Annotated in this window: 51 protein-coding genes and 1 other RNA gene (2 of these 52 only partly in view); 19 read left to right on the plus strand and 33 right to left on the minus strand. The window is 67.5% G+C overall.

The window, feature by feature from the left end; genetic code table 11:
* A protein-coding gene (locus AC1AYX_RS01920) for a tyrosine recombinase XerC (RefSeq protein ID WP_476501906.1) crosses the window boundary here: on the minus strand, positions 1–973 show its 5' portion. 143 nt of this gene lie to the left of the window's left edge; only the first 973 of its 1116 coding nucleotides appear in the window; its start codon is at positions 971–973; its stop codon lies off the left edge, out of view.
* Positions 974–1025: 52 nt separating this feature from the next.
* On the opposite strand from AC1AYX_RS01920, the gene AC1AYX_RS01925 reads away from it, so the two are divergent.
* The 3 genes from AC1AYX_RS01925 to AC1AYX_RS01935 all read left to right on the plus strand — a co-directional run bounded on the left by AC1AYX_RS01925 (position 1026) and on the right by AC1AYX_RS01935 (position 4975).
* Positions 1026–1847: an ABC transporter ATP-binding protein gene (locus AC1AYX_RS01925; RefSeq protein ID WP_476501907.1), complete on the plus strand. Its 822-nt coding sequence runs from the start codon at positions 1026–1028 to the stop codon at positions 1845–1847.
* On the plus strand, positions 1844–4633 hold the full coding sequence (locus tag AC1AYX_RS01930) for an ABC transporter permease (protein ID WP_476501908.1): 2790 nt from the start codon (positions 1844–1846) through the stop codon (positions 4631–4633). Before AC1AYX_RS01925 ends, AC1AYX_RS01930 begins: the two co-directional genes overlap by 4 nt.
* Before the next feature lie 90 nt (positions 4634–4723).
* The gene (locus AC1AYX_RS01935; protein ID WP_476501909.1) at positions 4724–4975 is read left to right on the plus strand and encodes a DUF6725 family protein; all 252 of its coding nucleotides are present in this window, start codon (positions 4724–4726) and stop codon (positions 4973–4975) included.
* Between the two features lie 11 nt (positions 4976–4986).
* On the opposite strand, the gene AC1AYX_RS01940 is transcribed toward AC1AYX_RS01935, so the two are convergent.
* The 6 genes from AC1AYX_RS01940 to AC1AYX_RS01965 all read right to left on the minus strand — a co-directional run bounded on the left by AC1AYX_RS01940 (position 4987) and on the right by AC1AYX_RS01965 (position 12791).
* Entirely contained in the window at positions 4987–6090 is a 1104-nt protein-coding gene (locus AC1AYX_RS01940) for a prephenate dehydrogenase (protein WP_476502031.1), read from the minus strand.
* A gap of 20 nt (positions 6091–6110) precedes the next feature.
* A complete protein-coding gene (locus AC1AYX_RS01945; protein ID WP_476501910.1) occupies positions 6111–7136 on the minus strand; it encodes a prephenate dehydratase in 1026 nt (341 codons plus the stop codon).
* Positions 7137–7153: 17 nt separating this feature from the next.
* Entirely contained in the window at positions 7154–7609 is a 456-nt protein-coding gene (locus AC1AYX_RS01950) for an alcohol dehydrogenase (protein ID WP_476501911.1), read from the minus strand.
* A gap of 4 nt (positions 7610–7613) precedes the next feature.
* Complete coding sequence (gene typA / locus AC1AYX_RS01955) at positions 7614–9545, minus strand: translational GTPase TypA (RefSeq protein WP_476501912.1); 1932 nt, start codon at positions 9543–9545, stop codon at positions 7614–7616.
* Between the two features lie 190 nt (positions 9546–9735).
* A complete protein-coding gene (gene asnB / locus AC1AYX_RS01960) occupies positions 9736–11625 on the minus strand; it encodes an asparagine synthase (glutamine-hydrolyzing) (RefSeq protein WP_476501913.1) in 1890 nt (629 codons plus the stop codon).
* A gap of 179 nt (positions 11626–11804) precedes the next feature.
* Positions 11805–12791, minus strand: a complete 987-nt coding sequence (locus AC1AYX_RS01965) for a 4-hydroxy-3-methylbut-2-enyl diphosphate reductase (protein ID WP_476501914.1) — start codon at positions 12789–12791, stop codon at positions 11805–11807.
* Between the two features lie 233 nt (positions 12792–13024).
* Between AC1AYX_RS01965 and AC1AYX_RS01970 the strand changes: the two genes are divergently transcribed.
* The gene (locus AC1AYX_RS01970) at positions 13025–13975 is read left to right on the plus strand and encodes an aldose 1-epimerase family protein (protein WP_476501915.1); all 951 of its coding nucleotides are present in this window, start codon (positions 13025–13027) and stop codon (positions 13973–13975) included.
* A 127-nt stretch (positions 13976–14102) separates the two neighbouring features.
* Positions 14103–14177, plus strand: coding sequence for a 50S ribosomal protein bL37 (locus AC1AYX_RS01975; RefSeq protein ID WP_003817083.1), 75 nt, complete (start codon positions 14103–14105; stop codon positions 14175–14177).
* Between the two features lie 183 nt (positions 14178–14360).
* Here the strand turns inward: AC1AYX_RS01975 and AC1AYX_RS01980 are convergent, their stop codons facing one another.
* Together AC1AYX_RS01980 and AC1AYX_RS01985 are read right to left on the minus strand one after the other, a co-directional pair.
* Positions 14361–14654 carry a hypothetical protein gene (locus tag AC1AYX_RS01980; RefSeq protein ID WP_476501916.1) on the minus strand — a complete coding sequence of 98 codons (294 nt, stop codon included), beginning with the start codon at positions 14652–14654 and terminating at the stop codon, positions 14361–14363.
* Entirely contained in the window at positions 14651–15334 is a 684-nt protein-coding gene (locus AC1AYX_RS01985; protein ID WP_476502032.1) for a sigma-70 family RNA polymerase sigma factor, read from the minus strand. Before AC1AYX_RS01985 ends, AC1AYX_RS01980 begins: the two co-directional genes overlap by 4 nt.
* Positions 15335–15585: 251 nt before the next feature.
* Between AC1AYX_RS01985 and AC1AYX_RS01990 the strand changes: the two genes are divergently transcribed.
* The 4 genes from AC1AYX_RS01990 (at position 15586) to AC1AYX_RS02005 (ending at position 20870) form a co-directional block, all read left to right on the plus strand.
* Entirely contained in the window at positions 15586–17148 is a 1563-nt protein-coding gene (locus AC1AYX_RS01990) for a UDP-N-acetylmuramoyl-L-alanyl-D-glutamate--2,6-diaminopimelate ligase (protein WP_476501917.1), read from the plus strand.
* Positions 17149–17286: 138 nt separating this feature from the next.
* Complete coding sequence (locus tag AC1AYX_RS01995) at positions 17287–18876, plus strand: UDP-N-acetylmuramoyl-L-alanyl-D-glutamate--2,6-diaminopimelate ligase (protein WP_476501918.1); 1590 nt, start codon at positions 17287–17289, stop codon at positions 18874–18876.
* Positions 18877–18882: 6 nt separating this feature from the next.
* Entirely contained in the window at positions 18883–20127 is a 1245-nt protein-coding gene (locus AC1AYX_RS02000) for a carboxylate--amine ligase (protein WP_476501919.1), read from the plus strand.
* On the plus strand, positions 20124–20870 hold the full coding sequence (locus AC1AYX_RS02005) for an aspartate/glutamate racemase family protein (RefSeq protein ID WP_476501920.1): 747 nt from the start codon (positions 20124–20126) through the stop codon (positions 20868–20870). Before AC1AYX_RS02000 ends, AC1AYX_RS02005 begins: the two co-directional genes overlap by 4 nt.
* Positions 20871–20964: 94 nt before the next feature.
* Here AC1AYX_RS02005 and smc read toward each other — a convergent pair whose 3' ends face one another.
* Positions 20965–24672 (minus strand): chromosome segregation protein SMC, encoded by a 3708-nt coding sequence (gene smc, locus AC1AYX_RS02010; protein WP_476501921.1) that lies wholly within the window; start codon positions 24670–24672, stop codon positions 20965–20967.
* A 14-nt stretch (positions 24673–24686) separates the two neighbouring features.
* Positions 24687–26270: a bifunctional folylpolyglutamate synthase/dihydrofolate synthase gene (locus AC1AYX_RS02015; protein ID WP_476501922.1), complete on the minus strand. Its 1584-nt coding sequence runs from the start codon at positions 26268–26270 to the stop codon at positions 24687–24689.
* 371 nt (positions 26271–26641) lie between these two features.
* Here AC1AYX_RS02015 and AC1AYX_RS02020 point away from each other — a divergent pair, with 371 nt between their 5' ends.
* Positions 26642–27790: a hypothetical protein gene (locus tag AC1AYX_RS02020; protein ID WP_476501923.1), complete on the plus strand. Its 1149-nt coding sequence runs from the start codon at positions 26642–26644 to the stop codon at positions 27788–27790.
* A 43-nt stretch (positions 27791–27833) separates the two neighbouring features.
* On the plus strand, positions 27834–28595 hold the full coding sequence (locus tag AC1AYX_RS02025) for a metallophosphoesterase family protein (protein WP_476501924.1): 762 nt from the start codon (positions 27834–27836) through the stop codon (positions 28593–28595).
* Positions 28596–28626: 31 nt separating this feature from the next.
* Here AC1AYX_RS02025 and AC1AYX_RS02030 read toward each other — a convergent pair whose 3' ends face one another.
* Positions 28627–29457, minus strand: coding sequence for a nitrilase-related carbon-nitrogen hydrolase (locus tag AC1AYX_RS02030; RefSeq protein ID WP_476501925.1), 831 nt, complete (start codon positions 29455–29457; stop codon positions 28627–28629).
* A gap of 198 nt (positions 29458–29655) precedes the next feature.
* On the opposite strand from AC1AYX_RS02030, the gene AC1AYX_RS02035 reads away from it, so the two are divergent.
* A complete protein-coding gene (locus AC1AYX_RS02035) occupies positions 29656–30504 on the plus strand; it encodes an aldo/keto reductase (RefSeq protein WP_476502033.1) in 849 nt (282 codons plus the stop codon).
* A 52-nt stretch (positions 30505–30556) separates the two neighbouring features.
* The gene (locus AC1AYX_RS02040) at positions 30557–32707 is read left to right on the plus strand and encodes an SWIM zinc finger family protein (protein WP_476501926.1); all 2151 of its coding nucleotides are present in this window, start codon (positions 30557–30559) and stop codon (positions 32705–32707) included.
* Positions 32708–32734: 27 nt separating this feature from the next.
* Here AC1AYX_RS02040 and AC1AYX_RS02045 read toward each other — a convergent pair whose 3' ends face one another.
* From AC1AYX_RS02045 to AC1AYX_RS02055, 3 genes are all read right to left on the minus strand, one after another.
* Positions 32735–33001, minus strand: a complete 267-nt coding sequence (locus AC1AYX_RS02045) for a hypothetical protein (protein ID WP_476501927.1) — start codon at positions 32999–33001, stop codon at positions 32735–32737.
* 180 nt (positions 33002–33181) lie between these two features.
* Complete coding sequence (locus AC1AYX_RS02050; protein WP_476501928.1) at positions 33182–33448, minus strand: hypothetical protein; 267 nt, start codon at positions 33446–33448, stop codon at positions 33182–33184.
* Entirely contained in the window at positions 33445–34047 is a 603-nt protein-coding gene (locus AC1AYX_RS02055) for a hypothetical protein (protein WP_476501929.1), read from the minus strand. Before AC1AYX_RS02055 ends, AC1AYX_RS02050 begins: the two co-directional genes overlap by 4 nt.
* 306 nt (positions 34048–34353) lie before the next feature.
* On the opposite strand from AC1AYX_RS02055, the gene AC1AYX_RS02060 reads away from it, so the two are divergent.
* The gene (locus AC1AYX_RS02060; RefSeq protein WP_476501930.1) at positions 34354–34731 is read left to right on the plus strand and encodes a type II toxin-antitoxin system HicB family antitoxin; all 378 of its coding nucleotides are present in this window, start codon (positions 34354–34356) and stop codon (positions 34729–34731) included.
* A gap of 57 nt (positions 34732–34788) precedes the next feature.
* Here AC1AYX_RS02060 and AC1AYX_RS02065 read toward each other — a convergent pair whose 3' ends face one another.
* Together AC1AYX_RS02065 and AC1AYX_RS02070 are read right to left on the minus strand one after the other, a co-directional pair.
* Positions 34789–35112 (minus strand): hypothetical protein, encoded by a 324-nt coding sequence (locus tag AC1AYX_RS02065; RefSeq protein WP_476501931.1) that lies wholly within the window; start codon positions 35110–35112, stop codon positions 34789–34791.
* A gap of 3 nt (positions 35113–35115) precedes the next feature.
* On the minus strand, positions 35116–35607 hold the full coding sequence (locus AC1AYX_RS02070) for a Panacea domain-containing protein (RefSeq protein ID WP_034527677.1): 492 nt from the start codon (positions 35605–35607) through the stop codon (positions 35116–35118).
* A gap of 336 nt (positions 35608–35943) precedes the next feature.
* Between AC1AYX_RS02070 and AC1AYX_RS02075 the strand changes: the two genes are divergently transcribed.
* Complete coding sequence (locus AC1AYX_RS02075) at positions 35944–36108, plus strand: hypothetical protein (RefSeq protein WP_156963160.1); 165 nt, start codon at positions 35944–35946, stop codon at positions 36106–36108.
* Complete coding sequence (locus AC1AYX_RS02080; protein ID WP_476501932.1) at positions 36098–36304, plus strand: hypothetical protein; 207 nt, start codon at positions 36098–36100, stop codon at positions 36302–36304. Before AC1AYX_RS02075 ends, AC1AYX_RS02080 begins: the two co-directional genes overlap by 11 nt.
* A 54-nt stretch (positions 36305–36358) precedes the next feature.
* Here AC1AYX_RS02080 and AC1AYX_RS02085 read toward each other — a convergent pair whose 3' ends face one another.
* Both AC1AYX_RS02085 and AC1AYX_RS02090 read right to left on the minus strand, forming a co-directional pair.
* Entirely contained in the window at positions 36359–36922 is a 564-nt protein-coding gene (locus tag AC1AYX_RS02085) for an N-acetyltransferase family protein (protein ID WP_476501933.1), read from the minus strand.
* Positions 36900–37073: a hypothetical protein gene (locus AC1AYX_RS02090; RefSeq protein ID WP_476501934.1), complete on the minus strand. Its 174-nt coding sequence runs from the start codon at positions 37071–37073 to the stop codon at positions 36900–36902. The genes AC1AYX_RS02085 and AC1AYX_RS02090 overlap by 23 nt, the downstream gene beginning before the upstream one ends.
* A gap of 535 nt (positions 37074–37608) precedes the next feature.
* Here AC1AYX_RS02090 and AC1AYX_RS02095 point away from each other — a divergent pair.
* Positions 37609–37818, plus strand: a complete 210-nt coding sequence (locus tag AC1AYX_RS02095) for a helix-turn-helix transcriptional regulator (protein ID WP_476501935.1) — start codon at positions 37609–37611, stop codon at positions 37816–37818.
* Positions 37819–37865: 47 nt separating this feature from the next.
* Here the strand turns inward: AC1AYX_RS02095 and AC1AYX_RS02100 are convergent, their stop codons facing one another.
* The 14 genes from AC1AYX_RS02100 to mraZ form a co-directional block, all read right to left on the minus strand.
* Positions 37866–39170 (minus strand): tyrosine-type recombinase/integrase, encoded by a 1305-nt coding sequence (locus tag AC1AYX_RS02100; RefSeq protein WP_476501936.1) that lies wholly within the window; start codon positions 39168–39170, stop codon positions 37866–37868.
* Positions 39171–39360: 190 nt separating this feature from the next.
* Positions 39361–39757, minus strand: a transfer-messenger RNA (tmRNA) gene (gene ssrA / locus AC1AYX_RS02105).
* Between the two features lie 92 nt (positions 39758–39849).
* Positions 39850–40995, minus strand: a complete 1146-nt coding sequence (locus AC1AYX_RS02110) for a cell division protein FtsQ/DivIB (protein ID WP_476501937.1) — start codon at positions 40993–40995, stop codon at positions 39850–39852.
* Entirely contained in the window at positions 40995–42500 is a 1506-nt protein-coding gene (gene murC / locus AC1AYX_RS02115) for a UDP-N-acetylmuramate--L-alanine ligase (RefSeq protein ID WP_476502034.1), read from the minus strand. The genes AC1AYX_RS02110 and murC overlap by 1 nt, the downstream gene beginning before the upstream one ends.
* Before the next feature lie 135 nt (positions 42501–42635).
* Positions 42636–43817, minus strand: a complete 1182-nt coding sequence (locus AC1AYX_RS02120; RefSeq protein WP_476501938.1) for a UDP-N-acetylglucosamine--N-acetylmuramyl-(pentapeptide) pyrophosphoryl-undecaprenol N-acetylglucosamine transferase — start codon at positions 43815–43817, stop codon at positions 42636–42638.
* 31 nt (positions 43818–43848) lie between these two features.
* The gene (locus AC1AYX_RS02125; RefSeq protein WP_476501939.1) at positions 43849–45036 is read right to left on the minus strand and encodes a peptidoglycan glycosyltransferase FtsW; all 1188 of its coding nucleotides are present in this window, start codon (positions 45034–45036) and stop codon (positions 43849–43851) included.
* Positions 45023–46474 carry a UDP-N-acetylmuramoyl-L-alanine--D-glutamate ligase gene (gene murD, locus AC1AYX_RS02130; RefSeq protein WP_476501940.1) on the minus strand — a complete coding sequence of 484 codons (1452 nt, stop codon included), beginning with the start codon at positions 46472–46474 and terminating at the stop codon, positions 45023–45025. Before murD ends, AC1AYX_RS02125 begins: the two co-directional genes overlap by 14 nt.
* Before the next feature lie 128 nt (positions 46475–46602).
* The gene (mraY, locus tag AC1AYX_RS02135) at positions 46603–47709 is read right to left on the minus strand and encodes a phospho-N-acetylmuramoyl-pentapeptide-transferase (protein ID WP_476501941.1); all 1107 of its coding nucleotides are present in this window, start codon (positions 47707–47709) and stop codon (positions 46603–46605) included.
* A gap of 82 nt (positions 47710–47791) precedes the next feature.
* Positions 47792–49270 (minus strand): UDP-N-acetylmuramoyl-tripeptide--D-alanyl-D-alanine ligase, encoded by a 1479-nt coding sequence (locus AC1AYX_RS02140; RefSeq protein WP_476502035.1) that lies wholly within the window; start codon positions 49268–49270, stop codon positions 47792–47794.
* Between the two features lie 115 nt (positions 49271–49385).
* Positions 49386–50276, minus strand: a complete 891-nt coding sequence (locus tag AC1AYX_RS02145) for a UDP-N-acetylmuramyl peptide synthase (RefSeq protein WP_476501942.1) — start codon at positions 50274–50276, stop codon at positions 49386–49388.
* Positions 50277–50295: 19 nt separating this feature from the next.
* On the minus strand, positions 50296–52113 hold the full coding sequence (locus AC1AYX_RS02150) for a peptidoglycan D,D-transpeptidase FtsI family protein (RefSeq protein WP_476501943.1): 1818 nt from the start codon (positions 52111–52113) through the stop codon (positions 50296–50298).
* Positions 52113–52562: a cell division protein FtsL gene (gene ftsL, locus AC1AYX_RS02155; protein ID WP_476501944.1), complete on the minus strand. Its 450-nt coding sequence runs from the start codon at positions 52560–52562 to the stop codon at positions 52113–52115. The genes AC1AYX_RS02150 and ftsL overlap by 1 nt, the downstream gene beginning before the upstream one ends.
* Before the next feature lies 1 nt (position 52563).
* Positions 52564–53649: a 16S rRNA (cytosine(1402)-N(4))-methyltransferase RsmH gene (rsmH, locus tag AC1AYX_RS02160; RefSeq protein WP_476501945.1), complete on the minus strand. Its 1086-nt coding sequence runs from the start codon at positions 53647–53649 to the stop codon at positions 52564–52566.
* A 119-nt stretch (positions 53650–53768) separates the two neighbouring features.
* Positions 53769–54263 carry a division/cell wall cluster transcriptional repressor MraZ gene (mraZ, locus tag AC1AYX_RS02165; RefSeq protein ID WP_476502036.1) on the minus strand — a complete coding sequence of 165 codons (495 nt, stop codon included), beginning with the start codon at positions 54261–54263 and terminating at the stop codon, positions 53769–53771.
* A 422-nt stretch (positions 54264–54685) separates the two neighbouring features.
* Here mraZ and AC1AYX_RS02170 point away from each other — a divergent pair, with 422 nt between their 5' ends.
* Both AC1AYX_RS02170 and serA read left to right on the plus strand, forming a co-directional pair.
* A complete protein-coding gene (locus tag AC1AYX_RS02170; protein ID WP_476501946.1) occupies positions 54686–56965 on the plus strand; it encodes a HelD family protein in 2280 nt (759 codons plus the stop codon).
* Positions 56966–56975: 10 nt separating this feature from the next.
* Positions 56976–57002: the 5' end (the start) of a phosphoglycerate dehydrogenase gene (gene serA / locus AC1AYX_RS02175; protein ID WP_476501947.1), read on the plus strand. 1173 nt of this gene lie beyond the right edge of the window; only the first 27 of its 1200 coding nucleotides appear in the window; the start codon lies at positions 56976–56978; its stop codon lies beyond the right edge, outside the window.

Raw genomic sequence — 57002 nt, forward strand, 5'->3', positions numbered from 1 at the left:
TGGCGGCCGAGTGGCGCAGCGCGTGCGGCGAGACGTCGGGCACGCCGGCGCGCCGCGACGCCTCGTGCACGACGCGGCGGACGATGCGCTGGTCGAGCCGCCCGCCGCGCGCGCCGAGGAACAGCGCGGCCGCGGCGTCCGCACGCGCGTCCCGCCCGGTGTCGCGACGTGCCGTTTCCGTTCGCCCGTCGCGAACGGAACGCCGTCCGTCGCCGCGCGCGCCATGCGCGTCGCGCGACGCGGCCGCCGCAAGGACGGGCGGCCGGCCGCGTCCGATCCACCATTCCAGCGCGCGCGACGCGGGCAGTCCGAACGGCACGACCCGCTGCTTGTTTCCCTTGCCGGTGACTCTGACGGTGCGGTTCGCGAAATCCACGTCCGTCAGGTCGAGTCCGACGAGTTCGGCCACGCGGATGCCGGTCGCGTACAGCAGTTCGAGAATCGCCGCGTCGCGCAGACGCATTGCCTCGCCAAGGACTCCGTCATCGGCGGCGCCGCCGTCCCGCGTCACGCCGCCGGCCGCCGCACGCCCGTCGCCGCCGTCGTCTCCTGCGCCGCGGGGCACGCCGTGCGCCCGCTCCTCGACCTCGCCCATGAGCCGGGACGCCTGCGCTTCGGTGAGCACGGCGGGCAGGGTGCCGGGGATCTTCGGCGTCATCAGCATGGCGGCCGGATCGGTCGCGGTCACGTCATGCCCGTGCGCCCACGCGAAGAACCGGCGTACGGCGACGGTCTTGCGCGCCATGCTGGAGCGCGCGTGCGAGCGCGACTCGTGCGCCATCCACGCGCGCAGGTCGTCGAGCGTCACCTCGTTCAGATCCTCGACGCCGCGCAGTTCCAGAAGATGCAGGCACTCCCCCACGTCCGTCCCGTACGCCTTGAGCGTGTTCGCGCTCAGCCCGCGGTTCGCCCCGAGATACGCGAGGAACTCCCGCAACCGGTCGTCGAAGCGCATGCCGATCCTTTCCTCCATGCCGTTCTCCGATAGACTATAACCGTTCGCGATAGTGGGAAATGGGGCGGCGATGGCACGACATGCGGCACGACGGAACGGGAATCGGAACGACGTCGGACGACGCGACGACGGGGAGGTCGTGGCGCGGGCCATCGACCTGACGAAGACATACGGCGACGCGGACGCGCGCGTCACCGCCCTCGACCATGTGGACGTCGCGTTCACGCGCGGCGAGATGACCGCGATCATGGGGCCGTCCGGCTCAGGCAAGTCCACGCTCATGCACATGATGGCCGGGCTCGACACGCCCACCTCGGGCCGTGTGCTGGTCGAAGGCCTCGAGGTCTCGTCGATGAGCCAGCGCCAATTGACGAAGCTGCGCCGCGACCAGATCGGCTTCATCTTCCAATCGTTCAACCTGGTGCCCACGCTCACCGCGGAGGAGAACATCCTCCTGCCGCTGCAGATCGCGAAACGGCCCATCGACCGTGCATGGTTCGACAAGGTCGTCGACGTGGTGGGCCTGCGCCCGCGCCTGAAGCACCGGCCGAGCCAGCTGTCCGGCGGCCAGCAGCAGCGCGTCGCCTGCGCGCGTGCGATCATGGCGCGCCCCTCCGTGATCTTCGCGGACGAGCCGACCGGCAACCTCGACTCGCGGTCCAGCCGCGAGGTGCTCGGATTCCTCAAGGATTCGGTGCGCGAGTACGGGCAGACGATCGTCATGGTGACGCACGATCCGCGCGCCGCCTCCTACGCGGACCGCGTGCTCGTGCTCGCCGACGGGCGCATCACCCGCGACCTCAGGCACCCGACGTACGAGGAGATCCTCGCGCAGTTCGCCACCGAAGGCGACGAGGCGCGGGGACCGGAGGGGGACGAGGAGGCCGCATGATCCGTATCGGGCTGCGTGACGCGCGGGCGCATCTGTCGCGGTTCGTCATGTCGATCATCGCGATCGCGTTGGGCGTCTCGTTCGTGGTCGGTTCGTTCGCGTTCCGCGCGATGATGAACGACCAGGTCGACCAGATGCTCGGCTCGAACACCGACGCCGACGTGTACGTGCGCGGCGTCAAGGAGAAGAAGGACGACGCCGCGACGACGGGGACAGGCTCGGACTCGTCCTCGTCGTTGAAGACGTACAACGACATCGACGTGTCGCTCGCCGACGACATCGCCAAGGTGAAAGGCGTCGAGTCAGCGGGCGTCACGTATTCCGTGTCCGGTTCGCTCGTGCTCGTCGCCAAGGACGGCAACGCGGTCTCCACGATGGGTTCGCCGACGATGGGCATCGGCCTGGAACAGGGTACATGGCGGTCCACGCATCTGACCAAGGGGCGCTGGGCGAAGGACCGTCACGAGATCGCCCTGCACGCGTTCGCCGCCGAGACCGCGGGGCTCGCGGTGGGCGACACGACGAAGCTCGTCTACCCGTCCGGCCCGGAGGACGTGAAGGTGGTCGGCGTCTTCGATACCGACGTCTCGCAGGCGGGCGCGATCATCATCGGCCTCGCCCCGTCGGTCGCACGCGACCTTCAGCAGGAGCAGACCGGCGAAATCGGCGTCACCCAGGTCATCGGCGTGTATGGTTCCGCCGACGGCGGCGCTCCCCTCGACGACGCGCAGCAGCGGGAGCTCGCCGAACGCATCGACGACGCGCTGCCGAAGGACGCGAAGGCCACGGCGATCACCGGCGACCAGCTGCGCGACGAATACTCGCGGTCCATCAAGGACCAGTTGGGCTTCATCCAGCCGCTGATCCTCATCTTCGGCATCATCGCCCTGTTCGTCGGCTCGTTCATCATCGCGAACACGTTCTCGATGATCGTGCGCGAATCGATGCGCGGCTACGCGCTGCTGCGTTCGGTGGGCGCCTCCCCCGCGCAGGTGTTCTCCACGGTGATCGTGCAGGCGCTGCTGCTCGGCCTGATCGGTTCGGGCGCGGGCATCGCGCTCGGCTGGGGCATGGTGCGCCTCATCGTGTTCGGACTCGCGCAGGCGGGCACGCCGATGACCGGCGCCGCCGATCCGGGCCCGACGGACATGCTCGTTGGCCTCGTCGTCGGCCTCGCGGTCACGCTGGTCGGCGCGGCGCTGCCGGCGCGCAGGGCGGCGACCGCGCCGCCCATCCAGGCGATGAACGAGACCGTGAACCCGGAGAAGCCGGTGCTGCCGCGCGGCGTCGCCGGAGCCGCGATGATCGCGTTCGGCTCCCTGTGCTGGGTCTTCTGCCACCGCATCGCAGCGGCGGGCGACGGAGGAGAGCCGACGCCGATCGCGTTCCTCAACGATCTGGCGTCGCGGTTGGGCGTCGGATGGCCGCTCGGCGCGGGCGCGGCGCTCATCGTCGTCGGCGTGATCGTGCTCGCGCCGGCGCTGGTCGGCCCGGCCGGCGTCGTGCTCGGATGGGTCCCCGCGCACGTGTTCCCGGTGACGGGACGTCTCGCCGCGCGCAATCTGACGCGGCAGAAACGGCGCACGGCGAACACGGCGGCCGCCCTGTTCGTCGGCGTCGCGATCGTCAGCTGCCTCGGCGTGGTCGCCTCGTCGGCGAAGGCATCGGTCGCCGGCATCGTCGACACGGGGCTCAAATCCGATTTCACCGCGATGAGCGCGTCCTCCGGTCGCATCCCCGACGAGGCGGTCACGGCGATCAGGAAGACCAAGGGCGTCGCCTCCGTGTCGCAGAGCCGCATGCTCATGGGCGTCACCTACGGTTCCGGCGACGACGCGGCGCAGGCGATGACGTTCGCCGAACAGCCGTCCCTGTTCTCGAAGGTGTTCGCGCCCGTCGCGAACTCCGGCGACGCAGACAGGGCGCTCAGGTCCGGCGAACTCGTCGTGGGGCTGTCCGTCGCGCAGGACAACGGCTGGAAGGTCGGCGACACGGTGCAGGTCAACGGCCGGCGCGTCGTCGTCGACGAGGAGGCGACCGCGAAGGCGCAGGCCGACTATCAGGCGAAGCTCATGGCCGGGCAGGCGCAGCCGGTCGACCCGTCGACGCTGGTGCGCACGACCACCGAGACCACGCATGTGAAGATGAAGGTCGGCGCGGTCATCGAGAACTCCGTCTACCGGTCGATGGTGCTGATGAATGACGAGCGCGCGGAGCAGATCAACAACGAGAACACGATGTTCACGATCATGCTGTTCATCAACGCGGCTCCGCACGCGGACACGGCCGCGGTGAAGAAACGTCTCGTCAAGGCGGTCAAACCGTTCTACGTCATCACCGTGCAGGACCGCGACGAGTTCAAGTCGACGATGTCGACGATGGTCGACCAGATCCTCATCATCCTGTACGCGCTGCTCGCCCTGTCGATCGTCATCGCCGTGTTCGGCATCGTGAACACGCTCGCCCTGAGCGTGTCGGAACGCACGCGCGAGATCGGCCTGCTGCGCGCGATCGGCACGTCGCGCGGGCAGGTGCGCGGCATGCTCGCGATCGAGGCGTCGCTGATCGCCGTGCTCGGCACGCTGCTCGGCGTCGTGACGGGCGTCGCGGCGGGCGCGGTGATCCGCGAGGTGTACGCGTCGAACGGATTGGAACGGTTGTCGGTCCCATGGGGCCAATTGGGCGTGTTCCTCGCCGCGTCGATCCTCGTGGGCGTCGTGGCCGCATTGCCGCCGGCGCGACGCGCGCTGAAGGTGCCGGTGCTCGACGCCGTGGCGACGGACTGAACGGAGGAATCGGGGAGTACAGTGGCAGATACCGGACATCGACGTCCGGAACGGACCATGCAACGGATCATTTCGGGGAAAGGACGAATCATGGCATTGCCGAGGCAGATACCGTCGGGCGCACGCGTCGTCGTGCGCGTCATCGAGGGCGTGGACCCGGCCGACGGACGCACCAAGTTCCGCGACTACGTGGGCCACGTGCTCGGCTGGGACGGGCGCACGCTCGAACTGTCGCGCGACGCGGCCGCGAACGGCTCGCGCCCGCAGCAGCACGTGACGATCGACGCGGACACGATCGCCACGCTGAAACCGGTGCCGGAGCGGCCGCGGACGAGGCCATAGGGAAACTCCGGTCAGACGGCGGAGCGGATTTCGGCGCGAGCGGCGTCGGGGCCGTCGAAGGCGATGATGTGCTCGCCGCGACGGGCGGAGGCGAGCAGTTCGCCGCGCCAGTCGCCGGCCGGGTCGATATGCAGCTCGACCGTCTCATATGGCTCCCGCTCCCCCGCCTGCCGCGCGGCAATGGCGCGTTGGGCGGCCTTGTAGTCGCGGAACGGCTGGCCTTCGGCGAAGAAGCCGAGCATGTCGGTCTGGGCCTGCGCGCCGACGGCGATGTCGCGGGCGTCCTGTTCGCCGTGCAGCAGGTTCGCGACCTTGAGCAGCCGGGAGGCCACGTCGCGCAGCAGCCGTTCGACGTTCTCGGCGTCCTCCTCGACCATGGCGCGCGTGCGGTCCGGGTCGGTCAGGGCGACGCGCGTCATGTCGCGCCAGCTGCCCGCGGCGAGCGCGGCCGCGATGTTGCGGTCGGGGCTGGCGACGAGCGTGTTGATCATCGCGGTGGCGACGACGTGCGGCATGTGGCTGATAAGCGCGGCCGCCTTGTCGTGCGTGTCGTCGTCGAGGACGATCACGCGGTCGCCGACGCCGGCGGTGATGAGCCGGGCGACATCGAGGAACCGCCGGTAGTCGGTCGTCTCGTCGACGGTGATGGCCCACAGGGCGTCGTCGTAGAGGTGCGGGTCGGCGGCCGCCCAGCCGGACAGCTCGTTGCCGGCCATCGGATGCGCGCCCACGTAGCGGTCGCCGAGCCTGGCGGCCTTCACCTGGTCGCGCACCATGCCTTTGACGCTGCCCACGTCGGTGAGCGTCACATCGAGGCCGGGGGTGCCGTCGATCAGGGGTTTGAGCACGGCGAGGATGGCGGGCATCGCCTTCAACGGGTTGCACAGGATGATCGTCGAGGGTCGCGCGGCGACGAGCGCGTCGAGCGTCGGCGCGCAGCGGATGCCGGCCTTCTCGGCCTCGGCGTACGGGTGGGGGCGGTGGTTCCATGCGACGACGTCGATGCCGCGGGAGACGAGCCTGCGGGCGAGCGAGCCGCCGATCAGTCCGAGCCCGATGATGCCGATCGGCCCGGCGGATGCGGGCGTGCGATGTCCGGCGGTCGTGGCGGCCATGTCGATCGTGGCGGTCGTGTCTACCACAGCAGTTCCCTCCTCGTGGTCTCGTCCTGTTCCCAGTCGTCGCTGATGCGCGTCGCGTCGAGATGCACGCCGCCCTGCGGCAGCCTCCACGCCTCGACGGGCGGGTTGGAGCGTTCGCGCCGCGGGTAGACGGCGAGCGTCTTCAGCCAGATGCCGTGCGCGGCGAGCGTCGCGAGCACGTCGCGGAAGCGCGGCTCCCACGGCGCGGCGTCGAGCGTGTCGATGAAGCTGTACGTGCCGTCGTCGCCTTTGATGGGGCGGGACATGAAGCTGGTCATGTTGAGTCCCGCGTCGCGCAGGATGTCGAGCACGTTGGCGACGACGCCGGGGCCGGTGACGAGCGGGATGAACGTGATGATCGTCTCGAAGTCGGTTTCGCGCGCGCGTGCGCGGTCGTTCGACGCGCGCACGTCGTCGCGCCTGCCGAGGACGAGGAAGTCGGTGTGCGCGCCTGCGAAGTCCTGCACGCGCGCGGCGAGCGTGTCGAGTCCGTAGAGTTCGCCGCAGATGCGCGGCCCGAGCGCGACGCCGCCCGGCTGAAGGTCGCGGCAGGCGGCCGCGTTCGACGACGCGGGTGTGGGCGTGAGATGGTGGTCGGCGATGAACCGCTTGCACTGGGCGAGGCCGTGCGGGTGCGCGGAGACGGGAATCGCGGCGGAACCAGCACCGTCGGCGGTTTCCCCGGCGTCGCGCGCGGCGAGAGGATCGTCGCCGCGTCGCGTGAACGCGTCGAACGCGACGTCGACGCGCACGCGCGCGAGGCCGGCGACGTCGGTCGCGTCGATGAGCGCGTCGAGGTTCGGCACGACGTAGCCTTCGACGTTGTTCTCCCAGGCGATGACGCCCAGGCCGCGGCCCGAGCGGACGGCCTCCATGATGGCGGGGACATCGGGCAGGGGGACGAGGTCGAAGCCCGTCTCCCCCGTCGTCTCATCCGCGAGCTGCACGGCGGCCTCCATGGCCGCCTGATGCGTGAACGTGCCTTCCGGCCCGAGATAGAACAGGGTTTCGCGTGTCATAGGACACCACTGTACCGTCACTCGCCCTTCGGGGCGGGGATGCGGAACCATGATGCGGGCGGGACCAGCATGGCGACCTGCACGAGAATCACGCCGTACAGCCAGATGTAGCCGGCGTGCTGGCTGAAGAACGTGGTCGGCGTGCTGAATCCGGCGACGACGAGCGCGTCGCTTCCCGGGCCGGGGACGAGGGCGAGGCCCCAAGCGACGGCCGAGGAGACGATGAGATGCAGGGCGAGGCCGGTCACGCCCTGGCGCGCGCGGGCGCAGTATGTCGACAGGGCGATGATGAGGAACGCGAGCAGAAGCCCGTAGGGGACGTTCGAGGCCGCGCCCATGCGGTGCGCGAGCGTGCCGACGAACGCGGCGCCCGCGCCCGCGAGCAACGTGACGACGGTCCGGCCCAGAGGACCGAACCGGTGCGACCACGGCCGCCCGTCGGAGCCGGCCGTGGTCTTCGCGCGCTCCGTCACTTCGTCACTTGCCCTGCTGGGCGGCGTTCTGGCGACGCTGCTTGGCGCGCCACTTGTACCAGTCCTCGCGGCCGAGGATGATCTTGCGCACGCGGATGGACTCCGGGGTGACCTCGACGCACTCGTCCTCGTTCGCGAAGTCGAGGGACTCCTCGAGGCTCATCTTGATCGGCGGGGTGAGGGTCTCGAGCACGTCGGCGGTGGAGGAGCGCATGTTGGTCATGTGCTTGGCGAGCGTGATGTTCACGTCCAGCTCGTCGGGCTTGTTGTTGACGCCCACGACCTGGCCCTCGTACACCGGGGACTGCGGCTCGACGAAGAAGTTGCCGCGCGCCTGGAGACGCTGCATGGCGTACGGGGTGGCGACGCCCTTGCGGTCGGAGACCATCGAGCCGTTCTGGCGGATGGTGATCTGGCCAGCCCACGGCGCGTAGCCGGCGGAGATGGAGGAGGAGATGCCGGTGCCGCGGGTGGCGGAGAGCAGCGCGGTGCGGAAGCCGATGAGGCCGCGGGACGGCACGGTGAACTGCAGACGCACCCAGCCGGAGCCGTGGTTGGTCATGCCGTCCATGCGGCCCTTGCGGTCGGCCATGAGCTGGGTGACGGTGCCCATGTACTCCTCGGGCACGTCGATGGTGGTGTTCTCCATCGGCTCGTTGATCACGCCGTCGATCTTCTTGGTGACGACCTGCGGGCGGCCGACGGTCAGCTCGTAGCCTTCGCGGCGCATCTGCTCGGCGAGCACGGCCAGCGCAAGTTCGCCGCGGCCCTGCACCTCCCAGGCGTCCGGACGGTCGGTGGGCAGCACCTTGATGGACACGTTGCCGATGAGCTCGCGGTCGAGGCGGTCCTTGATCATGCGGGCGGTGAGCTTGTGGTCCTTGCCCTCGGTGCCGGCCAGCGGGGAGTCGTTGACGCCGAAGGTCATGGAGATGGCCGGGTCGTCGACGTGGATGAGCGGCAGCGGCTTCGGGTCGTTCGGGTCGACGATGGTCTCGCCGATCATGATGTCGTTGACGCCGGCGACGGCGACGATGTCGCCGGGGCCCGCGGACTCGACGGGCTGGCGCTCGAGGCCCTGCGTGCGCAGCAGCTCGGCGACGCGGAAGTTCTCGATGGAGCCGTCGACGCGGCTCAGACCGTAGGTCTTGCCCTTCTCCAGAGTGCCGTTGTAGATGCGCACGAGGCCGAGACGGCCGAGGAAGTCGGAGGAGTCGATGTTGGCGACGTGGGCCTGCAGCGGCGCGCCCTCCTCGTACTCCGGGGCGGGGATGTTGGAGATGATGGCCTCGAACAGCGGCTCGAGGTTGTCGTTGTCCGGCAGCCCGCCGTTCTCCGGCTGGTTGGCGGAGGCGTAGCCGGCCTTGGCGGCGCAGTAGATGACCGGCATCTCGAGCAGCTGGTCGAGATCGAGATCGATGCCCTCGTGCTGCACGTCGTCGGCTAGGCCGAGCAGCAGGTCGGAGGTCTCGCCGACGACCTCCTCGATGCGGGCGTCCGGACGGTCGACCTTGTTTACGCACAGGATGACCGGCAGCTTCGCCTCGAGCGCCTTGCGCAGCACGAAGCGGGTCTGCGGCAGCGGGCCCTCGGAGGCGTCGACGAGCAGGACGACGCCGTCGACCATGGAGATGCCGCGCTCGACCTCGCCGCCGAAATCGGCGTGGCCGGGGGTGTCGATGATGTTGAGGGTGATGCCCTCCGGGTGGCCGTACTTGGCAGCCAGCGGGCCGGTGTACTCGACGGCCGTGTTCTTCGCGAGGATGGTGATACCCTTCTCGCGTTCCAGATCGTTGGAGTCCATCACGCGATCCGGCACTTCCTCGCGCTCGTTGAACACGTGGGACTGCTGGAGCATCGCGTTCACCAGCGTGGTCTTGCCGTGGTCGACGTGAGCCACAATCGCCACATTACGGATATCACCGCGAACCGCCATCGAAACCTCTCTTGATTGATTCTGTTTGTTCTTGTCGCGTAACCGCGCGGCGCGGGGCCTGTCCCGCGCGCCGCCCTCCCGACAGTATGGACAGCATGGATTGGTCCAACCTGTGTGTGCACACAAACCGCACTGATGATAGCCGGAAGGCTTGACCGCGGTCGCGGTCAAGCCTTCCGATGAACGGCGCTCAGTCGCCCAGGTCGAGCACGGCCGGCTTGGAGCCGTCGTGCACGAAGTACACGTCGTACCAGGTGAGGAACGTGTAGATGGTCCAGATGCGGCGGCGGTCGTCGGTCTTGCCGGCGTAGTTGTCGTCGAGCATCTTGAGGATCGCGTCCTGGTCGAAGAACTCGTTCACGTAGTCGCGCTCGAACACGGAGCGCACCAGCTTGTAGTACTTCTCCTCGCGCAGCCACTTCTTGATCGGCACGGGGAAGCCGAGCTTCTCGCGGCTCTTCCACTCCTCGGGCAGGTGGCGGCCGGCGGCCTGGCGGAACGCGTACTTGGTGTTCTCGTCGTTGATGAGCCACTTGGTGGGCACCTGCTCGGCGACGCCCATGAGCACCTTGTCGAGCAGCGGCACGCGCAGCTCGAGCGAATGGGCCATGGTGAGCTTGTCCGCCTTGAGGAGGATGTCGCCGGGCATCCACTGGTGCATGTCGAGGTACTGCTTCTTCTTGAGCTCGCTCAGCCCCTTGCCCTCGATGCGGGCGTAGGTCTTGTCGACGATGCTCTGCACGCTGGGCGCCTTGCGGTACGCGGGCTTCAGGATGCGGTCGGACTCCGATTCCTCGAACACGCGGGCCTGGCCGATGAAGCTCTCCTCGGCGGGCGCGAGGTTCGCGTACAGGTGCCATGCGCCGTGGAAGGTCTTGCCCTTGCACCAGCGGGCGATGGCGTGGCGGGCTCCGGCGGGCAGGTGGGTGAGCCAGCGGGTGACGACCTTGATGACCTTCGACTTCGTGTGCACGCCGTAGTCGATGTAGCCGCCGAACAGCTCGTCGGCGCCCTCGCCGGAAAGCACGACCTTGACGTCGTGCGCGGCGAGCTTCGAGAGGAAGAACAGCGGCACGCAGCTCGGGTTGGAGTCGGGCTCGTCGAGATGCCATTGGATCTGCGGGAAGGCGCTGAACGCCTCCTCGTCGGTCAGGGCCTCGGCCGTGTTGTTGAGCTTGAGGATCTCGGCGAGTTCGCCGGCCTGCTGGCTCTCGTTGTAGGTGCCCTTGCCGAAGCCGATCGAATACGTGTGCTGCGGGCGGGCCACGGCGGCCACGTAGCTGGAGTCCACGCCGGAGGAGAGGAACGAGCCGACCTCCACGTCGGCGATCTGGTGGGCCTTGACGGATCCCATGACCGTGTCGTCGATGGTGTCGACGAGATGGTCGAGAGTCACGTCCGACTCGCGGAAGCGCTCGTCGTAGTAGCGGTGGATGTCCATCTTCCCGTCGCGGTAGGTGAAGTAGTGGCCTTCGGGCAGCTTGAACACGCCCTTGAAGAAGGTCTCGGCGAACGGCGGGTACTGGAAGGTCATGTACGGCTTCAGCGCCTCGCGGTTGAGCTCCTTGACGAAGTCGGGGTGCTGCAGCAGGCTCTTGATCTCGGAGGCGTACATGAACGTGCCGTTCATCTTCGCGTAGTAGAAGGGCTTGATGCCGAAGTGGTCGCGCGCGCCGAACAGCTCCTTCCTGGTCTTGTCCCAGATCACGAAGGTGAACATGCCGCGGATCTTCTGCAGCAGCTCGACGCCCCACTCCTCGTAGCCGTGCAGCAGCACTTCGGTGTCGGATTCGGTGGTGAACGTGTGCCCGGCCTCGATGAGCTGGGCGCGCAGCGGTTGGTAGTTGTAGATCTCGCCGTTGAACGTGATGACGAGGTTGCCGTCCTCGTTGTAGATGGGCTGCTGGCCGCCGCCGAGGTCGATGATGCTCAGGCGCCGGTGGCCGAGCGCCACGTACTCGTCCACGTACTTGCCTTCCGAATCGGGTCCGCGGTGGGCGATGATGTCGGTCATCCGCTTGATGACCGGGCACTTGACGTCGATCGGGTCGTCGTTGACGAATCCGGCGATTCCGCACATAAGGTATTCCATCTCCTCGGGGTTGATTTCGACTGCCAATACCCTACCAACGCGATGTGACGGTCCTGTGCATCGCCGCCGGCGCGGTCATCGCCTGCGAAGTTACCGGCGGCGAAGCTCCGACGACTGAGCCGCATAGCGGAAAGCCCGGTGGGCTTTCCGTAGGCGAAGTGAGCGGTTTACCGCGAAGGCTGCCTGCGGAGTTCCGCAGGCAGCACGAAGTGCATGGTCTCCTTGGTGGTCTCCACGGATTCGACGTCGGTGTAGCCGCGTTCGCGCAACGCGGCGATCACGCCGTCCACGTACTCCTCGGGCACGGACGCGCCGGAGGAGACGCCGACCGCCTCGACGCCCTCGAACCAGGTGGGGTCGAGGTCGCCGGCGTCGTCGACCCGGTGGGCGCGGCCGCGCTCCCCCAGCCCCTCCTGTGCGACCTCGACGAGGCGCACGGAGTTCGACGAGTTCGCCGACCCCACGATCACGACGCATCCGGAGCGTTCGGCGACGAGCTTGACGGCGGCCTGGCGGTTGGAGGTCGCATAGCAGATGTCCGAGCTGGGCGGCATCTCGATCCACGGGAAGCGGGCCTTTAGCGCGGCGATCGTGCCGGCCGTCTCGTCGACGCTCAGCGTGGTCTGGCTCAGGAGCACGAGCTTCGTATCCGGCGTGAAGTCCAGCCCCTCGACGTCGCGCTCGTGCTCGATCAGATGCACGTGCTCCGGGGCCTCCCCCACGACGCCGACCGCCTCGTCGTGGCCCTTGTGACCGATGTAGACGATCTCGTAGCCGGAACGCGCGAACCGCAGCACCTCGCGGTGCACCTTGGCGACGAGCGGGCAGGTGGCGTCCACCACGTTGAGCCCGCGCGCCTTCGCCTCCGCCTTGACGGCGGGCGACACGCCGTGCGCGGAGAACACGACCGGCACGCCAGCGGCGGCGGCCTCGTCGGGGATCTCGTCCAGCTCCTCGACGAACACCGCGCCCTGCGAGGCGAGATCCTCGACCACATGCTTGTTGTGCACGATCTGCCGGCGCACGTACACGGGCGGCAGATCGCCGTCCGGCGCGCCGTGCGAACCCTTGAGGATCGTGCGCACGGTGAGGATCGCCCGGTCCACGCCGGCGCAGAATCCGCGCGGATCGGCCAATACGATGCGTTTCGCCATGGGAATCAGGGACCTTTCTCGACTGTCGCGGGGCATCGGCGCGTCCGGCGCCGCCCTCCCTACTGGATGCACTCTACCGCACCGCGGGGCACCGCGACCGGCCGCGCCGCGCGCGATTCGCCGGCGACATGCGCGGCGCGGCGTGAAAATGGGGCTAGACTGGACGTGTTAGCGATAACGCAAGTTGTCGCGTACACTACAACAACCTCTATATTCACTCTGGAGTGAGATATATGGCCAAGAACCTTCCCCCGCGCACGGGACAGCAGTACACGATCACCCACGGCGACTACAAGGCCGTCATCACCGAACTGGGCGCGACGATGCGCGAAGTCACCTACAAGGGCAGGAACGTGATCGTCCCGCTCGGCCCGGACGACCCGGTCACCTGCTGCCACGGCCAGCTGCTCGTGCCGTTCCCGAACCGCATCGAAGCCGGCGTCTACACCTTCGAGGGCAAGACGTACGAGCTGCCGATCGACGAGCACGACAAGAACACCGCCATCCACGGCTACGGCTACCGCTCCTTCTGGAAGCTCGAATCCCTCACCGAGAGCTCCGTCACCCAGTCGTGGCGCGTGCCGTTCCTGCTCGGCTACCCGTTCGACGTGACCGTCACCGCGACGCACGAGCTCACCGACGACGGCCTGAAGATCACCGTCGAGGCCACCAACAACGGCGACGTGGACGCCCCGTGGGCGCTCGCCATCCACCCGTGGCTCGACAACGGCTTCAACGGCTACGGCGACGAGATCGACGGCCACAACGCGCAGTGCACGCTCACCGTGCCCGCCCGCACGCACGTCACCGTCGACGAGAACCTCATCCCGACCGGCACCGAGCCGGTGGACGGCACGAAGTACGACTTCCGCGAGCCGCGCCTGCTCACCGAGCAGCCGTACGACAACGCGTGGACGGACGTCGAGCACGCCGCCGACGGCACCGCGACCGCCACGTTCCACCGTCCGGACGGCCTGACCGTCCACGTGGGCGGCGACGAGACGGTCACCTCGTTCCAGGTGTGCACCGGCACCGGCTTCCCGGCGTTCAAGCACCCGGCGGGCACCGCCGTCGAACCGCAGACCGCCTACGCGAACGCGTTCAACACCGGCAAGGACCTCATCGCGATCAAGCCGGGCGAGTCCAGCGTGACGAAGCTGTTCATCAAGGCCGAGATCGACTGACGTCCCCTTCCACGGCACGCGCCGCGAACCGCCTGACGGGCATCGCCCGAAACGCGGTTTGCGGCGCGTCCGCGCTCTGTGGCATAATGCCGAAGGCTTATTTATCTTTCCAGTAAAGGAGTCCATCATGGGCATGCGCGGACGTAAGCGCAAGGATCGTCGTAAGAAGGCCGCCAACCACGGCAAGCGCCCCAACGCCTGATTCTTGTCTGTTCAAGACGCGGAAAACCCGCCTGAGCCTCGCGCCCAGGCGGGTTTTCTCATGTCCCCGGCTCCCTCTGATGTCCGAGTCCTCGGCTCCCTCTGACGAGGGAGCTGTCGGCGAAGCCGACTGAGGGAGAGACATCGCGAACGGAATCCCACATACCCCGCGCGAGGCACCGGCTCACTGCTCGCCGCAACAGTGGTCGAGGCACGTCTTCAGCCGCGCCTTGAGACATTCGGGCGCCGATTCGGGCCGCAGATAGGCGCGCAGCGCGGCGATCATCGCCTGCTCGCGCTCGGAGCAGCAGGTCGACGGGTCGAAGCACTCCCCCATGCCGGACGCGGCGACGTCCGGGGAGTCCGCGCCGACGACGCGCGTCTCGGCGATATGCACCTCGGTGCGGCTGACCGTCCCGTCCGCGTTCACGCGGGTGATGGAGACGCTGCTGACCTGCTCCACGGATCGCTCGTTCATCGCGTCCCCTTTCCCTTGCCGTCGGTTCCATTATCGCCGGAAACACCCGAACCGGCACGGCCGCGCCCCGACTTCGCCGAGGGTGAACCGGAGGCGGAGGACGGCTTCGCCGGCAGCTGCGAGCCGTACCCGCGCTCGCGCGCATAGGAGGCGAGCTCGTGCTTGAGCTGGGTGCGCGCGCGGTTGAGCCGGCTCATCACCGTGCCGATGGCGACGCCCTGCTCCTCGGCGACCTGCCGGTACGATTTGCCGTCGATCGCCGTGTCGATGAACACCTGCCGGCGCTCGGGGGACAGTTTCGCCAACGCCTGCATGATCTCCTCGGGCGCGAACGCGTCCAGATACTCGTCCTCCGCGGATTTGAGCCCATCCGAGGAATGCTCGGACGCCTCGTACAGGTCCCAGTCGTCGTATTCGCCGCTCGTATCGTTCGCCCGCTGCGGACGGCGCTTCGCCTTCGCATACTGGTTGAAGTAGGCGTTGCGTTCGATGGTGGTCATCCACGCCTCGAAGTTCGTCCCCGGGGTGAACGAGTCGAACGCCTTGAATCCCTTCTCGAAGGTGTCCTGCACGAGATCCTGCGCATCGTCCGGATCGTTGGTCAGGCGCATCGCCCGCCGGTACAGTGCGTCGAGCGCGGGCATGGCGAGCTTCTCGAAGCGCGCGCGGCGCTCCGCCATCGTCTCTTTCGTCTCGCTGGTCACGGTTGCCCATTGTAATCGCCGTCCACGGGATATCGTCGGCATCCTGCGACGGGAATCCAAGACACCTCCCAGCGAACGTCGAGATTCGTCGCCCACAGTGGAGCCGTCCGGACGGGAATCCCGCGGGGACGGCCCGTACACGACCGCGCACACGACCGGACGCACGACGACATACGACCGATACGAACGGGCGGGCCCGGGGCCCGCCGCGAAAGGAAGCGACACCGATGGCCCTGACCCTGAACTCCGCCGCGACGCTGCTCGAACGCCACCATCTGCTGCGCGAGGTGATCCACGGCGGACATTGGTCGAGGACGGCCGCGACGCTGCCCCACGCCGACGAGCCGTTCGCCTCGATCACCTACGACACCCGCGAGATCGCGCCCGGGGCGATGCTCGTGTGCAAGGGGCGCTTCCGCCCCGAATTCCTCGACGGCTGCGACGCCAAGGGGCTCGCCGCCTACGTGGCCGAGACCGACATGTCCGCCCGCACCGCCGCGCCCGGCCTGATCGTCGACGACGCGCGCAAGGCGCTGAGCCTGCTCGCCGCGGAATTCTACGGCCGCCCGCAGGACGAGCTCACCCTGATCGGCATCACCGGCACCAAGGGCAAGACCACCACCGCCTATTTCACGCAGGCCGTGCTCAACGCGCGTTCCGGCGGCCGCTGCGCCCTGTTCTCCTCGGTGGACAACTGCCTCGACGGCCGCACCTACGTCGAATCGGATCTGACGACGCCGGAGTCGCTCGACGCGTTCCGCATGATGCGCGAGGCGGCCGACAACGGCATGAGGTACCTCGTCATGGAGGTCAGCTCGCAGGCGTACAAGGTGAACCGCGTCTACGGACTCACCTTCGACGTCGGCGCGTTCCTCAACATCTCCCCCGACCACATCAGCGACATCGAGCACCCCTCGCTCGAGGACTATCTGCGCTGCAAGCGCCTCATCGTGGACAACAGCCGCGCGCTGGTGCTCAACGCGCGGACCGACCACGCCGACCTGCTGCGCGAGGACGCGGCCGCCGCCGGCGTGCCCGTGACGGATTTCGCGCTGCTGGACGCCGCGCCCGCCGGGAACGACGCGCCCGCCGCGGCCGTCGCGTGGCCGACGGACGGCGGCCACGACGCCTACGCGATGCGTCTCGATGGACGCGACCTCGGCGGATACCGGCTGGCGCTCGCCGGCGATTTCAACTACGAGAACGCGCTGGCCGCCGTGGCCATCGCCCACGCCGCCGGCGTGACGGCCGACGAGGCCGGCGCGCTGCACGCGATGGAGGCCACGCGCGTGTCCGGCCGCATGGAACGCTTCCGCGACGAGGCGAGCGGCACCGACGTCATCGTCGACTACGCGCACAACCACGTGTCCGTCACGGCGCTGCTCGACTTCGTCGACGCGCGCTACGCCGGCCGCAATCCCATCATCACGCTGGTGGCCGGAGCCGCGGGAGACAAGGCGCTCGACCGCCGCCGGGAGATCGTCGAGGCGGCGCAGGACCGCATCGCCCGATTCGTGTTCACCGCGGAGGACACCGACACCGAACCCTACGAGGACATCTGCCGCGACATGCGCTCCCACGTGACGAACCCGCACGTCGCCACGACCACGATCATCGACCGCGTCGCCGCCATCGCCGACGCGCTGGACGAGGCCCGCGCGCACCCGGAGCGCACGGACGTGGTGCTCGTCATCGGCAAGGGCGACGAACGCTGGATCAAGGACCGCAACAGGCACGTGCCGTACGAGGGCGACGACCGGGTGGTCGAACGGCTGCTGGTGTCGCGGTGATACGCCGGCGGCACGGCCGTCCCGCGCCCGCCGTGCCCGTCCCCCAAGGCCATCGCACGGCGGGCGGCGGTGGAGTAGTATCGTGCGGTGACGCCGGGGAGACCCCGCGTCGCCACACGATACTAGGGAGAGAGCCATATGCCCACCACGACTTCGCCGTTGAGCCTCGCCGCCGCGGCCAAGCTGCTGGATAACCATCATCTGCTTCGTGAGATCGTCGCCGGGGACCGTTGGACGATGGACGCCTCGACGCTGCCCGGCGCCGACGATCCGATCCCGTCCATCACCTACGACACCCGCGAGGTGACGGACGGCACGCTGCTGTTCGTCAAGGGACGGTTCAAACCCGAATTCCTTGACGGCATCGACGGGCGCGGTCTCGGCGCCTACGTGGCCGAGACCCCCTACACGGACCGCACGAAGGCACCGGGCCTCATCGTCGAGGACGTGCACAAGGCGATGAGCCTGCTCTCGGCCGAGTTCTACGGCCGTCCGCAGGACGAGCTCACCCTGATCGGCATCACCGGCACCAAGGGCAAGACCACCACCGACTACTTCACGCACGCGATCCTCAACGAGTACTCGCACGGCCACGCGGCGATGATGAGCTCGCTCACCTGCTGCCTCGACGGGCATACGTGGACGCCGTCCAAGCTCACGACGCCCGAATCGCTCGACGCGTTCCGCATGATGCGCGAGGCCGCCGACGCCGGCATGGAGTACATGGTGATGGAAGTCAGCTCCCAGGCGTACAAGGTGAACCGCGTCTACGGACTCACCTTCGACGTCGGCGCCTTCCTCAACATCTCCCCCGACCACATCAGCCCGATCGAACACCCCACGTTCGAGGACTACCTCTACTGCAAGCGCCGCATCATCGCGAACTCGCGCACGCTCGTGCTCGGCGCCGACTGCGACCACGCCGACCTGCTGCGCGAGGACGCGCGACGCGCCGGCGTGACGGTCACGACGTTCGCGCTCGACGACCCGGCGACCGGACACACGACGCCCGCCGACGTGACGATCGCCGTGGACCCGTCGCGCAAGACCGGCATCCGCGTGACGTGCGGCGGCACGACCGTCGCGCTCGAGCTCGACATGCTTGGCGAATTCAACTTCCTCAACGCGGGCACCGCGATGACGCTGGCGATGAAGGCCGGCGTGCCGTTCGACGACCCGGCGATGCGCGCCGTCGAACGCGTGCAGGTGCCGGGACGCATGGAACGCTTCACCGAAGGCGAGAACCTGCACGTGTACGTGGACTACGCGCACAACTACATCTCCACCAAGTCGGTCGTCGATGAGGTGCTGCGCGTGTACGGCGAACGGGACCCGCGCATCACGCTCGTCGCCGGATCGACCGGCGGCAAGGCCATCGACCGCCGCGAGGGCATCGTCAAGGGCGCGCTGGGACGCGCCAAGTCGTTCATCCTCACCACCGACGATCCGAACTTCGAGGACCCGCGCGCGATCGCCGAGGAGATGGCCTCCCACGTGACCGACCCGGACGCGACGGCGAAGGTGATCGTCGACCGCGAGCAGGCGATCGGGACGGCCATCGACGAGGCCCGCGCCGACGCGCGCGAGCACGGGAGGCTTAACATCGTGCTCGTCATCGGCAAGGGCCACGAGACGCGCAACATCATCGACGGCAGGCCGGTGGCGTGGCCGGGCGACGCGAACGTCGTGCGGCGCGCGCTCGAACGGCATGCGCAGGGAGTAAGGTGAGCAACCATGACCCGATTCCAACCGATTCTGCTTGGCAGCGACATCAACGTGTACGGCATGGCCCGCGCGTTCCACGAGGAGTACGGCATCGTCTCCGACGCGTACGCGTACTTCCAGCTGAGCCCCACCAAGTTCAGCAAGATCGTCAACGTGCACATCGTGCCCGACTTCGACAACTTCGTGACGTTCCGCGACTTCATGCTCGACCTCGGCCGGCGCATGAAGGCCGAGGACCCGGACCGCGCGCTGCTGCTCATCCCCTGCGGCGACGTGTACGCGAACCTGCTGAGCCAGTGCGGCGACGACCTGAGGAAGTACTTCGTCTACAACACGCTCGACATCCGCCTGTCGCGCGAGCTCGCCTACAAGGCCACGTTCTACAAGCTGTGCGAAAAGTACGACCTGCCGCATCCGAAGACGAAGACCGTGACCGCCGAGGACGTGAGGCTCGGCGCGTACAAGGACCTGCCGTTCTCCTACCCGGTGGCCATGAAGCCCGCCAACTCGGTCGAATGGCTCGACATCGACTTCGAGGGCCGCCGTAAGGCGTACATCTTCGAGCGCCCCGAGGAGCTGGACGTGATGATCCGCCGCGCCTACGACGCCGGCTACAAGTCCGAGATGATCATCCAGGACTTCATCCCCGGCGACGACTCGCGCATGCGCGTGCTCAACGCCTACGTGGACCACCACCACCGCGTGCGCATGATGTTCCTCGGCCACCCGCTGCTCGAGGACCCCTCCCCCGTGGCCGCCGGCAACTACGCGGCCATCATCCCCGACTTCAACCAAGGCGTGTTCGACCGCATCAAGGCGTTCCTGGAGAGCATCGGCTACGAGGGCGTCGCGAACTTCGACATGAAGTACGACGAGCGCGACGGCGAGTACAAGCTGTTCGAGATCAACCTGCGCCAGGGCCGCTCCAGCTACTTCGTCACGCTCAACGGCTTCAACCTGGCGAAGTACTTCGTCGACGACCTCGTCGAGGACACGCCGTTCGACGGGAACACCGTGTTCGGCCGCGGCTCGAAGCTGTGGCTGGAGATCCCGCGTTCGATCTTCACCGACTACGTCGCCGAAGGCGAGGACAAGGCGCGCGGCATGGCGATGATGAAGGCCGGCGACTGGGGCACCACGCTCGAGTACTCGAAGGACATGAACCCGCTGCGCTGGCTGATGATCCGCCACATGTTCTCGATCTACAAGAAGAGCTACGCCAAGTACTTCCGACAGAAGGGCGCATTGAAGTGAGAAGACCGTTCTTCGCCGTGCTGGGAGGCATGGGATCGCTGGCCACGGAAAGCTACGTGCGTCTCGTCAACGAGGGCACGCACGCGCATTGCGACCAGGAGTACCTCGACTACGTCGTGTTCAACGACGCCGCCGTGCCGGACCGCACCGCGTTCATCACCGGCCAGTCTGGCGACGACCCGTTCCCGGTGATCGCCGACGACATCGAGAAGGCGACCGCGATGGGCGCGAGCTTCATCGTGCTCACCTGCAACACGGCGCACTATTTCTACGACCATTTCCAGGCGCTCACCCCTGTGCCGATCCTGCACATGCCGCGCGGGGCGGTCGCGCGCCTCGCCGAACTGTACCCGCATGCGCCTTCGGGCACGTGCGAGCGCGTCGGCTTCCTCGGCACGCTCGGCTCGCGCGCCGCGGGCGTGTACCGTCAGGCCGTCGAGGAGGCGGGCTACGAGTTCGTCGAACCGGACGACGCGCTGCAGGACCGCATCACGTCGCTCATCTACGACGACGTGAAGGGCGACGGCGGATTGAACCTGGAACGCTACGAGTCGGTGCTGCGCGACATGCTCGACCCGTCCGGACCGGTGCGCGCCGACGCGCTGATCCTCGGCTGCACCGAGCTGAGCGTGCTGAACGAGGCGTTCCCAATGCCCCAGCTGCCGCTCGTGGACGCGCAGGCCGTGCTCGTGGACGATACAATCGTCCGCGCCAAGGCGTTGCGCGAGTCACGCAAGGCGTGAGCCGATCGGCTCTTCCGGCGGCATGACGAAGCCCCCTTCCATCCCGTAGCGGGTGGAAGGGGGCTTCCGCGTCTTCGTGTCTTCGTGTCTTCGCTCAGTCGGCGATGGCGAGGCCGCCGTCGAGCTTCTGGCTCACCACGGCGGTGACGCCGTCGGCACGCATCGTCACGCCGTAGAGCGCGTCCGCGATCGACATCGTACGCTGCTGGTGGGTGATGACGATGAGCTGGGCGTGCTCGCGCAGATCGTCCAACGCGTCGAGCAGACGTGTGAGGTTCACGTCGTCCAGCGCGGCCTCGACCTCGTCCATCACATAGAACGGGCTGGGACGCGCGGTGAAGATCGCGAACAGCAGGGCCAGCGCGGTCAGCGAACGTTCGCCGCCGGACAGGAGGCTCAGCTGTTTGACGCGTTTGCCGGCGGGGCTCGCCTCGACGATCACGCCGGTCGAAAGCGGGTCGTCGGGGTGTTCGAGCCGCAGACGACCGGTGCCGCCGGGGAACAGAGTCGCGAAGACCTGTTCGAACGCCTTGGCGGTGTCGTCGAACGCGGTGAGGAACACGTCGACCATCGTCGCGTCGAGGTCGTGGATGAGCCGCATGAGGTCGTCGCGCGAACGGGCCACGTCGTCGCGCTGCCCGTTGAGGTACTTATTGCGCTCCTCCAACGCCTCATACTCCTCGGTGGCGAGCGGGTTCACCTTGCCGAGTTTGGCGAGGTCGCGCTTCGCCTTGTCGAGACGCCGCTCCTGCTCCTCGCGCACGTACGGCGTGGTGCGGATGGCGGCGGGAGCGCCGTCGGCGGCGGTATCGGCGGCGGTCGCATCGGTCTCGGTCGCATCGGTGGTATCGGTCGCGTCGGTATCGGCGGTCTCGACGGGAATCGGACGGCCGTGCTCGTCGAGCACCGGCACCGGCCGGTCCGGACCGTACCCCATGACGAGCTCCTCGACCGTCATGCCGAGTTCGTCGCCCGTCTTGCGTTCGATCTGCGCGTATTCGCCCGCGTAGCGCTCGCGGTCCACGTCGAGCGCATGCTCGCGTTCCGCCAGTCCGCCGACCTTTGGTTCGAGCCCGTTGCGGCGTTCACGCAGTTCGCGCAGCTCCTCGTTGCGTCCCGCCGCCGCGGCCCGAAGCGCGTCGCGCTCGGCGACGACCTTCGCGATCGCCTGCTCCGCCTTCGACGCCGCCGCGCCGGCCTTCCGCGCGAGCGTCCGGGCGTGCGCGGCGCGTTCGCGACGTTCCGCGGCGAGCCTGTCGAGCCGTTCGCGGCGTTCGCGCGCCGCCTGCGCCTGCGTGTGCAGGAGCATCGTCTGACGTTGCAGCGATTCGGCCTTGCGTTTCGTCTCCGTCCATGCGATCTTCGCGGCGACCTCCCGGTCGCGGGCCGTGGCGAGCGCCGTCTCGAGCTCCCGCGCGCGTTCGGCGAGCCCGTCGGCGTCCTGCCGTCCCGCGTCGTCCGCCGTTTCCGCGTCGAGCGCGGCAGCGAGGTCGGCGAGACGGGTGCGGTGGCCCTCCTGCTCCTCGCGCGCGGCGGCGAGCCGTTCGTCGAGTCGTGCGATCTCACGCGTGACGCCGTCGAGACGCGATCGGACATCGCGCGTCTCACGTTGCGCCTGTTCGGCTTTGAGCCGCTGTTCGGTGCGTCGTCGGGTCTCGGCGTCGACGTTCGCCGACGCCTGCGCGAGTGCGGTGCGCGCCTGCGATACCTTGGGCTCCAGCTGTTCGAGCCGTGCGGCGAGTTCCTTCGCGCGGCGCAGCGCCTTATCGCGGCGGGCGGCCAGCGACAGGTCGCTTTGCGCGGAGCCCGCGCCGCCCGCCGCGGCGACGCCGGCGACCAGCACGTCGCCGGCGCGCGTCACGGCGCGGGTCGCCTCGCCTGCGGCGACGATGCGTTGCGCGTCCTCGAGCCGGTCGGCCGTGGCCGTGTCGGCGAGCAGGGCGCGCACCGCGGCGACGACGCGGGCGGCGAGCGCCGGATCCGCGGCATGGGGGTTCGCGGCGACGAGCGAGGCGAGCGTGGGCGTACCGGCGACCGCGTCGCCTTCCTCGGTGTCGCCTTCTGTGGCATCGGCCGATGCTCCCGCAGTATCCGGGATGTCGCATCCCGCGTTGATGACCGCGGCTTTGCCGATGCGGCGTTCGCGGGCGGCGCGCAACGCGGCGAGCATGGCCGTGTCGTCGGGGACGATGAGCGCGCCCGCATACCCGTCGAGCGCATGGGCGACCGCCTCCTCCCATCCGTCGGCGACGTGGATGAGGTCGGCGAGACGCCCGAGCACGGTCACGTCCGGATCGGATTCGAGCGAACCGGCGTCGCCACGTGACTCGAGCGTATCCTTCAGCGCCTCGGATTTGGCGTCGAGCGAGATGATCGCGGACTGGAGGTCACGCTGTTCGGCGAGCAGCGCGTCGAGGGCGCCGCGACGTTCGTCGAGCGCGGCACGCGCCTCGTCCAACGCGACGTTCCCGTCGTCGCCGCCGGTTCCGGTCTGCTCGCGCAGGCGAGCGAGCCGCGTGCGCGCGTCATATTGCTGGGCGAGCAGGGATTCGCGTTGCGCCGCGAGGTCCTTGCCTCGTCCCTCCCCCAGTTCGACGGCGGCCTCCTCGCGCGCGATGAGCTCGCGCATCCGTGCGGCGCGCGCGTCGCGTTCTCGTGAGGCGCGGTCGACTTCGGCGATCGTACGTCGCATGCCGGCGAGTCGCCGCTCGTCGGCGGCGCGCGTCTCGGTTGCCTGTTCGAGCGCGAGCCGCGCATCCTGTTCCGCGTCCCGCGCTTCGGCGGCCTGACGGTCGAGTTCCGCGGCGCGATGGTCGAGGATGTCGGGATCCTCGCCGCGTTCCGGCGCGACGGCCGCGGACAGCGCACGGCCACGTTCGTCGGCGAGCGCGGCGAGCGAACCGAAGCGTTCCTTGAGCTGCGTGAGCTCATGCCAGGACCGGTCGAGCCGTTCGATGGCGGGGTCGGCTTCGCCGGCCTGCGCCTCCACCTGTTCGATGCGCACTTTGACCTGTGCGAGTTCGCGGCGCATGGCGTTGAGGTCGCCGCGGACGGCCGTCAGCTCCTCGTGCGCCCGGTCGCGTCGTCGCATCGCCTTGACCGCGTCCTCGGCGTAGAGACGTGACTGGGCGTCGCGCAGCGTGACCTTGATCGCGTCGGCGCGGCGGGAGACGCGGGCCTGGCGGCCGAGCGGCCCGAGCTGGCGGTGGATCTCGCCGAGCAGGTCGTCGAGCCGGCGCAGGTTCGCGTCCGTGTTGGCGAGTTTGCGCAGCGCGCGCTCCTTGCGTTTGCGGTGTTTGAGGACGCCGGCCGCCTCCTCGATGAACGCGCGGTGCCCGGCCGGGTCGGCCCTCAGGATCTGGTCGAGACGCCCCTGGCCGACGATCACGTGCATCTGCTGGCCGAGGCCGGTGTCGCTCAACAGCTCCTGGATGTCGAGCAGACGGCATGGCGAGCCGTTGATCGCGTATTCGGAGCCGCCGTTGCGGAAGATCGTGCGCGAGATCGTGACTTCCGTGTAGTCGATGTCGAGCGCGTGGTCGGTGTTGTCGATGGTGAGGCTCACCTGCGCGCGGCCGAGCGCCGGACGGGAGGACGTGCCCGCGAAGATCACGTCCTCCATCGACGTGCCGCGCAGGTTGCGCGCGCCCTGCTCGCCCATCACCCAGGTGAGCGCGTCGACGATGTTCGATTTGCCGGAGCCGTTCGGTCCGACCACGGCGGTGATGCCGGGCTCGAAGCGCAACGTGGTCGCCGAGGCGAACGATTTGAAGCCGCGCAGCGTCAGTTCCTTGAGATACACCCCTTGGTCGTCCTTTACTCGGCCTTGTCGGCGGCGTTCGTGGCGGTGTCGGCGTTCGCGTTCGTGTCGGCGGAGGACCGCTCCTCGCCGCCGAACAGACCGCCGAGCACGTCGTCGCCGTCGTCCTCGTCGGAGTCGGAGCCGGTCTTGCCGGCGTCGCCGTCGTCCGGCTCGACGACGGGCTGGTGGATGCTCATCGCCTTCCTCATGATCGGGCTCGCATGCTCTTCGAGCATCTCACGGGCGTCGCCGGCGGTGACGAAGCTGCCGCAGATGAGCACGCCGTGGCCGTAGCCGACGCCGAGCTCGTCGGCCTCGTCGACCATGTTGACGGCGGTCTGGATCGCGTCCGGCAGTTCCGGCTCCTTGACGACGCGGTCGCGGCCGAACACCTCGACGGCGATCTTCTCCAGGTCGTCGGCGGACATGACGCGGTCGCGCCACGAGTTCTCGGTGACGACCACCTGGCTCAGGACCGGTTCGAGCACGCCGAGATACTCCTCGACCTGCTTGTCCTCCATCATGGCGACCACGCCGACCAGCTGCTCGAAGTGGTAGTTCTCCTCGATGGCGGCGCGCAGGGATTCGGCGGCGTTCACGTTGTGGCCGCCGTCCACGATGATCGTCGGCGAGGTGCGGATCTGCTCGATACGGCCCGGGATTTTCACGCTGGAGAGCGCCTCGGCGACGATGTCGCCGTCCAACGCGCCGGAGACGGGAATCACGGCCTCGCAGGCGGCGAGCGCGGAGAGCGCGTTGTGCGCCTGATGTTCGCCGAACTTGGCGATCGGGACCTCGGTGTACGTGCCGAGCGGCGTGGACAGGGTGGCGACCTGCCCGCCGACGGCGGGCATGCGGTTGACGACCTCCATCTCGTAGCCGTCGCGCACGAGCTTCGCATGGTTGCGTTCGGCGGCCGCCTCGATGATCGGCATGACCTCCTCCTCATGCGGCTGGGGGCCGATGACGGCGGTGCAGCCGGGCTTGATGATGCCGGCCTTCTCGGTGGCGATCTCCTCCACGGTGTCGCCCAGCCACTTCATGTGGTCCATGTCGACCGGTCCGATGATCGCCGCGTCCGCGTCGAGCACATTGGTCGCATCCCAGGCTCCGCCCATGCCGACCTCGACGATGGCCACGTCCACGGGCGCGTCGGCGAACTTCCAGATGGCCATGGCGGTGAGCACCTCGAAGAAGCTCATGCGCGGCTTGCCCTGCTCCTCCATCTTGCGGTCGACGAGCGCGACGAGGTCCTTGATCTGGTCCCACGCGTCGATGAAGTCGTCGTCGGAGAGCTGCTGGCCGTCGATGGCGATGCGCTCGTTGATCTTCTCCAGATGCGGCGACGTGTACAGGCCGGTGCGCATGCCATAGGCGCGGCAGATGGCCTCGGCCATGCGTGCGGTGGACCCCTTGCCGTTGGTGCCGGTCACATGGATCACGCGGAACGACTCCTCCGGGTGCCCCAGCACGTCGAGCATCAGGTTCATGCGGTCCAGGTCGAGATTCGTGGTGTTATGCTCCGGCGGACGGCTCATGATGTCCAGCTCGACGTCCTGGATGGTCTCGTTGTTCCTGTTCGGATGCTCGAATGACATGGTTCCTGTGCTCCTGCTTGTTCTTCTGTGCCGTCTATATGGCCTCACATGCCCAAACCCCACAATGATAGCCGACCCCCTGCCGTCATGCGCCCTCCGTTCGCCGCCCGCTCATCGTAGGTGCGCCCTTCCCCTTCCGCGTCGCTTCCCCTCCGCGTCGTTTCCATACCAACGGCGTCGCATGCACACCATCCGCTGGCCGGAAACGACGCCGGGAGAGCTCTCAGCGTCGGAACTGTGCCAAGTGTGGCGCGGAAACGACGCTAAAGAACCCTCCACCGTCGTTTCCATGCCAAGGATGGCACGCAACCGATGCTCAATCCCCTCCTAGCGTCACCGTTCCGCCACCCATGGCACGGAACCGACGCAAGATGGAAACCTCCCGCAGCCCGGCGCCATCACCGTTATCCACATCGGGCACCTTGTGCGCGAATCGGCTTGATTCCGCCGATTCCTGTAACGGGCACGCCGAAAGAGGGGGGCTCCGACCACAAGGGGCGCTCGGCACCCTCCGCGGAGTGCGAATCGGCTACGGTCGAACCATGAGAACGCATAGAACGGTGACGAAGCTGATGGCGGACGCCCAGCGTGCAGGCAGATGCGCGTATTCCCGCAATACGGCCGAGCAGGCGGCGTTGCGCAGGCGCGCGAAAGCCGGAGATTTCACATGCGTCTATCCGGGAATTCCGTCGCTGTACGCCGAGACCGTTTATTGGAACGGGCTGAATCCTCCGGAACGCACGATGCACATCGCCCGCACGCTCGCACAAGCCCATCGCACATGGGTATTCGGAGGACTCGTCGCCGCAGTGGCCTACGGATTCGAACATCAATGGTGTCTGCACGACGGTTCCGTGACGATCGCCACATCGAATCATGGCACGCACCGTCCCGACCGTCATCTGAAACGCGTCTATGTGCCGAAGACGGCGGCGGCGCGGATCGAACACGAGGAAACGGGATTGTTCCTGTTGCCGCCCGCCATGACGTTGCTCGATTGCGCCGGCTCACATGAATTCCGTTTCTCATTGCCGTTCTTCGACTCGGCGTTCGCCAAGGGAATCACCGCCGAGGACGTGCTCGACGCGATCGGCCGGATGCACGCCGATCCACGCTCGGCCCTGCGTCTGCTGCGTCACGTGAACGCGAAAAGCGAGAACGGCGGGGAATCATTGGCCCGTGGCACGATGATCGAGGAACGGTTCCTCACGCCGCGTCTTCAGGTGCCGGTGAGGGACCCGCAGACCGGAGCGGAGTACCGCGCCGATTTCGTGTGGACGCTGACGGATGGCGCGACGGTCGTCGGCGAATATGACGGCACCCGCAAATACATCGATCCCGACATGACCGATAATCGAAGCATCCAGGAGATCGTAGCGAACGAACGCCGCCGGGATGAGGCCTTGAAGCGTGCAGGCGCACGCGAAATCGTCCATTTCAACTACGACGACGTCATGCGGAGGACGCCGTTGACGATGAAACTGCTCAAAGCCGGCATTCCCCGCCGGGACGCCCCATGACCGGTATCGGTACCATAATCCATTCCGAGGAAGGAACACGTATATGAGGTATTTCACCACCGACACGCATTTCGGGCATCCGCTAGTGAGCGTGCTGCGCGGATTCACGACATTCGACCCCGGTCGCGAACGCTATGCGGCGCTGCTCGCCGACCAGGGGCGCAAAGCCGCCGAGGATTGGGCGAAGGGCGTCGTGCTCGACGATTCGCGGCTCAGCTTCCGCACCGCGGCCGACACGGACGCGCATGACGAGACCGTCGTCGCGAACATCAACCGGCTGGTCGGCGAGGATGATGAGCTGTGGATTCTCGGCGACATCGGATTCCGCACATCCGTCAATCATCTCAAGGACTGTCTGAGGCGGCTGCGCTGCCGGCATCTGCACGCGGTGATTGGCAACCATGACGACTGGTGGCTGGACGATCGTCCCGCCCGCAACCTGTTCGCCTCGATCGAACCGAACGGCACGGTCGGTCTCATCGGTCTCGACGCCGCACGGCCGGACGCGGTCCAGACCGTGAACCTGTCGCATTTCCCGTACCGCGAGGATCTCGCCTACGGTTGGCCGGACGACGCCGTGCGGTTCCACGACAAGGCGCTGCCGTTCGACGGCCGTCGTCTGCTCTACGGCCACACGCACCAGCTCTCGCCCGAAGGCGCCCGCCCGGAAGCGCTCAACGTGGGCCTCGACGCGTGGAATCTCGAACCGGTGAGCGAGACCAGCATCGCCGACTGGTTCCACGGGCGTGCCGGCGACGATCCGCGCGCCGCAATGCTCGACATGCCATCGGATGGAAGATTCTGAATGGTCGGATGCCGGTCGCGGAACCGCGAGCCTAAGCCAGCGCGGGATCGGCGAAACGGCGGTTGGCGAGGACCGGGAGCGTCCGGCGGGCGGCGGCGAGCGCGTCACGACGCAGTCCGGCGGTGATGAGCGCCGGTTGCGGGCCCGCCGCCGCGACGACCTCGCCGAGCGGGTCGATGATGCGGCTCAATCCGATGGTCCTCGCTCCCGTCGCACTGCAGGCGAGCACATAGCAGGTGTTCTCCAACGCGCGTGCGGCGGCCATGATCTCCCAATGGCGTTCCTTGCGCGGGCCGCGCACCCATGCGGCCGAGACCGCGATCGCGTCGGCACCGCGCACGGCCAGCGAGCGCGCCGTCTCGGGGAACCGCAGGTCGTAGCAGGTCATCACGCCGATGCGCCATCCGTCGATGTCCACGATCGGCGGGAGCGCATCGCCCGGCTCGACCGTATCGGATTCGCGTTCCGCGAACGCGTCGTACAGATGGAGTTTGCGGTAGGTCGCAGCGATTTCGCCATCCCTGATGACGACGAACACGTTGGACACCCGTCGGGCGGTCGCACCCGCCGCGTCCAGGGCGTCCGCCGGCACATGCACGGTGCCCATCAGCGTGATGCCATACCGCTCGCCGATATGACGCAATCCTGTGACGAACGGACCGTCCAACGGCTGCGCCATGCGCGCCGTATACGAGGGATCCCCGTCGTCGCGCGCAATCAGTCCTTCCGGCAGAAGCAGCACCCGCGCGCCGTTCTCCGCACCCTGCCGCGCATACCCCTCGATGGTCTCAAGGTTCGCGGCCGGTTCTTTCGCCACCGTGAACTGAGCGACACCGACCTTCAGCACGTCATTCCCATGCATTTCGACATCCATATCGCCATTATCCGCCGCCGCTCATCCGAATGTCCGGTTCCTCTCGAGACCCACGTCACATGGTTTCGGCGTGTCGCGAATCCGGGATCGGGGACGGGCGGAACGCGCGTAGAGTTGGTGGGGATGCGGCGGATCCGCCCGCACCATATGACCATATGTCCAATGAAGGGAACCATCATGGCAACACTGCTCGACCCTCCCGCCATCCCCGTGCGCCGCGCGCATGACGGGCTGGAACTGCCGGCCATCGGCTTCGGCACGTACAAGGTGAACGGCTTCGCCGGCGTGGAGGCGATCAAGTCGGCGCTCGAGGTCGGCTACCGTCTCATCGATTCGGCGTTCAACTACGAGAACGAGGGCGTGGTCGGCAAGGCGATCCGCGAATCCGACGTGCCCCGCGAGGACATCATCGTCGCCTCGAAGCTGCCCGGCCGCCACCACCAGTACGACCAGGCGCGCGCGACCATCGAGGAGTCGGTGGCGCGCATGGGCCTCGACTACATCGACCTGTATCTCATCCACTGGCCGAACCCGTCGCAGGGCCAGTTCGTGGAGGCGTGGCAGGCGCTGGTCGACGCGCAGCAGCAGGGTATCGTCAGGCATATCGGCGTGAGCAACTTCCTGCCCGGCCACATCGACCTGCTCATCCGCGCCACCGGCGTGACGCCCGCGGTCAACCAGGTGGAGCTGCACCCGTTCTTCCAGCAGAACGAGCAGCGCGCCTACGACGACGCGCACGGCATCATCACCGAGGCGTGGAGCCCGCTGGGACGCGCCAACCAGATGCTCAAGGATCCGACGATCACGCGCATCGCCGCCAAGCACGGTGTCTCCCCCGTCGCCGCGATCCTGCGCTGGCATATCCAGCTGGGCGACGTGGCGATCCCGAAGTCGATGCACCGCGAACGCCAGCGCGCGAACCTCGACCTGACCGGATTCACGCTCGACGAGCAGGACATGCGCGACATCGCCGCGATGGACAATCCGGAGGGCTACACGTTCGGCCAGAACCCGCACTGGCACGAGGAAGCCTGACCGGTTCCGTGACCGGACCCCGGCATACGGGTTTCGCGGCTACACTCGAGGTATGAGTCTTCCCGCGAAACCCGCGCTATACGAGTTCGAGTCCATGTTCGACGACGCGCCATGGATACTCGAACGCGCCTATGACTATTGGCAGGATGGCCGCGTGGAACGGATCGAGAGCATCGCGCCCTCGTTGTTCCACGCGCAGGTCGCCGGCAGCGAAGACGGTCCCTACGATGTCGATGTCCGCATCGACGATGCCGGCGACGTCATGTCGGCCGCATGCACCTGCCCGTATCACCTGACCCCATACTGCAAGCATGTGGGCGCGACGCTCTACGAGCTGCGCCGGCGCTGGGCCGACGGACACGGTGATGCGGCGCCCGACGCGTCCGATACGTCCGAATCGTCCGGCGGACGCCGCCGCCGGGTGCCGTCCTATGTGCTCGACGGCGTGCTGAAGCGCATCGACGAGGAGAAACGCGATTCCGACGGCCGCAACGTGCTGTTCTTCTGGTCGAACACATGCATCGAATACGCGGATCATCTGACGCGCGAGGGCTCGTCCGGACCGCTGATTCCCACCCGTGAGGCGGGTCGAATGATGCTCGGTCCCATGGACGCCTACCACCGGCGGCACGGCATCCATCATCAGGGCGACGGCATCCCCCTCGACGACATGGACGGCGGGCTTCTGCCGCCAGACGCCCTCGACGACCCCCTCGACCATCCCCACGGGGATGACGATATGCCACGGCCCGATGATCCGACGCTCGCCGAAGCCCTCTCCGGTTTCCACACGGTCGTCGACAACGCGCTCCATTCCACGGATTGGGAACACGCCTGCCTGAACCTGGCCATCAGCGCCTCGGCGCTGGCCGCGTTCACGAACTCCGTCGAGGATGAGCGGCACGAGCTATGCAACGAGAACGACCTGCTGTCCAGCGAGATCCGCTGTTACATGGAGAACGTCGCCCGCTACGCCGACTCGGCGACGGCGAGCATCGCGCTGGGCGAGATCGCGAAGGCCGCATACGAGCCTGAACTCCAGTTCTATGACCCCGTCAACGCGGCCATGCTGCTGGCGTCCGCCACCGCGTTCGCCCGTCACGGCGACAAGACGATGTGGGCGTACGACGTCGTCGATACCGCGCTCGAACGGTTCGGCGAGCACCATGACGCCGACCTGCCGCATGAGGCGTTGGTCGCTTCACGCCGCGTGCTGCGCCGCTACATGCTCATGGTCGCCTACGATATACGCCGCCTCGCCGGAGACGACGAGGGATGCGCCACGCTTTGGCGTGAGCATCCCGATATGGCTCCACTCACGCTGATGCGCGTCGTCACGTTGCTCGACGACCGCCGGTTCCGCGAGGCGCGTGAGACGGTCGAAGCGTTCCTCGCCACGGTGACGGACCGATTCCAGGCCGATGCGTTCATCACGCGCAATGGGCTGCTGCCGGGGCTGCTGCCACACGGCTGGCGCACGTTGCTGGAATGTTGCGCGGAAGGTACGGACGACGCGGCACGGCTCGCCGACCTGTACCGCGACTACATCATCACAGGCAATGACAAAAGGGACGCCGCATACGTGAACCGTCTGCGACGGCTGCTGTCCACGGAACGTCCCGGCGGCGCGGACGATGCCGGTGACGCGCGATGGCATGACGAGGCCCGGCGTCTCGCCCGCCGTTGCGCCCGCGACATCGCCGAACGCATCACGTCGCGGCCCGAGATGACGACGGTCGACGACGGGTACAGGGTCGCCAGGCGCAGCAGCTGGCGCAATCCCGCATATGAGAAGCTCATCGTGGACGAACGTCTGACCGACGACGCGCTCACCTACTGCGTGACCATCGCCTATCCCCCGCTGCCGTTGCTGAAGACGATGGCGATCGGGCACCCGGACAAGGCGCGCGAGACGATTCTGGAGGCGATGCCGCAGGGCGCGTTGTCCGAGGACGACGTCATGCGGCTGCTCCATGCCGATGCCGCGGATCCGTCCCGGCCGTCGGGCGCGGTGCGCGCGCCGCGAGCGGGCATGGTGCGGTTGAGCGCCACCCGTGCCGTCTACCGGCAGATCGCGAAACAGCTGCGCCGCTACGCCGACGTGTTCGACGACGCCTCGGCACGGCTCGTCGCCGATCTCATCATCCGCAGGTATCCGAACCGTCCCGCATTGCGCGAGGAACTCGCCTTCATCCGAGGATGACGCCGGACCGATGAATCGGTGCTTGGATTATTCGGGGACGGGGCCCAACCTGTCGAGGAATCCGCGGTCGCAAAGCATTTCGCTTTCGTCCGTCGTGCAGTATCGGACCCTGCCGGTTTCCATGTCCACGAAGAATGCTTGGGGCAGTCCCAATACCATGCCCGGTTCGTAGTCGGCCGGGACGGTGTAGAAGATGAGCTCGCCGTCATGCACGCCGGCGGGTTCCTCCAAGCTAAGGCCTTCGGCCTGCGCGGCCCGTGAGGCTTCCTCGCGTAACTCGCTGAACGGCTTCATTCATTCCCTCCATCAGTCCCGACACGATGCCCTTGTCCAATTCAAGGCTATCAATCCCTGTCAGAACCGGAGCGGAGACGATCATGACAAGATAATCATGGTTCTTCCCCACCGAGGATAATCGGGGGAATGGAGATAGGGCCTGCCGGTAATGGGATTGTGGGCGTCAGATTGTGGGTGTCAGCTATGTTGGAGCTGGCTGGCGATGAGGGGCGCGTACTCCTCCATGTCCTCTGGTTGTATGCAGTCTCTGATCTGCTCGACGAGGTCGTGGGGAATCGTGAGGTTTTCGTCTTCGGTGGCGTCGAACAGCCATTTGAGGGCTTCGTAGCCTTCGCCGGCGTCGATGGTCACATCCGCGATGAGCAGTTGTCTGTCGGTCATGACAGGGGCGACCAGTAGGCGGAGTTGCCGGGCCAGTTGTGCGGCTCTGTCGTCCAGTGTCATGACCATGCTCCTTGTCTGGCGGGGTAGGAGGTGATCACCCTCCATTTGTCGATCTTCCATACGAGTTCCACGACCACGTCGACGCCTTCGATGTTGCGGACGTGGAATTTCTTGTTGGATCGGGGCCCTACGATTGCTTCGCGTGGTGCGGTGACGGTTTCCTTTACCGCCCAGCGTATCTTCTTCTCGTCCCAGGTTTCGGGGAATCGTGTCTTGCCGGTGACGGATCGGGCCCGTGTGCATGTTTTTCCAAGTGGATTGCCGGGTGGTAATGGTTTGGTCGTCGTCTCAGCTGGCCTCCATGCTGCAGTGGCATTTGCCTTGGCCCACCGCATCGTGTCGTCCATGTTTTTGAGGCTCAGCCACAGGTCATCCACCGCCAATCCGGCGCAGGATTGCCCGTTCCTGAGCTGCGTGTAGTTCAGACCGTTGTAGTCGTTGCCGTTGAAGCCGCAGACCATGCGGTAGAACATATGGTCGGGGTCGTAGACGTCATCGGTCGCGTAGTCTTCGAACGCATCCGTACGCGTCCGCGTAGGCCTTGCATACGGCGTTGTAGTAGTCACCCCCTGACTGACATCGTGCGCGTAGTCACGCATGACTGCGGCTGTTCAATAGGAAGTGGAAGTGGGCCGTGGAACCAAAAGAAACACTTTTTTCTTTACTTAACTCTGAGTTGATGAGGCCGATGGATGGCCTCCTTAGACCTAGATAGATGACTCACGGACACGGTTTAGTCAATATCACTTGACTTGAAAAGTGCATAGTTATGAACTACACATGTGGAGTGGAAAAGCTCACGAAGCGAGCCTACAAGCCCATCAAGGACAACGACCTCGAAGACGCCTGGGCCAAAAGCGGCAATCATAGCAAAGGCATCCTGCACTGCATCCGAAGGAACAGAAATGAGCGAACCCGTCAATACCACCGCCATCTGCCGGCGCGTGAACGGCTGGTGGGCCGTCGAAGTCCCCGAGATCCCCGGCCTGTTCACCCAGGCGCGCCGCCTCGACCAGGTCGAGGCCATGGTGCGCGACGCCGCCGACATGCTCGGCGTCAAGGTCGGCGACGTCGCCATCGACCCGCAGCTCGACGAGGCCACGCAGCGCATGGTCGACGACCTGTTCGCCAAGCGCGAGGCCGCCCGCAAGGCGCAGGAGGAGGCGTCACGCCTCGCCCGCAGCACCGTCGCCACCCTGCGCGGCGAAGGATTGACCGTGCGCGACGTCGCCACCGTCACCGGCGTCAGTCCCCAACGCGTCAGTGCCCTGCAGGACGCCTGACCAAGGCGAACGACGAGACCGCTCCCGGCTGCTCATCGGCGAGCGCCGGGGTGGTTCCTATTTCGAATTGCGGCCGAATAGGAAGCCGAGTGCGGTAGTGGCGATCAGCTTGAATACGTCGATTGCGCTGGAGATGGTTTCATGCCCGTATCTGGAGCCTGTCCATGTGAATTGCACGCCGGTGAAGATCGCGACCATGAGGAGGCAGAAGGCGACGATGATGAAGGCCGTGCTGTTCTTGAAGTTCTCGACTTCCCAGTTGTGCTTGTCTTTGGGGTTGATGGGTTCCGTTTTGATGTTGTCGTCTGCGTCGGTGGATTCATATCCCTCCGGAGGCAGATCGACGGATGCGTCGAGGGGAATGTCTTCGTTCTGATTCATGTTTCAGATTCCCAGCTCTTCGTCGAATGTGTGGTCTTCGGCCATTGCGGTGTTGCTGATGAATGGTTTCTCGGCGGCTATGGCTTGCGACCATGCGGAACCGTTGCGGTGGGTCATGCGGGAAAGCTCTACGGCGCTTCTCCCTCCCAATGTCAGCCATACGAGGTTCAGCGCCTTGCGGAACGGTTCGCTGCTGGACTCGTCCACCGCGGTGGCGTTGCCTAGCGCATCTTGTGCGTATCGCGTGATCGGCTTGCCTCCGAAGCCTTTGAATTCGTCGTATACGCTACGGCATACGGGGCCGTAGCGCCATGGCTGGAAGGACTCGGTGAGCAGTCTCTTGCCCGTGTTTCTCTGGTACAGGCAGGTGACGTAGAAGAGGAGCTTCTGGAGCTTCATGGGGGTCACCTGAACATCATCGCGGAAGGCGCGACGGAGGATGCTGTTGGCGACCGTAGTCGGTGTTATGCCGGTTCCGACGATTTTCTCGGCCATCATTCCTCCTTTGCCGTCCATTCAACTCTTCGGCGTGGAGACGACGGCGTGTCGTCGTTGTCCCGACTTGCATATCTTTATTATCTATGTTAATATAGTTATGTCGGCACGGAAGACCGACGCCACAACTCAAGAGCGAAAGGAGGAAGCGGGATGAGCAACGACTTCATTCTCGCCGTCGCGGCCATCGGGGCCGTGATCGTCGAAGCCGCCAAACTGGCGTTCGACATCATCAAATGGCGCGACGAACGCGACAAGCCCAAGAAGTGACAGACCGAAGTCCCGGATAGGCCTAGAATCCGGGGCTTCGGCCCCACAATCATCCCGCAAACCACCATGAAACGCAAGACACAGGGCATCGGCGGACTCGCGTTCGCCATCATCGCGGCCGCCTGCGCCGTGGGCGGCATACAGCCGTGGATCACCGCGCTGTTCGCGGTCGCGGCCGGCCTCGACTGTCTTCATCTCGGATTTGACAACGGAGGCCGCGATGACCACTGAATACCTCGGCGTCACCGACGTGGCGAGACGACTCGGCATCAGTACCGCCGCGGTCTCCGCCTACAAGCTGCCCGAACCGGACGCGACCATCGGCCGCACGCGCGGATGGCTGCCCGAGACGATCGACGAATGGAACCGGAACCGCCCCGGCCGCGGCGTCGGCGGCGGACGGCCGCGCAAACATCCCAAAGAATAAGCGAAAACGGCCCCGGCGCCCGCATCTGCGAGCGCCGGGGCGGTCATGTCCGGATTATCGCGTTTCGTTCTCGTCAAGCATGACGGGTGAATAGAGATAGAGCCTGTCGGTGGCGGACGGTTTGAATGTTTTCGACCAGATGTGGTATTCGGCGTCGTTCTCGTCGATGCCCTCGTCCTCGAAGCCGGCGTCGGTGAACAGGTGGATGCTGGCTGTGTTGTGTGGGTCGATTTGTGTGAGCACGTATGGTTCGCGTCCGTGACGGGCGGCGTCGTTTGCCATCCAGCGCAGTGCGCCGTCCAGCAGGTAACAGCCCAGATGCCGTCCTCGCTCGCTCAGGGCGGTGGCGATGAATGAGATGGCGTAGCCGCTGGATTCCGGGGCTGCGGGGTCGTAGCCGAATTCGCAGAATCCGACAATCGGCCCCACGTGGGTCTCGTCGCCATACTGGAGGACCATGCGGTACATGCCGGGTTCGTCCGCGAGATGGAGGCCGCGGATATACCTCTGCACGTCCATCGCGTACTCGGGCGCGCCCGGCTCGCAGCAGACGAAACGTCGCAGGGCGAGCTGGTCGTCGGAGTCGCACAGGCGGCTAGTGACGATCGCTATTCTCAACCTGTTCGGCTTTCTTCATGGCGCGTGTACGGCGGTTCAGCATCGCGCGGTGCAGCTTCATCCATTTCGCATCCACCGCATTGCGGGGCTTTCCGTCGGCGGGCGGCGTGTACACCGGGATGGGCTTCACGCCGGCATCGGTCATGGTCATGGCCGCCTCCTTTCGATTGCGTTCGGCGTAATCTGAACAGCTTACGCGACATCACGGGATGTCGCAAACGTCATATCTCCGATTCTCGCGAAACCGTGGACAGGGTAGGCGGCAGGGCGCGGCGGCCTTCGGCGTGTCGTTGCTGTCTCGGCTTGCATATCTTATATAGATGTTCTATAATAGAATCGTCAACGGAACACGGGAAAGGAGGTGAACATGGATAGCTTCTGGAATGCAATCAACGCAATCGGCAACTTCCTCATCGGAATCGGCACGATAACCATCGGCATCGCCGCCTACTTCGATTCAAGGAAGAACGACAAAAAGTAAAAGGCCGGTCCCGGATTCCTCACCTATCCGGGGCCTCGGCCCATTCCAGAATAATCCATGAACGCCATGAACACGAAATACATAATCCCCCTGTCATGCGGCATCGTCTCGCTCGCGCTCGGAGCGACGGGGCATGCCCTCCCCGCCGGAGTATTCGGCCTGTGCGGCGTCATCATCGCACTGGCCGCACAGAAGCGGAGTCACGATGACGACTAGACGGTATCTCAGCATCGCCGAGGTCGCCGAACGCATCGGCGTGAAGAACGCGAGCGCCGCCGGCTACAGGCTGCCCGAGCCGGACGCGCTGGTAGGCCGCACGCGCGGATGGCTGCCCGAGACGATCGACGAGTGGAACCGGAACCGCCCCGGCCGCGGGGTCGGCGGCGGACGGCCGCGCAAGCACCCCAAGGAATAGACGAAACCTCCCCGGTGCCCGCATCGGCGAGCGCCGGGGAGGTTTCGTCATTGTCGGTTGAGCTGTTGGGTGAGGCGTTGGTTTTCGGCGGCGAGCGCGGCGAGTCGTCGTTTGAGCCGGGTGATCTCGTCGTCGGTGTCGTCGGTGTCGTCGGTGTCGGTCGGGGTGGTGTCGGTGGTTGGGATGAGTTGGCCGATCTGTCGGGCGAGGGCGCGGGTGCGGGTTTGTGTGGCGTGTTGGTAGCGCATGGCGGTTTCGGGGTCGCTGTGGCCTGCGGCGGCCATGAGTTCCTTGAGGGTGGCGCCGTGTTCGGCGAGGAGGGTGAGGGCGGTGTGGCGTAGGTCGTGGAAGCGCAGGTCGGGGCGTCCGGCGGTTTCGCGGGCGGTTTTGAACCATTTGCGGAGGGTGTTGGGGTGGAGGGGCTGGTCGGGGTGGCGGATGGCGGGGAAGACGAAGGCGTCGGGGTCGTCGGGGATTTGGTCGAGGAGGTCGTTGAGGAGTGGGGCGAATTGGGGTGGGATGGCTTCGTCGCGCACGCTGTTGGCGGTCTTGGGTTTGCCGGTGAGGGCGGTCTTGTCCATGGTCTTGCGGCTGGCGCGGATGTGGAGGGTGAGGTTCTTGAGGTCGATGTCGCGGCGGCGGAGCGCGCATACCTCGCCGATGCGCAGGCCGTTGCAGAAGAGGCTCAGGTAGACGGCGGGCGCGTAGCGTTCGGGCATGGCGTCGTGGATGGTCTTGACCTGGTCGATGGTGGCGGGGATGGTCTCGTGGTCGCGGCGGTGGCGGGGCGTGGTGATGCGGCAGGGGTTTTCGGCGATGAGCGGGGTTTCGCCGTCGCGTCCGGGTGCGGCGGCGCTGTTGAGGATGGCTTTGAGGGTTTTGAGCGCGTTGATGCACATGGCGGTCTGGGTGTGGTCGAGGCCTGCCCACCAGCGGTCGATGTCGCTGGTGGTAATGTCCGTCAGGCGCATGCGGCCGAAGTACGGGAGGATGTGGTTTTCGGCGTCCTTGCGGATCCGGTAGAGGGTGCCGGCCTCCAATGGTGTGCCCTGTTTGGTGCGGCGGGTCGTGATCCACTGGTCGAAGTAGGTGGCGAGGGTGATGGATTTGCGGCCTTGGTCGCGTCTGGTCTCGCTTTCGGGCTGCCATGATCCGGCCTCGATGCTGACGCGCGCCTTGCGGAGCCATGCGCGTGCGCCGTCCTCGTCGTCCGGGTCGAAGTTCGCGTATTGGCGTTCCTTGAGGCCGGGCCATTCGCTGAACGCCCATGCGGGCGTGATGTAGCTGGCCTCGATGTATTTGGGGTTGGTCTTGTTGGGTTTGAATCGGATGGCCCCGAATCGTTTCGGCATCGCTCCTCCATCGTCGCGTCCGGCGGCGCGGTTTTCTACCACACCAACTACCACACATGATAGGTGTCAGACGGACGTTTCAGACCTTTTCACGTCTTTCCCTCCCCGCCTCGGAACACTTGGAAAATCAGGGGAAAACGTTGGTATTGCAACGAAAAAGCGCCGCCCCTTTCGGAGCGGCGCTTTCGTGTGGTGGAGTCGCGGGGAATTGAACCCCGGTCCGGTGACCGTACCCTCAGTCTTCTACGTGCGTAGTCCGCTGGCCATGCGGCGGTTTTTCTGCTCCCAACTATGTCGCGGACAACCGTTGGCGGGCATATTCGCAGTGAAAGTCCCGATGCGACCCTGTGACTCAATCACATCAGCAAGTCCTCTAAACGACGCTCAGCATCCCCCCAAGGACGAGGAGGAGTGAACGGAGCGGCTGCTCACTGGTTAATCCTGGCGCGAAGCTCAGGCAGCGAGAGCGAACTCAGTGCGGTTAGATTTAGCACTTATTCTTTTGCCGGGGGCATCCACGAGCGGACCCGGCGTTCTCGGCACGCTTCCCTGCGACGAACAGGTCACCGTCGAAACCGATCGACCCCATTCTTGAATTATCAAGCTCCGGTCTTGCGGCCGGACTTTTCAGAATACACCCGGTCGCCGCCTATCGCAAACGGGTCCGGCGCTTATGCTGTCAGCGCAGCACCGGCCGCAACGGCGCGGACACGTCGATCTCGGTCTTGTCTCCGATCACGTTCGAGTCGGACAGGATCTTGTCGACCACGGCCTTCTTGAGCTTCAGATCCGAGGAGTTGCCCCACACGATCACATGTTCGCCGCCGTTCAGTTCGGTGGTCACGGAATCCTGCGTGCCGGCGGTCACCTTGGTGATCTGCTTGCGCAGCGATTCGGGAAGCGAATCCAGTATCGTGAGCGTCTCCTTGACGGCCCGGCTCTTGAGCCCGGCGTCCACGTCGCCGACGTCGATCACCGGCACGCCCTCCACGGAGGCGTTGGCGGACACCGAGTTCAGGATGCGGGCCTTCGCGTCGACGGCGGTCAGCGCGTCCGAGCCTTTCTCCCTGAGCATGGCCGCGGGCCGCTGCGCCTTGATGGTCACGGCGAGCCCGTGCGGGAACTTCTTTACCGCCTCCGCCCGGCTCACGCCGGCGATGGCGGTCATCTCGTCGGTCATCGCGTTCGTGTCGACGAGCAGCAGCGATTTGCCGGTCTGTCCGTCCACGATTTGCCGCACCTGACGTTCGCTCACCCATTCGTTGGCGCCGGAGACGGTCACCTGCGAGGCTTCGAGCCGCAGCACCGGGGACAGGAACAGCAGCCATCCCAATCCGACGACCAGGGCGGTCACGAGCACCGCGACGCCCACGCGCAACGCGATGATGCGCGCGCCCACGCGCCTGCGCTCCTTGGCGCGCGCCTTGAAGTCCACGACCTTGGGTCGCGTGGCGAGGCCGAGCGTGCCGGAGTTCTCCTGCAACGTCCGGGCGACGAGGTCCTCGCTGGCGAGCCGGCGCGCGTCGACGAACTGTCCCGGTTCGGAACGTGACACCGGTTCTCGCGAGCCGGCCTCGCCGACGGCCCGGCGGGGGCGGCGTTCCGTCTCCGATCCGATTCCGGCCGTGTGCGGCGCGTCGAGGCCCGCCGCCCCGCCGGAGCGGCGGCGCACGACCGATCTGCCGGACACTGCGGACGAACGCGTCTCACGGGGTTTGCCGGAACCGCCGTATCCGCCGGAGTCCGCGAACCTGCCGGAATCGTCGTATCCGCCGGTTTCCCGCCCGGACGCACCGCCGTCCGACCTGACGACGCGTCCCGCCATCACTCGCAGCTTTCGCGGTGGGCTTCGAGCGCGTGCAGGATCACCTCGTCCATTTCGGTGATGTCGCCCGCGCCCACGGTGAACACGACGTCGCCGTGGTGCGCGCGCATGGCCATCATGCGGGCGGCGAGGTTCATGTCGTCGACGGCGCGGAATTCGACGCCCGTCATCCCCTGCGATTCACGCACGATGGTGAGCGGTCCCACACCCGGGAAGTCCTCCTGCTTCTCACGCGCCGGGAACACGCCGGTGACGATCACGTCATCGGCCTTGGCGAGCGCCTCGGCGAACTCGCGCGCGAAGAACTTCGTGCGGCTGAACAGGTGCGGCTGGAACAGCACGCGGATCGTCGACTTCGGGTAGCGGCGGCGCGCGGCGTCGAGCAGCGCGGCGATCTCGGTGGGGTGATGCGCGTAGTCGTCGACGACGGTGACCTGCTTGACGGTGCCGCGGACCTGGAACCGGCGTGCGGCGCCGCGGAACGACGCGATCGCGGCGGCCGCGGCGGACGGCGCCACGCCGAGCAGCACGGCGGCGGAGATCGCGGCGGCCGCGTTGCGCGCGTTGTGCAGTCCGGGCACGGCGAGCGTGACCGGCTGGTCGACCGGCTCGCCGCCGGTCACCGCTTCCGGCAGATGGAGAGTGAAGTGTTCGGCGCCGGTCCCGGCGGTCTCGTTCTCCGATTCGATGTGCACGTAGGCGGCACCGTTGAGGTCGCCGGCTTCGGCCGGATCGGCGGTGCCGTAGGCGATGGCGTGCGCCGCGACCGACGGATCGAGCGCGCGCAGCACGGCGAGCGCGTCGGCGTCGTCGGCGCAGATGACGATGTGACCGGTCGCGTGCCCCGCGTGTTCGACGAACGCGGCGCGGTAGTGCGCCTCGTCGCCGTAGTGGTCGAGATGATCGGCCTCGCAGTTGGTGATGATCGCGATCTCGGGACGGTATTTCTCGAAGCTGCCGTCGGATTCGTCGGCTTCGGCGACGAGCGGCGCGCCCGCGCCGACGTGGCCGCCGTCGATGGTGGTGCCGTCGGGCCCCTGGATGGAGCCGCCGATCGCGTAGCTCGGTTCCTCGCCGCAGTGTTCGAGGACGTGCGCGAGCATCGAGCTGGTGGTGGTCTTGCCGTGGGCGCCGGCCACGGTGACGGCGCGCTTGCCGTGCATGAGCAGGGCGAGGATGTCGCTGCGGTGGACGATGCGCTTGCCGGCTTCGTGCGCGGCGACGATCTCCGGGTTGTCCGGCTTGATGGCGCTCGAATAGACGATGGTGTCGGCGTCGGCCACGTTCTCGGCCTTCTGTCCGAACGCGACGGTGATGCCGAGCGATTCGAGGCGGTCGGTCTTGGCGCTGCGCTCACGGTCGGAGCCGGACACGGCCACGCCGCGTTCGTGGAGCATTTCGGCCAGGACGGACATGCCGGCGCCGCCGATGCCGATGAAATGCGTGGCCCCCAGCGTGTCGGTGGTCTCTTCCGGACGGAAGGCCGCGCGTGCGGGGTCGAGGATGATGGACGATGAGGTGTCTGCGCTCACGAAACGTGCTCCTTGTGGGAATGATCTGCGGCCCATCCGCGTCTGTCCGCGGCACGGGCCTGTTCCATTATGGTCGGATATGTCGTATCGGTCCACTCGCGTATCGGCCTATTCGCGGCCGGTGCCGGCCAGGGCGAGGATGCGGCGCGCCATCGTGTCGGCCGCGTCGCGGATGCCGTACTCCCAGGCCTTCGCGCCCATGGCCCTGAGCCGTTCGGAATCGGCGAGCAGGGCGGGGATGTGACCGCGCACCCAGTCGGGCGTCATGTCGGCGTCGGCGACCATGACGCCGCCCTGGGCTTCGACGACCGGTTGCGCGTTGAACCGCTGTTCGCCGTTGCCGATGGGCAGCGGCACGTAGACGGCGGGCAGACCGAGCGCGGTGAGCTCGGCGACCGTGCCCGCGCCGGAACGGCAGATCACGAGGTCGGCGCACGCGAACGCCAGGTCGATGCGTTCCAGGTATTCGGCGACATGGTAGTCGCCCTGTCCCGCGGCGTCGCCGTCGTTGAAGCGCAGTCCGGCGAGATGGCCCTCGCCGGCGTTCACGTCGACGAGCCCGCGCACCTCGTCGGCCTTGCCTCGACCGGTCAGGTGGATGACCTGCGCATGGGCGAGGATGTCGCCCGCGGCCGCGGCGACGGCGCGGTTGAGGCTGACCGCGCCGAGCGAGCCGCCGGTGACGAGCACGAGCGGACGGTCCGGGTCGACGCCGAGCTCGGCCGCGGCACGGCGGCGCGCCCCGGCGCGGTCCTTCACCAGCTCGCCGACGAGCGAGGCGATGGCGGGCCTGAGCGGCAGGCCGACGCGTTCGATCTCGGTCCCCTTGCCCGGCTTCAGGCCGGTGCCCTCGTACACGGTGCCGATGAAGTCGGCCCAGCGGGCGCCCAGCTTGTTGGCCATGCCGGCGCGCGCGTTCTGCTCGTGGATGACGATGGGCAGGCCCATGCGGTGCGCGGTCGCGTAGACGGGTGCCGAGGCGTAGCCGCCGAAGCCGGCGACCACGTCGGTCTCGCGCGCCTCGAGGATGCCGCGCACCTTGCGCGTCTCCGCCCTCCATTTCGCGGGGAACCGCAGCATGTAGAGGTTGGGGCGGCGCGGGAACGGGACCTTGTCGATGGCGTCGAGTTCGAATCCGGCGGCCGGGACGAGATCCTTCTCCAGTCCGACGGCCGTGCCGATGACCGTCACCTTCGCGTCGGGGTCGATTCCCCGGATCGCGTCGGCGACGGAGAGCAGCGGGTTGACGTGTCCGGCGGTGCCGCCGCCGGCGAGGACGATATGCTTCATGGGTATCGAGCATAGTCAGGCGCGCGGCCATCTACAGTCTGGACGTGTCCGCCTTGACCTGCGGCTGCTGGCGCATGAGCCCGCTGGCGAATCCGGCCGTCATCAGGCACATGAGCATCGACGAGCCTCCGGACGAGACGAACGGCATCGGCACGCCGAACACGGGGAAGATGCCGACGACCACGCCGATGTTGACGAACGCCTGCCCGACGAACCAGGTGGCCACGCACATGAGGGCGATCGCGCTGTAGCGGTCCTTGGCCTGCATGGCGCTGAACAGCAGGCACCAGCCGAGGATCGCGAAGATGAGGATCACCATCGCGCAGCCGACGAAGCCGGTCTCCTCGCCGATGATCGCGAAGATGAAGTCGTTGTGCGCGGCCGGCAGATAGTTCCATTTCTCGCGCGAGTTGCCGAGGCCGACGCCGAGGAACCCGCCGGAGGCGATCGCGTAGCGCGCGTGCGTCGACTGGTAGCAGATGTCCTGCGCGTCGGCGGCGGAGCATTGCGTGTATGCGGCGAGCACGCGTTCGCGGCGGTTGGGGCTGGACGCGACCATCGCGACCACGGCGGCCATGCCGATTCCGGCGATCGCCGCCAGTTTCCTCCCCGGGAATCCGGAGACGAGCAGGGCGACGAAGCCGATGAGCATGACGACCATCGCGGTGCCGAGGTCCTTGCCGCCGAGCACCAGCACCAGGCAGGCGCCGTACACGATGAGCACCGCCCGGTACGCGGAGAACACGTCCTTCCATCCGGTCCGGTCGCCGAGGATCCGGCGCGCGGCGATCAGCGCGGACGGCATCCACACGCACAGGGCGAACTTCGTGAACTCGGCGGGCTGGAAGGTGAGCGACGTGCCGGGCAGGGCGATCCAGCCGTTGTTGCCGTACTGGCCGACGCCGAGCGGCGTGAAGGTGAGCGCCTGGACGAAGGCCGCGACCACGACGAGCGGGAATCCGGCCTTCCGGTAGAGCCGCGTCGGGCACGCGCCGACGAGCATGCCGAGCACCAGACCCACGACGCACACGCCGACCTGGCTGAGCGAATCGGTGAACGGCGACCGGCCGGCCGACGCCGACGAGACGGCGGACGACGAGAACACCATGATCACGCCGAAGACGCTCAGGCCGAGTACGGCCATGCGGAAGCCGTGGTAGCACCACAGCGGGTTGAGCAGGCTACGGATGCCGGGATGGTCGCGATCAGTCTTCGCCATGCGCCTTCACCCAGCGGCGCGCGGCTTCGGCGAAGCGGTTGCCGCGGTCGGCGTAGGAGACGAACTGGTCCATGGAGGCGCAGGCGGGCGCCATGAGCACCACGTCGCCGGGCGCGGCGTACGCGCCGGCGGCCTCGACCGCGCGGTCCATCACCGTGCCGTTCGGTTCGGGGTCGATGACGGTGAGCGGGGTGTCGGGCGAGGAGGCGGCGAACGCGTCGAGCATCGGACGCTGGTCCTTGCCGATGATGACGGCGGCCTTGATCGTGGCCTTGCGGTCGGCGACGAGGTGCTCGAACCGGCTGCCCTTGGCGAGGCCGCCGGCGATCCACACGACGGTGCCGTCGGCGAAGCTGGTGAGCGAGGCGTTGGCGGCGTGCGCGTTCGTGGCCTTCGAATCGTCGACGAAGCGGATCGTGCGGCCTTCCGCGTCGGCGGCGGTGGCGGCGACGGTCTCGATGCGGTGGCCGCCCGGGTGGAAGGCCTTCAGCGCTTCGAGCGCCTTGTCCTTGTCGGCGCCGTAGCCGAGCACGAGGGCGAGCGCGGTGAGCGCGTCGGCGAGCAGGTGCGGGTAGATGGTGCCGTCGGGCTCGGTCAGATGCGTGAACTCGGCGATGGGCGCGATGCGCGTCGCCTCGCCGGGCTCGCCGCCCGCGACGCCGCTCCTGTCGACGATCCAGCCGTCGGCGACGCCGATCTGACCGGCCTCGGGCTCATGCAGCGTGAATCCGACCTTGAGGCACCCGTCCGCGGGCTCGGCGGCCCCGGCCTTGGCGGTGACGAGCACGTCGTCCGCGTTGTAGACGAGCGCGCGCTTGACGCCGTGGAACACCTTGGCCTTGTCGGCGGCGTAGTTCTCGCGGCCGCCGTGCCAGTCGAGATGGTCGTCGGCGATGTTGGTGATGGCGGCGCAGTCGAGCGCGAGCGAATCGGTGAAGTGCAGCTGGAACGAGCTCAGCTCGACGCACAGCACGTCGTGCGCGGGGTTGGTGGCGCAGCGCGACAGCGACATCGCCATGTTGCCGGAGGCGATGTTGCCGGCGCATGGCGCGTCGAGCCCGCAGGCGGTGAGCATGGCGGAGGTCATCTCGGTGGTGGAGGTCTTGCCATTGGTGCCGGTGATGCCGATCCAGCCGGCGGGCTCGCCGGTGCGCGCGGAGTCGACGCGCAGACGCCACGCGAACTCGACCTCGCTCATCACCGGGATGCCGCGGCGCTGCGCCTCGAGCACGAACGGCGTGCGGGGGTTGAACACGGGCGACGACATGACGTAGTCGACCGTGTCCCAGTCGATCTGGTCGAAGGAGTGGAGGTCGGCCTCCGGCTTGCGCTCGTCGACGCCGATCACGTGCGCGCCGCGCTCCCGCAGCACCTCCGCCAGCGACGTGCCCGACACGCCGAGTCCCGCGATGACGACCGTCTTTCCTGTGATGTCCATGTCTTGATCCCCCTTAGGATGTCCGCATGATGTCCGCGATGCCGTGACGGGTCACGCCGCGGCTCCAGCGGCATTATTCCAATCGATTGTTACGCCGAACGCCGGTCCGGCCGCCGGCCCGGCCGGACTCAGCTGAACAGCAGGCCGGAGCGGGTCACCCAATCGCCGTAGAAGACGACGAGGCCGATGAGCACGAACATGAGCTCGATCATCCAGAAGCGCACGACGACCTTCGACTCCTGCCATCCGCACAGTTCGAAGTGGTGGTGGATGGGGGCCATCTTGAACACGCGCTTGTGCGTGGCCTTGAAGTAGCCGACCTGGATGACGTCGCTCATCGCCTCGATGACGTACAGGCCGCCGATGATGACGGCGAGGAACTCGGTGTGCGTGGCGATGGAGAGCGCGGCGAACAGGCCGCCGAGCGCAAGCGAGCCGGTGTCGCCCATGAAGATCTCGGCCGGGTTGGTGTTGTACCACAGGAAGCCGATGCAGGCGACGGCCGCGCAGATCGCGATGATGGTCAGGTCGAGCGGGTCGGAGACGCCGTAGGCGAAGCCGTAGTGGCCGGCGCCCTTGAGGTGGTAGCTCTCCCAGAACGCGATGACGCCGTAGCCGGTGAACGCGATCATCGAGGATCCGGCGGCGAGGCCGTCGAGGCCGTCGGTGAGGTTCACCGCGTTCGTCCACGCGGCCATGAGGAAGTTCACCCAGATCACGAAGATGACGATGGCGACGGCGCGTCCAGCGAAGTCGAAGCTCAGGAACGGCTTCTCGATGAAGCTCATGCCGGCCTGCGCGCTGGGGAACCCGTTCTTGGTGGGGATGAGCAGCGCGAGCACCGCGTAGACGGTGGCGAAGATGAACTGGCCGATGAACTTGCCGCGCACGGTCAGGCCCTCGTTCTGCTTCTTGCGCACCTTGGCGAAATCGTCGATGAAGCCGAGCAGGCCCATCGAGAGCATCGCGAAGAGCACGAGCACGGCCGACCACGAGGGCACGTCGCCGTTGCGCAGGTAGCGGTAGAGCGCGGAGGCGCCCCAGCCGAGCAGGATGGCGAGGTTGATGACGACGCCACCGAGCGTCGGCGTGCCGCGCTTGACCAGATGCGACTGCGGGCCGTCCTGGCGGATGTACTGGCCGTAGTGCAGCTTGTGCACGAGGCGGATGAGCATCGGCGTGCCGACGATCGTGACGAGCAACGACACGAGGATTCCAATGATGAGCGCGATCACTTGCTGTTCCTTTTCCCTGTCTGTTCCCTCGCCGGGGTCTCGTCCCCGGCATGTTCCCGGTTGGCGGCGGTGTGCGGCGGCGTCATGCGTCCGGGGTCCAGCGCGCGGCGAGCGCGCTCAGCCCGGAGGCGTGCGATCCCTTGAGCAGCACGACGGTGCCGGCATGTCCGCGGGCCGCCTCGCGCACGAGCGCGTCGGCCGCGTCGGTGTCGTGCACCTGCGCGACGGCGTCGGCGTCCATGCCCGCCTCCGTCGCGCCCTGCGCGATCGAAGCGGCGAGCGCGTCGAACTCCGGGTCGTCCGGCGAGCCGACGGCGATGACCCGGTCGATGCCGGCGTGGGCGGCGTATTCGCCGATGCCGCGGTGCAGACCGCGTTCGTCGCCGCCGAGTTCGAGCATCGCGCCGAGCACGGCCACGCGATACGGTTCGGGGCCGCTTCCGGCGCCCCAGCGGGCGAGTCCGTCGATGCCGGCCTTCATCGAATCCGGGTTCGCGTTGAACGAGTCGTCGATGAGCGTGAATTCGGCGTCACCTTCGCGCACCGTGGAGACGGCCATGCGGTGCGGGCTGATGCGCTTCTGTTCGCCGAGCGTGCGGGCGATGTCGTCGAGTCCCATGCCGAGGCGGCGGGCCACGGTGGCGGCGGCGAGCGCGTTCATCACGTTGTGCGCGCCGGGGATGCCCATCGTCACGTGCGCGTCGGCACCGTCGTCGGCGGCGAGCGTGAAGGACGCGCGGTCGGTCGCGTCGCAGGCCACGTCGCGCGCGGTGAGCGCGTCCTTGCCGGCGTTGGCCGGGTCGACGCCGAACCACAGGACGTCGCCGGGCGCGATGGCGGCCATGGCGGCGACGTGCGCGTCGTCGGCGTTGAGAACGGCCGTGCCGCCGGGCGCGAGGCCGCGCACGATCTCGGACTTCGCCTGCGCGATGCGTTCGACGGAGCCGAACTCGCCCAGATGCGCGACGCCGACCTTGAGCACGATGGCGATGTCCGGCGGGGCGATGCGGGTGAGCCCGGCGATCTCGCCGACGTGGTTGGCGCCCATCTCGGCGACGAAGTAGCGGGTGGACTCCCCCACCGTCAGCGCGGTGAGCGGCAGTCCGATGTCGTTGTTGAACGAGCCGACCGGGGCGACCGTCTCGCCCATCGTGGCGAGCAGCGCCTTGAGCAGGTCCTTGGTGGTGGTCTTGCCGACCGATCCGGTCAGTCCGATGAGCGTGAACGGCTCGCCGGTGGCGCGGCGCAGTTCGATGTTGCGCTTCGCAAGCGCGCCGAGCGCCGCGACCGTGTCGTCGACGACGATCTGGGTGACGTCGGCGCCGGCGACCTCGTGGTCGACGATCGCCGCGACGGCGCCCTGGGCTCCCACACGCGCCACATAGTCGTGTCCGTCGACGCGTTCGCCCTTGATGGCGACGAACACGCCGCCCTCGCCGACCTGCCTGGAATCGCTGACCGTGTGGCGCGCGACCGCGCCTTCCGGCACCTGTCCCGCCGCCGGCGGGACGATGCGTCCGTCCGTCGCCTCCGCGATCTGGCCGATGGTCATCGGCATCATTGTGCTGTCCGTCAAACCTGAGCTCCTCGTTTGTCGTTCGTTGTCGTTCTTCGGTCGTTCCGTCCGCCGCACGGCCGTCCGCGTCGTGGGCGGGCGCGCGTCACGGCGGCGCGCCTCATGAGAGGTCGCCGGCCACCCGCAGCGCGTTCCTGATGTTGTTGCGCCGCACTCCCGCGGCGAGCACCATGGCGATGGCGAGGGACAGGCGCCGCCGTTCCTCGTCCGTGTCCGTGGTGGTCGCGATCCGGGCCAGCGTGTCCGATTCCTCGGTGCGGCTGGTCACGCGCATCTGCTCGTCGGCGCGGAAGCCGTATTCGTCCTGCATGCGTTCGATCACCGCGCGGTCGGCGTTCGCCGGCGCGGGCGTCGCCGAGCCGAACACGTCGACGCTGACCGATTCGAGCGCGTGCGTGGAGACGGTCAGATCGTCCAGGGCGATGACCACGGCCGCCGCGCCGTCCTCGGCGCATACGGCGAGCGTGCGCTGCAGGTCGAGCACGCCGAGCGGATAGTCGAGGTCGAGGCCGCGTTCCAGCGAATACGAACCGCCGACGCTGATCACGCCCACCGGATTGCCGAGCATGTGCAGGAACTTCGCGAGCTTGTCCACCACGGCGACGCTTTCGGTCGGCGTGCCGCCGCTCACGGCGAACACGGCGAGCGTGTTGGACGGGTTGCCGGCCATCTGCGCGGCCAGCGCGCCGAGCTCCTCGTCGGTGGGTGACGCGTACAGGATCGGCATGTCGGGGTCCTCGGGCAGGTTGCCCCGCGTGCTTTCGGGGACGATCGCCGCGTAGGCGCCCTTGCGGCGCGCGCGGCGCAGCGCGTCCACGTCGAGGTCGTGGTCCGACCACAGGAGCGCGCCGGGGGCGACCGAGTCGATGTCGTCGGCGAGCGAGGTGACGGTGACGGACTTGGCGAACGGCGGCACCAGATCCCAGCCGTAGTGCTCGACGAGATGCCCGAGTGTCATGCGCTGCATGATGGACTCGCTCACTGCGCTCATATTCTCCCTTTCGCCCGTGTTACCACTCAACCGGAATAGCATCCGTGCGCGGCGACGAGGTCGGCACCTCGTACTTCTGCATGAGGAATTCACCGATCTGCGCGAACAGCTTGCCGGATGTGGTAGCACCATACATGCCGTCCGGGTCGAGCATGACCACGGTCACGACATAGCGCGGATCGTCGGCGGGGATGATGCCGGAGAAGTCGGCGATGATCGAGGTGAGCTGGCCGGTGGAGCCGACGACCTCGGCGGTGCCGGTCTTCGCCGCCACGCGGTAGCCGTCCACGCCCGCCGTGGTCTTGTACTCCTCGGCGACAGACTCCATCGCGTTCTTGATCTCGTCCGACACGCTCTCGTCGATGACGCGCGTCGCCTCGCCGTGGGACTCGTCGGTCACGTGCCCGTCGGCGTCGGTCACGGACTTGATGATCGACGGCTGGCGCATGACGCCGCCGTTCGCGATGACCGACACGGCGCGCGTCAGCTGCAGCGCGTTGACCGTGTAGCCCTGGCCGAACAGGATCGTGTCCTTCGTGCGGCCATCCCACGATTCGGGCGTGCCGAGCACGCCCTGCGACTCGCCGGGCAGGTTCAGGCCGGTGGGCTGTCCGATGCCGAACTTGGTGAGCATGTCGTAGCGCTGCTGCGAGGTCACGTTCTCGGAGGCCATGACCATGCCGACGTTCGAGGAGTTCTGCAGGATGCCGGCGAGCGTCCAGTGCTTCGTGGCGTGCTCGACGGCGTCGTGGAACTTCTGCCCGTTGCTCTTCGTGTACTCGTAGGGCACGGAGAACTTGTCGGTGATCTTGTGCGCCCCGTTCTGCAGGATCGCGGCGAGCGCCGGCACCTTGCCGATCGAGCCGGGCTCGAAGGTCTGGCTGACCGCGCGCGAGACCGAGAGCTTCGCCTCGTCGGAGCCGGCCTTGACCTGGTCGGAGTCCTCGAGGGCGACGATGCCGCCGGTCCGCGTGTCCATGACGACGGCGATGCCCCACTGCGCGTGGCTGGACTGGACGCCCTCGGTGAGGACCTTCTTCACGTACCAGTCCACGTCGGAGTCGATGGTCAGCGTCACGTCCTTGCCGTCGACGGCCTCCTTCGACTCGGTGACGGTGCCGGGGATGACCTCGCCGCCGTTGCCGCGCTGGTAGACCGTGTAGCCGTCGGTGCCGCTCAGCGTCTTGTCGAGCGTCTGCTCCAGACCGGCCGCGCCGTGCCCGTCGTCGTTCATGCCGCCGAGCAGCGAGCCGAGCAGCGTGCTCTCCGCGTAGACGCGCTCGCTGCTGAGCTCGCCGTAGACGATGCCGTACAGGCCGAGCTTGTCGATCTGGCGTTTGACCTGCGGGGTGACGTCCTTCTTGATGACGACGTACTGGCCGGTGCCGTTGAGCATGGCGCCGAGCTCCATCGCGTCCATCTTGAGGATGGGGGCGAGCAGGCGGGCGACGGCGGCCGCGCCGGTCGCTCCCACCGGCTTGCCGTCGATCTCATGGCAGTAGCCGAGGGATTCGGCCTGCTTGGAGCCGCAGGACACGGGGGTGAACCCGGTGGCCGCGTCCGGCACGCCGATGATGTTGTAGCGTTCGACGCTCTGGGCGAGCACGGTGCCGTTCGCGTCGAGGATCTTGCCGCGGTTGGCGCTGGTGACGACCTTGGAGGTGCGCGCGTTGGTGGCCGCCTGGGCGGTGGCCCGGCCTTCGAGCAGCTGCACGCAGGCGAGCCTGCCGAGGCACACGGTGCCGATCACGGCGAGCGCGATCCCGACGGCGAGGCTCTTCACCATGAAGCCGTCCATCCCGTGGGCGCGGGCGAACGCCCTGATGCGCTTCATCATCACTGGCCGCCTTCCTGTGGCTCCTGGTAGCCGTTCAAATCGATGGTCACGGATCCGGACTGCGGGACCATGCCCATGTCGCTGGCCTTCTGGGGCAGGGACGCCTCGAGCTGGTCGAGCTTCGCCTGGTCGTCCTGCACGTCCTGGGTGAGGCGGCTGATCGAGGTCTCGAGCTGGGAGACCTCGAAGGCGTTGCTCACCATCTGCGTGCGCAGCATGAGCGCGCCGATGAGCGTGCCGGCGAGGAACGTCACCGCCACGACGATGTGCACGGTCGGGGCGGAACGGGTCCTCACCCACGTCATGAATCGTCCGAGCCCCTCGACGAGGCCGGCGCGGTCGTCGGCGCCGCCGTCGACGACGCGCAGCTCGGGGCGGGACGCCGGCCGGGAGGCGGGTTCGGGGCGACGCGACGCGACGGAACGTGTCGTGCGTGCTGGGGTCGCCATGTCAGTTCCTCCTTCCGTGCCTGCGGCGGTCGTCCGCCGCGCGGCCGGCGTGCGCGTCGCGCGGCAGCGCGTCCCGTCCGAACCGTTCGACGGCGCGGGCGGGAAGCGGCCTGGACAGTTCGACGGCGCGCAGACGCACGGACGCGGACCGCGGGTTCGCCGCGATCTCCTCGGCGTCCGCCTTGACGGCGCCGCGCGTCAGCTCCCTGAAGAACGGGCGCGCCTCCGGCGGGACGACCGGCATGTCGGGCGGCACGTCGGCGGTGAGTCCCTGGGCCATGAAGGTCTTGACGGTCTTGTCCTCCAGCGAGTGGTAGGACTCGACGACGATGCGCCCGTGGGGGGCGAGGCGCAAGGCGATCTGCGGCAGGGTGCGCGCGAGCTTGTCGAGTTCGCCGTTCACCTCGATGCGCAGCGCCTGGAACACGCGCTTGGCGGGGTTGCCGGCGGGACGGTGCGCCTTCGGGATCACCTCGTCGACGAGCGCGTTGAGCTGGGCGGAGGTGGCCAGCGGCCCCTCCTCCTGCCGCCGTCTGACGATCTCGCGGGCGATCGGACGGGAGAACTTCTCCTCGCCGTAGGTGCGGAAGATGCGCGTCAGGGCGCGCTCGTCGTATTCGGCGAGCACGCGGGCCGCGGTGAGCGGCTGGCTCACGTCCATGCGCATGTCGAGCGGCGCGTCGTGGGAATAGGAGAAGCCGCGGTCGGTCTCGTCGATCTGCAGGCTCGACAGGCCCAGGTCCATGAAGACGGCGTCGACGCGGCCGATGCCGTGCGCGTCGAGCGCCTCGGTGAATTCGTCGAAGGCCGCGTGCACGGGGACGAAGCGGTCGGCGAGGCCCTCGCGTCCCATGCGTTCGGTGGCGAGCGCGAGCGCCTCGGCGTCGCGGTCGATGCCGACGAGGCGGGCGTGCGGCGCCGCCTTGAGGAAGGCGGTGGCGTGTCCGGCGAGTCCCAGCGTGCAGTCGACGATCACCGGATGGTCCGCGCGGTCGAGCCCCGAGGTGACCAGACGCACGCAGTCGTCGAGCAGGACCGGCTGGTGGATCGTGGCCGGGTCCCTCGTCGCGGCGCTCGTGTCGCTCATGTCGTGCTCCTTGGAATGTTCGTGGTTCACCGTCGTCGCGGTCTGCGTTCCGATGGTTCCGTTGGTTCTGGTTCGTTCGTCGTCCGTGCCGGGGACGGCGTCGCCGGCGGTCACGGTCCTCACAGTCCCACCTCCGGCAGGACGTCGTCGGCGATGTCGGCGTATCCCTGTTCCTTGTCGGCGAGGTAGGTCTCCCACGCCTCGCGGTTCCAGATCTCCGCGCGGGTGCCCACGCCGATCACGACGATGTCGCTGCCGAGGTTCGCGTAGTCGCGCAGCATCTGCGGCACGAGCACGCGCCCCTGCTTGTCGGGATCCTGGTCGACGGCGCCGGACAGGAAGACGCGCAGGTAGTCGCGCGCCGCCTTGTCGCCCATCGAGGTGCGTTGGATCTGCATCGCGATGCGCCGGAACTCCATGGCGGGCAGCAGGTACACGCAACGTTCCTGCCCGCGCGCCATGACCAGCCCGGTGCCGAGCTGCGCGCGCATCTTGGCGGGCAGCGCCATGCGTCCCTTCGCGTCGATCTTCGGGGTGTAGGTGCCGAGCATGAGCGGCGGGAGCGCCGCCTGCGGCTGGATCGCCTGCGGCGCGGGGGCCGGCACGCCCGCCATGCCGCCTCCGGCGACGCCGGGCTCGTTTCCGGACGCTACGGGCGCCCCCATGACGGGGTATCCCGGGTACGCCTGATAGCCGGCGTATCCCGGATAGCCGGCGAGGTTCGCTCCCCCCTGGGCGGGGCCGAACCCCTCCGCCTGCATCCCGTTCACGGTCTCGCCGGCCATCCGCCCCACCTCCTTCGCGCGACATCCAGACACACTCCGACCACACTGCCTCCCCACTCTACCCCACTTTTCCCCATCGTTCCCCACACGCGCACACAATCCGCGCTTTTTCGCCGCCCCGGACGCCACGCGGACGGAATTCACCGGGAATTCACCCGTGGAGAACGGACCGCGCCCCGCGCTCGTTGGGGGTGAGGAGTAGATTGGAACACTCAAGTTTTCAGGAGACCAGAACAGGGGAAACGGAACACATGTCGAGTTACGCCTCGCAGATCGAGGAGGAACAGCGCGCGGTCAGCCGCGCATACGACCGTCTGGACGCGTTGCGCGCGGAGGCCAGGCAACGTCTCGACACCGTGCGCGCCGCGGGCTCGCATGGCTCGCCCACCCAACGGACCGAACGCGACTCGTTCGCCACCATGTACGAGGACCGGCTCACCCAGCTGCGCGCCGTGGAGGACCGTCTCGTGTTCGGCCGTCTCGACGACGTCTCCGGGTCGCGCCGCTACATCGGGCGCATCGGTCTGTCCGACGAACGGCATGTGCCGATGCTCACCGACTGGAGGGCCGAGGCCGCACGGCCCTTCTACGAGGCGACCCCCTCCCATCATGGCGACATCGTGATGCGGCGCCACATCACCCTGAGCTTCCGCGACGTGGTCGCCTTGGAGGACGAGGTGCTCGACGTCCATTCCGACCAGGTCGGCGAGGCGTCCAAATCGGGCACGCTGACCGGCGAGGGCGCGCTGCTCGCCTCGCTGAGCTCGCGCCGCACCGGCAAGATGACCGACATCGTCGCCACCATCCAGGCCGAGCAGGACCACATCATCCGTTCCGCGATGGACCGCGCAGTGGTCGTGCAGGGCGGCCCCGGCACCGGCAAGACGGCGGTCGCGCTGCATCGCGCCGCCTACCTGCTGTACACCCACCGCCGCACGCTGGAGCGTTCCGGCGTGCTCGTGGTCGGTCCCAGCACGACGTTCCTGCACTACATCGACCAGGTGCTGCCGTCCCTCGGCGAGACCGGCGTGGTCTCGCGCACCATCGCCGACCTCATCCCCGGCGTCGAGGCGACCGCCACGGACTCGCCGCGCGCCGCCCAACTCAAGGGCGACCACCGCATGGCCAACGCGGTGCGCAACGCCGTCGCCGCGCGCGAACGCGTGCCCGCCGACCTGCCGGTCGTGCAGATCAACGGCATGAGCGTGCCGATGCTCGCCGTGGACGTCGAACAGGCGATCGGCGACGCCAAGCGCACCCGCCAGCCGCACAACAAGGCGCGCGAGACCTTCGTCAAGTCGATGATCTCCGCGATGCGCACGCGCTACGAGGAGCAGCTCGACTACACGCCCGACCAGGACGAGCTCAACCGCGCGGTCTCGCTGCTGCGCATGAACGACAAGGTCCGCGTGGCCCTGAACCTCGCCTGGCTGCCGATGAACGCCGCATGGCTCATCGACGACATGTTCTCCAAGCCGGCGAAGCTGCGCCGCTTCGCCCCCTGGCTCGGCGAGGAGGACGTCGCAGAACTGACCCGCCCGAAGGGCTCGGCCATCACCCGCTCCGACGTGCCGCTGCTCGACGAGGCGCTGGAGCTGCTCGGCGAGGATCCGAAGATCGCCTCGAAGCGGCGACGCGAGGAGGCCGTGCAGGCCGAACAGCTGCGGTTCGCGCAGGACACGCTCGCGCAGAACGGCATCGGCACCGGTCTGGTCACCTCGCAGATGCTCGTCGACCAGATCAACGGCCCGGACGGCGAGGCGACGGCCCAGCGCGCCGGCCGCGACCGCGAATGGACCTACGGACACATCGTCGTCGACGAGGCGCAGGAGCTCACCGCCATGGACTGGCGTATGCTCATGCGCCGCTGCCCGTCCCGCTCGTTCACGATCGTGGGCGACGTGGCGCAGACCAGCGCGCTCGGCGGCACCCGCTCGTGGCCGAAGACGATGAACCGTCTGTTCGGCCGCGGCCGCTGGGACCTCAACGAGCTGACCATCGACTACCGCAACCCGCAGGAGGTGTCCGACCTGGCCGGACGGTTCGCCGAGGCGCAGGGGCTCTACATCTCCACCGTGCACGCGGTGCGGCGGATCGCGGACTCCGTGTCCCGCACCACGGTGGGCACGCGCGACGAGCTGGTCGGGGCGGCGGCCCGGCAGGCGGCCGAGCTCGCGAAGCGCTTCGTCGCCCAGGACGGTTCGGGCCGTGTGGCCGTGATCGCCCCCGACGCGCTGCGCTTCGAGCTGCGCCGGGCGCTCGCGCCGCAGCTGAAGGCCGTCCTCGGCGACGACGAGGCGCGCAGGCTCGCCGAACAGGAGACCTGGGACCGTCAGGTGGACGTGTGCGGCACCGAGACGGTGAAGGGCCTCGAATACGATGCGGTCGTGCTCGTCGAGCCCGGGCTCATCGACCAGGAGGCGCCGAGCCGCCTGGTGGCGGCCGCCGACCTGTACGTGGCGATGACCCGTCCGACGCAGCGTCTGGCCATCGTGCGGACCTCATTGGACGAAAAGGACCTGGAACTCTAAGGTGGGGAATATGCCTAAAGCACTGTTGTTGGAGAAC

The organism is Bifidobacterium sp. LH_419 (assembly GCF_056356955.1).

Coding starts and splice junctions, on each gene's coding strand:
- AC1AYX_RS01925 (WP_476501907.1), top strand. CDS start 1,026: ATGGCACGACATGCGGCACGACGGAACGGGAATCGGAACGACGTCGGA.
- AC1AYX_RS01930 (WP_476501908.1), top strand. CDS start 1,844: ATGATCCGTATCGGGCTGCGTGACGCGCGGGCGCATCTGTCGCGGTTC.
- AC1AYX_RS01935 (WP_476501909.1), top strand. CDS start 4,724: ATGGCATTGCCGAGGCAGATACCGTCGGGCGCACGCGTCGTCGTGCGC.
- AC1AYX_RS01940 (WP_476502031.1), bottom strand. CDS start 6,090: ATGGCCGCCACGACCGCCGGACATCGCACGCCCGCATCCGCCGGGCCG.
- AC1AYX_RS01945 (WP_476501910.1), bottom strand. CDS start 7,136: ATGACACGCGAAACCCTGTTCTATCTCGGGCCGGAAGGCACGTTCACG.
- typA (WP_476501912.1), bottom strand. CDS start 9,545: ATGGCGGTTCGCGGTGATATCCGTAATGTGGCGATTGTGGCTCACGTC.
- asnB (WP_476501913.1), bottom strand. CDS start 11,625: ATGTGCGGAATCGCCGGATTCGTCAACGACGACCCGATCGACGTCAAG.
- AC1AYX_RS01965 (WP_476501914.1), bottom strand. CDS start 12,791: ATGGCGAAACGCATCGTATTGGCCGATCCGCGCGGATTCTGCGCCGGC.
- AC1AYX_RS01970 (WP_476501915.1), top strand. CDS start 13,025: ATGGCCAAGAACCTTCCCCCGCGCACGGGACAGCAGTACACGATCACC.
- AC1AYX_RS01980 (WP_476501916.1), bottom strand. CDS start 14,654: ATGAACGAGCGATCCGTGGAGCAGGTCAGCAGCGTCTCCATCACCCGC.
- AC1AYX_RS01985 (WP_476502032.1), bottom strand. CDS start 15,334: ATGGCGGAGCGCCGCGCGCGCTTCGAGAAGCTCGCCATGCCCGCGCTC.
- AC1AYX_RS01990 (WP_476501917.1), top strand. CDS start 15,586: ATGGCCCTGACCCTGAACTCCGCCGCGACGCTGCTCGAACGCCACCAT.
- AC1AYX_RS01995 (WP_476501918.1), top strand. CDS start 17,287: ATGCCCACCACGACTTCGCCGTTGAGCCTCGCCGCCGCGGCCAAGCTG.
- AC1AYX_RS02000 (WP_476501919.1), top strand. CDS start 18,883: ATGACCCGATTCCAACCGATTCTGCTTGGCAGCGACATCAACGTGTAC.
- AC1AYX_RS02015 (WP_476501922.1), bottom strand. CDS start 26,270: ATGTCATTCGAGCATCCGAACAGGAACAACGAGACCATCCAGGACGTC.
- AC1AYX_RS02020 (WP_476501923.1), top strand. CDS start 26,642: ATGGAAACCTCCCGCAGCCCGGCGCCATCACCGTTATCCACATCGGGC.
- AC1AYX_RS02025 (WP_476501924.1), top strand. CDS start 27,834: ATGAGGTATTTCACCACCGACACGCATTTCGGGCATCCGCTAGTGAGC.
- AC1AYX_RS02030 (WP_476501925.1), bottom strand. CDS start 29,457: ATGCATGGGAATGACGTGCTGAAGGTCGGTGTCGCTCAGTTCACGGTG.
- AC1AYX_RS02040 (WP_476501926.1), top strand. CDS start 30,557: ATGAGTCTTCCCGCGAAACCCGCGCTATACGAGTTCGAGTCCATGTTC.
- AC1AYX_RS02045 (WP_476501927.1), bottom strand. CDS start 33,001: ATGAAGCCGTTCAGCGAGTTACGCGAGGAAGCCTCACGGGCCGCGCAG.
- AC1AYX_RS02050 (WP_476501928.1), bottom strand. CDS start 33,448: ATGACACTGGACGACAGAGCCGCACAACTGGCCCGGCAACTCCGCCTA.
- AC1AYX_RS02055 (WP_476501929.1), bottom strand. CDS start 34,047: ATGCGTGACTACGCGCACGATGTCAGTCAGGGGGTGACTACTACAACG.
- AC1AYX_RS02060 (WP_476501930.1), top strand. CDS start 34,354: ATGAGCGAACCCGTCAATACCACCGCCATCTGCCGGCGCGTGAACGGC.
- AC1AYX_RS02065 (WP_476501931.1), bottom strand. CDS start 35,112: ATGAATCAGAACGAAGACATTCCCCTCGACGCATCCGTCGATCTGCCT.
- AC1AYX_RS02070 (WP_034527677.1), bottom strand. CDS start 35,607: ATGGCCGAGAAAATCGTCGGAACCGGCATAACACCGACTACGGTCGCC.
- AC1AYX_RS02075 (WP_156963160.1), top strand. CDS start 35,944: ATGAAACGCAAGACACAGGGCATCGGCGGACTCGCGTTCGCCATCATC.
- AC1AYX_RS02080 (WP_476501932.1), top strand. CDS start 36,098: ATGACCACTGAATACCTCGGCGTCACCGACGTGGCGAGACGACTCGGC.
- AC1AYX_RS02090 (WP_476501934.1), bottom strand. CDS start 37,073: ATGACCATGACCGATGCCGGCGTGAAGCCCATCCCGGTGTACACGCCG.
- AC1AYX_RS02095 (WP_476501935.1), top strand. CDS start 37,609: ATGACGACTAGACGGTATCTCAGCATCGCCGAGGTCGCCGAACGCATC.
- AC1AYX_RS02100 (WP_476501936.1), bottom strand. CDS start 39,170: ATGCCGAAACGATTCGGGGCCATCCGATTCAAACCCAACAAGACCAAC.
- AC1AYX_RS02110 (WP_476501937.1), bottom strand. CDS start 40,995: ATGGCGGGACGCGTCGTCAGGTCGGACGGCGGTGCGTCCGGGCGGGAA.
- AC1AYX_RS02120 (WP_476501938.1), bottom strand. CDS start 43,817: ATGAAGCATATCGTCCTCGCCGGCGGCGGCACCGCCGGACACGTCAAC.
- AC1AYX_RS02125 (WP_476501939.1), bottom strand. CDS start 45,036: ATGGCGAAGACTGATCGCGACCATCCCGGCATCCGTAGCCTGCTCAAC.
- murD (WP_476501940.1), bottom strand. CDS start 46,474: ATGGACATCACAGGAAAGACGGTCGTCATCGCGGGACTCGGCGTGTCG.
- AC1AYX_RS02140 (WP_476502035.1), bottom strand. CDS start 49,270: ATGATGCCGATGACCATCGGCCAGATCGCGGAGGCGACGGACGGACGC.
- AC1AYX_RS02145 (WP_476501942.1), bottom strand. CDS start 50,276: ATGAGCGCAGTGAGCGAGTCCATCATGCAGCGCATGACACTCGGGCAT.
- AC1AYX_RS02150 (WP_476501943.1), bottom strand. CDS start 52,113: ATGATGAAGCGCATCAGGGCGTTCGCCCGCGCCCACGGGATGGACGGC.
- ftsL (WP_476501944.1), bottom strand. CDS start 52,562: ATGGCGACCCCAGCACGCACGACACGTTCCGTCGCGTCGCGTCGCCCC.
- rsmH (WP_476501945.1), bottom strand. CDS start 53,649: ATGAGCGACACGAGCGCCGCGACGAGGGACCCGGCCACGATCCACCAG.
- mraZ (WP_476502036.1), bottom strand. CDS start 54,263: ATGGCGGGCGTGCCGGCCCCCGCGCCGCAGGCGATCCAGCCGCAGGCG.
- AC1AYX_RS02170 (WP_476501946.1), top strand. CDS start 54,686: ATGTCGAGTTACGCCTCGCAGATCGAGGAGGAACAGCGCGCGGTCAGC.